The sequence below is a fragment of the Roseovarius sp. A-2 genome (genome assembly GCF_002072155.1).
GTDB lineage: Bacteria > Pseudomonadota > Alphaproteobacteria > Rhodobacterales > Rhodobacteraceae > Roseovarius.
The window spans coordinates 1-57,671 of the sequence record NZ_BDIY01000007.1; the positions used below are offsets into that span (position 1 = coordinate 1).

General features: G+C 60.1%; 47 protein-coding genes and 1 pseudogene (1 of these 48 running past the window's edge). 16 read left to right on the forward strand and 32 right to left on the reverse strand.

The window, feature by feature from the left end:
• Nucleotides 1-141: transposase domain-containing protein (locus tag BHD06_RS10130; RefSeq protein WP_139784691.1), on the forward strand; the 141-nt coding region annotated here is incomplete at its 5' end.
• 273 nt (nt 142-414) lie between these two features.
• Here the strand turns inward: BHD06_RS10130 and BHD06_RS10135 are convergent.
• The 9 genes from BHD06_RS10135 to BHD06_RS24265 all read right to left on the reverse strand — a co-directional run bounded on the left by BHD06_RS10135 (nt 415) and on the right by BHD06_RS24265 (nt 10,005).
• Nucleotides 415-1,140, reverse strand: a complete 726-nt coding sequence (locus BHD06_RS10135; RefSeq protein ID WP_080456887.1) for a hypothetical protein — start codon at nt 1,138-1,140, stop codon at nt 415-417.
• On the reverse strand, nt 1,125-1,850 hold the full coding sequence (locus BHD06_RS10140; RefSeq protein WP_080456888.1) for a hypothetical protein: 726 nt from the start codon (nt 1,848-1,850) through the stop codon (nt 1,125-1,127). Before BHD06_RS10140 ends, BHD06_RS10135 begins: the two co-directional genes overlap by 16 nt.
• On the reverse strand, nt 1,838-3,019 hold the full coding sequence (locus tag BHD06_RS10145; protein WP_080456889.1) for a GIY-YIG nuclease family protein: 1,182 nt from the start codon (nt 3,017-3,019) through the stop codon (nt 1,838-1,840). Before BHD06_RS10145 ends, BHD06_RS10140 begins: the two co-directional genes overlap by 13 nt.
• Nucleotides 3,012-5,069, reverse strand: coding sequence for a DEAD/DEAH box helicase (locus BHD06_RS10150; RefSeq protein WP_080456890.1), 2,058 nt, complete (start codon nt 5,067-5,069; stop codon nt 3,012-3,014). The genes BHD06_RS10145 and BHD06_RS10150 overlap by 8 nt, the downstream gene beginning before the upstream one ends.
• The gene (locus BHD06_RS10155) at nt 5,066-6,025 is read right to left on the reverse strand and encodes a hypothetical protein (RefSeq protein ID WP_080456891.1); all 960 of its coding nucleotides are present in this window, start codon (nt 6,023-6,025) and stop codon (nt 5,066-5,068) included. Before BHD06_RS10155 ends, BHD06_RS10150 begins: the two co-directional genes overlap by 4 nt.
• A gap of 70 nt (nt 6,026-6,095) precedes the next feature.
• Nucleotides 6,096-6,302 carry a hypothetical protein gene (locus tag BHD06_RS10160; protein WP_080456892.1) on the reverse strand — a complete coding sequence of 69 codons (207 nt, stop codon included), beginning with the start codon at nt 6,300-6,302 and terminating at the stop codon, nt 6,096-6,098.
• Entirely contained in the window at nt 6,299-7,066 is a 768-nt protein-coding gene (locus BHD06_RS10165; RefSeq protein ID WP_080456893.1) for a hypothetical protein, read from the reverse strand. The genes BHD06_RS10160 and BHD06_RS10165 overlap by 4 nt, the downstream gene beginning before the upstream one ends.
• A gap of 2 nt (nt 7,067-7,068) precedes the next feature.
• Nucleotides 7,069-9,789 (reverse strand): DNA methyltransferase, encoded by a 2,721-nt coding sequence (locus tag BHD06_RS10170; protein WP_080456894.1) that lies wholly within the window; start codon nt 9,787-9,789, stop codon nt 7,069-7,071.
• Between the two features lie 90 nt (nt 9,790-9,879).
• Entirely contained in the window at nt 9,880-10,005 is a 126-nt protein-coding gene (locus tag BHD06_RS24265) for a hypothetical protein (protein WP_254892377.1), read from the reverse strand.
• A 191-nt stretch (nt 10,006-10,196) separates the two neighbouring features.
• On the opposite strand from BHD06_RS24265, the gene BHD06_RS23710 reads away from it, so the two are divergent.
• On the forward strand, nt 10,197-10,523 hold the full coding sequence (locus tag BHD06_RS23710) for a helix-turn-helix domain-containing protein (protein ID WP_176214326.1): 327 nt from the start codon (nt 10,197-10,199) through the stop codon (nt 10,521-10,523).
• 355 nt (nt 10,524-10,878) lie between these two features.
• Here BHD06_RS23710 and BHD06_RS10180 read toward each other — a convergent pair whose 3' ends face one another.
• The 3 genes from BHD06_RS10180 to BHD06_RS10190 all read right to left on the reverse strand — a co-directional run bounded on the left by BHD06_RS10180 (nt 10,879) and on the right by BHD06_RS10190 (nt 16,276).
• Nucleotides 10,879-13,440, reverse strand: coding sequence for a S8 family peptidase (locus BHD06_RS10180; RefSeq protein WP_139784692.1), 2,562 nt, complete (start codon nt 13,438-13,440; stop codon nt 10,879-10,881).
• A 3-nt stretch (nt 13,441-13,443) separates the two neighbouring features.
• Complete coding sequence (locus tag BHD06_RS10185; RefSeq protein WP_254892378.1) at nt 13,444-14,424, reverse strand: AAA family ATPase; 981 nt, start codon at nt 14,422-14,424, stop codon at nt 13,444-13,446.
• Between the two features lie 388 nt (nt 14,425-14,812).
• Nucleotides 14,813-16,276 carry a DUF3987 domain-containing protein gene (locus tag BHD06_RS10190; protein WP_080456897.1) on the reverse strand — a complete coding sequence of 488 codons (1,464 nt, stop codon included), beginning with the start codon at nt 16,274-16,276 and terminating at the stop codon, nt 14,813-14,815.
• Nucleotides 16,277-16,561: 285 nt separating this feature from the next.
• Here BHD06_RS10190 and BHD06_RS10195 point away from each other — a divergent pair, with 285 nt between their 5' ends.
• The 5 genes from BHD06_RS10195 to BHD06_RS10215 all read left to right on the forward strand — a co-directional run bounded on the left by BHD06_RS10195 (nt 16,562) and on the right by BHD06_RS10215 (nt 21,858).
• Nucleotides 16,562-17,002, forward strand: coding sequence for an AlpA family transcriptional regulator (locus BHD06_RS10195; protein WP_080456898.1), 441 nt, complete (start codon nt 16,562-16,564; stop codon nt 17,000-17,002).
• Between the two features lie 187 nt (nt 17,003-17,189).
• Nucleotides 17,190-19,025, forward strand: a complete 1,836-nt coding sequence (locus BHD06_RS10200; protein WP_080456900.1) for a hypothetical protein — start codon at nt 17,190-17,192, stop codon at nt 19,023-19,025.
• Nucleotides 19,018-20,736, forward strand: a complete 1,719-nt coding sequence (locus tag BHD06_RS10205; protein WP_080456901.1) for a hypothetical protein — start codon at nt 19,018-19,020, stop codon at nt 20,734-20,736. The genes BHD06_RS10200 and BHD06_RS10205 overlap by 8 nt, the downstream gene beginning before the upstream one ends.
• Nucleotides 20,737-21,076: 340 nt before the next feature.
• Complete coding sequence (locus BHD06_RS10210; protein ID WP_080456903.1) at nt 21,077-21,484, forward strand: hypothetical protein; 408 nt, start codon at nt 21,077-21,079, stop codon at nt 21,482-21,484.
• On the forward strand, nt 21,484-21,858 hold the full coding sequence (locus BHD06_RS10215) for a hypothetical protein (protein WP_080456904.1): 375 nt from the start codon (nt 21,484-21,486) through the stop codon (nt 21,856-21,858). Before BHD06_RS10210 ends, BHD06_RS10215 begins: the two co-directional genes overlap by 1 nt.
• Nucleotides 21,859-21,911: 53 nt before the next feature.
• Here BHD06_RS10215 and BHD06_RS23715 read toward each other — a convergent pair whose 3' ends face one another.
• Together BHD06_RS23715 and BHD06_RS10220 are read right to left on the reverse strand one after the other, a co-directional pair.
• The gene (locus tag BHD06_RS23715; protein WP_176214327.1) at nt 21,912-22,061 is read right to left on the reverse strand and encodes a hypothetical protein; all 150 of its coding nucleotides are present in this window, start codon (nt 22,059-22,061) and stop codon (nt 21,912-21,914) included.
• 41 nt (nt 22,062-22,102) lie between these two features.
• Nucleotides 22,103-22,360: pseudogene (locus BHD06_RS10220) on the reverse strand (transposase); the annotation flags it as partial.
• Between the two features lie 258 nt (nt 22,361-22,618).
• Here BHD06_RS10220 and BHD06_RS10225 point away from each other — a divergent pair.
• Nucleotides 22,619-27,721 carry a glycosyltransferase gene (locus BHD06_RS10225; RefSeq protein ID WP_080456906.1) on the forward strand — a complete coding sequence of 1,701 codons (5,103 nt, stop codon included), beginning with the start codon at nt 22,619-22,621 and terminating at the stop codon, nt 27,719-27,721.
• Nucleotides 27,718-28,296: an LOG family protein gene (locus BHD06_RS10230; protein WP_080456907.1), complete on the forward strand. Its 579-nt coding sequence runs from the start codon at nt 27,718-27,720 to the stop codon at nt 28,294-28,296. Before BHD06_RS10225 ends, BHD06_RS10230 begins: the two co-directional genes overlap by 4 nt.
• A gap of 502 nt (nt 28,297-28,798) precedes the next feature.
• On the opposite strand, the gene BHD06_RS22980 is transcribed toward BHD06_RS10230, so the two are convergent.
• The 3 genes from BHD06_RS22980 to BHD06_RS10240 all read right to left on the reverse strand — a co-directional run bounded on the left by BHD06_RS22980 (nt 28,799) and on the right by BHD06_RS10240 (nt 32,898).
• Nucleotides 28,799-28,996 (reverse strand): hypothetical protein, encoded by a 198-nt coding sequence (locus BHD06_RS22980; RefSeq protein WP_139784693.1) that lies wholly within the window; start codon nt 28,994-28,996, stop codon nt 28,799-28,801.
• Between the two features lie 297 nt (nt 28,997-29,293).
• The gene (locus BHD06_RS10235; protein WP_254892379.1) at nt 29,294-31,699 is read right to left on the reverse strand and encodes a 1-deoxy-D-xylulose-5-phosphate synthase N-terminal domain-containing protein; all 2,406 of its coding nucleotides are present in this window, start codon (nt 31,697-31,699) and stop codon (nt 29,294-29,296) included.
• Nucleotides 31,696-32,898, reverse strand: coding sequence for a methionine gamma-lyase (locus BHD06_RS10240; protein ID WP_080456908.1), 1,203 nt, complete (start codon nt 32,896-32,898; stop codon nt 31,696-31,698). The genes BHD06_RS10235 and BHD06_RS10240 overlap by 4 nt, the downstream gene beginning before the upstream one ends.
• Before the next feature lie 109 nt (nt 32,899-33,007).
• Between BHD06_RS10240 and BHD06_RS10245 the strand changes: the two genes are divergently transcribed.
• Nucleotides 33,008-33,463, forward strand: a complete 456-nt coding sequence (locus tag BHD06_RS10245) for an Lrp/AsnC family transcriptional regulator (RefSeq protein WP_080456910.1) — start codon at nt 33,008-33,010, stop codon at nt 33,461-33,463.
• A gap of 228 nt (nt 33,464-33,691) precedes the next feature.
• On the opposite strand, the gene BHD06_RS10250 is transcribed toward BHD06_RS10245, so the two are convergent.
• From BHD06_RS10250 to BHD06_RS10280, 7 genes are read right to left on the reverse strand one after another with little or no spacing between them, the layout of a single operon-like run.
• The gene (locus tag BHD06_RS10250) at nt 33,692-34,201 is read right to left on the reverse strand and encodes a hypothetical protein (RefSeq protein WP_080456911.1); all 510 of its coding nucleotides are present in this window, start codon (nt 34,199-34,201) and stop codon (nt 33,692-33,694) included.
• Nucleotides 34,194-36,989 (reverse strand): 2Fe-2S iron-sulfur cluster-binding protein, encoded by a 2,796-nt coding sequence (locus BHD06_RS10255; protein ID WP_080456912.1) that lies wholly within the window; start codon nt 36,987-36,989, stop codon nt 34,194-34,196. The genes BHD06_RS10250 and BHD06_RS10255 overlap by 8 nt, the downstream gene beginning before the upstream one ends.
• Nucleotides 36,986-37,252 (reverse strand): sarcosine oxidase subunit delta, encoded by a 267-nt coding sequence (locus tag BHD06_RS10260; protein ID WP_080456914.1) that lies wholly within the window; start codon nt 37,250-37,252, stop codon nt 36,986-36,988. Before BHD06_RS10260 ends, BHD06_RS10255 begins: the two co-directional genes overlap by 4 nt.
• A gap of 9 nt (nt 37,253-37,261) precedes the next feature.
• Nucleotides 37,262-38,515: a sarcosine oxidase subunit beta family protein gene (locus BHD06_RS10265; RefSeq protein ID WP_080456916.1), complete on the reverse strand. Its 1,254-nt coding sequence runs from the start codon at nt 38,513-38,515 to the stop codon at nt 37,262-37,264.
• Complete coding sequence (locus BHD06_RS10270; protein WP_080456918.1) at nt 38,512-39,183, reverse strand: TetR/AcrR family transcriptional regulator; 672 nt, start codon at nt 39,181-39,183, stop codon at nt 38,512-38,514. The genes BHD06_RS10265 and BHD06_RS10270 overlap by 4 nt, the downstream gene beginning before the upstream one ends.
• 1 nt (nt 39,184) lies before the next feature.
• Nucleotides 39,185-40,741 carry a trimethylamine methyltransferase family protein gene (locus BHD06_RS10275; RefSeq protein ID WP_080456919.1) on the reverse strand — a complete coding sequence of 519 codons (1,557 nt, stop codon included), beginning with the start codon at nt 40,739-40,741 and terminating at the stop codon, nt 39,185-39,187.
• Entirely contained in the window at nt 40,738-43,152 is a 2,415-nt protein-coding gene (locus BHD06_RS10280; RefSeq protein WP_080456920.1) for an FAD-dependent oxidoreductase, read from the reverse strand. Before BHD06_RS10280 ends, BHD06_RS10275 begins: the two co-directional genes overlap by 4 nt.
• 335 nt (nt 43,153-43,487) lie before the next feature.
• Between BHD06_RS10280 and dctP the strand changes: the two genes are divergently transcribed.
• From dctP to BHD06_RS10310, 6 genes are all read left to right on the forward strand, one after another.
• Entirely contained in the window at nt 43,488-44,483 is a 996-nt protein-coding gene (gene dctP / locus BHD06_RS10285; RefSeq protein ID WP_080456921.1) for a TRAP transporter substrate-binding protein DctP, read from the forward strand.
• Nucleotides 44,473-44,982 carry a TRAP transporter small permease gene (locus BHD06_RS10290; RefSeq protein WP_254892380.1) on the forward strand — a complete coding sequence of 170 codons (510 nt, stop codon included), beginning with the start codon at nt 44,473-44,475 and terminating at the stop codon, nt 44,980-44,982. The genes dctP and BHD06_RS10290 overlap by 11 nt, the downstream gene beginning before the upstream one ends.
• Nucleotides 44,983-46,272, forward strand: a complete 1,290-nt coding sequence (locus BHD06_RS10295) for a TRAP transporter large permease (protein ID WP_080456923.1) — start codon at nt 44,983-44,985, stop codon at nt 46,270-46,272.
• A 180-nt stretch (nt 46,273-46,452) separates the two neighbouring features.
• Nucleotides 46,453-46,809, forward strand: coding sequence for a tautomerase family protein (locus BHD06_RS10300; protein WP_176214328.1), 357 nt, complete (start codon nt 46,453-46,455; stop codon nt 46,807-46,809).
• A gap of 41 nt (nt 46,810-46,850) precedes the next feature.
• The gene (locus tag BHD06_RS10305) at nt 46,851-47,537 is read left to right on the forward strand and encodes a haloacid dehalogenase type II (protein WP_080456925.1); all 687 of its coding nucleotides are present in this window, start codon (nt 46,851-46,853) and stop codon (nt 47,535-47,537) included.
• 1,077 nt (nt 47,538-48,614) lie between these two features.
• Nucleotides 48,615-52,199, forward strand: coding sequence for a Hint domain-containing protein (locus tag BHD06_RS10310; protein ID WP_139784694.1), 3,585 nt, complete (start codon nt 48,615-48,617; stop codon nt 52,197-52,199).
• Between the two features lie 129 nt (nt 52,200-52,328).
• Here the strand turns inward: BHD06_RS10310 and BHD06_RS10315 are convergent, their stop codons facing one another.
• The 8 genes from BHD06_RS10315 to BHD06_RS10350 all read right to left on the reverse strand — a co-directional run.
• Nucleotides 52,329-52,928, reverse strand: a complete 600-nt coding sequence (locus BHD06_RS10315) for an NTP transferase domain-containing protein (protein WP_080456926.1) — start codon at nt 52,926-52,928, stop codon at nt 52,329-52,331.
• A 4-nt stretch (nt 52,929-52,932) separates the two neighbouring features.
• The gene (locus BHD06_RS10320; RefSeq protein ID WP_080456928.1) at nt 52,933-53,739 is read right to left on the reverse strand and encodes an ABC transporter permease; all 807 of its coding nucleotides are present in this window, start codon (nt 53,737-53,739) and stop codon (nt 52,933-52,935) included.
• The gene (locus tag BHD06_RS10325; RefSeq protein ID WP_080456930.1) at nt 53,736-54,617 is read right to left on the reverse strand and encodes an ABC transporter permease; all 882 of its coding nucleotides are present in this window, start codon (nt 54,615-54,617) and stop codon (nt 53,736-53,738) included. The genes BHD06_RS10320 and BHD06_RS10325 overlap by 4 nt, the downstream gene beginning before the upstream one ends.
• A 57-nt stretch (nt 54,618-54,674) precedes the next feature.
• The gene (locus BHD06_RS10330) at nt 54,675-55,394 is read right to left on the reverse strand and encodes a transporter substrate-binding domain-containing protein (protein ID WP_080456931.1); all 720 of its coding nucleotides are present in this window, start codon (nt 55,392-55,394) and stop codon (nt 54,675-54,677) included.
• 29 nt (nt 55,395-55,423) lie between these two features.
• Nucleotides 55,424-56,197: an ABC transporter ATP-binding protein gene (locus BHD06_RS10335; protein ID WP_080457043.1), complete on the reverse strand. Its 774-nt coding sequence runs from the start codon at nt 56,195-56,197 to the stop codon at nt 55,424-55,426.
• Nucleotides 56,198-56,320: 123 nt separating this feature from the next.
• On the reverse strand, nt 56,321-57,064 hold the full coding sequence (locus BHD06_RS10340) for a phosphate/phosphite/phosphonate ABC transporter substrate-binding protein (protein WP_080456933.1): 744 nt from the start codon (nt 57,062-57,064) through the stop codon (nt 56,321-56,323).
• Entirely contained in the window at nt 57,061-57,501 is a 441-nt protein-coding gene (locus tag BHD06_RS10345) for a TerB family tellurite resistance protein (protein WP_080456934.1), read from the reverse strand. The genes BHD06_RS10340 and BHD06_RS10345 overlap by 4 nt, the downstream gene beginning before the upstream one ends.
• Nucleotides 57,502-57,551: 50 nt before the next feature.
• Nucleotides 57,552-57,671: the 3' portion of a TerB family tellurite resistance protein gene (locus BHD06_RS10350; RefSeq protein ID WP_080456936.1), read on the reverse strand. It continues 318 nt past the right edge of the window; 120 of the gene's 438 nt are visible here — the last part of the coding sequence; its start codon lies off the right edge, out of view — the gene reads right to left on this strand; its stop codon occupies nt 57,552-57,554.

Consider the following 57,671-nt stretch of genomic DNA (forward strand, 5'->3'; position numbering starts at 1 on the left):
AAGCTCAACGGCCTCGATCCGCTGGCCTATCTCGCCGACGTGCTCGACCGCATCCATGATCACAAGATCAACAAGCTAAATGAGTTGCTGCCGTGGAATTGGGTGCCACTGCCATCCGTGACGGACAGTCAAGCCGCGTAAGCTGCGGTATCATAGACGCGGTGACGGTGCCAATGGCGCGGTTACAAAAAAGTTAGTTCGGGGATCTTAACCATGGCTTTCGTCTCCTCAACCCGTGCGCGTCGGTGCCTTTGCAGCGAATGTTCACCGCGACTTAGAAGAGAAGATTGGCCGGGCCGGTTTGAGGCGAAGAAAAAAGCTGGAGATTTGGGCTTCAGTGACAAAGACCCGAGCGCGCACTCGATCCCGCGCCCGCCGAGCCGTTCGCTGTCACACAGCTCGGTGCCTGCTTTGCTATGCGCCACCGAGGAGCGCGTCGAGCGCGAGGGCTGTGGTCAACCCCACGCCCAGATCGCCCATGGCTGCCTTGAGCGCACGCGGCTCCACCCGGCCGGCCCGCAGCGCGGTTCCGGCTGCAAACGCGGCGCTCACCAAAACGGAGGCGCCTGCAGCTTCCAACAGTTCCTTGGAGATTGTGTCGCCGAGATCAAGATCCAGAGCGCCGCGGACTTCGGCTTCCAGCTCCGCATTGCTGAACCCGCTACTGGAGATGCCCGGGATCATGGCAGCAACTTCCTCGGTTGCGAGGATGTCGATGTCCGGATACCGCGACAGATGCTCGTAAATATAATCAGGGGACGCGACGGCCTTCAGTTGCACGGCCCCGATGATATTCCCATCGACCATGAATTCGACGTCCGATCCTGGGTGGTTCGTGGCCTCCGGAAGCTGTGCCAGCACAGTGTCGGCGTCCGCGTCCTCCGCGGCGGCGAAGACAAGTTCGTGGTAGATGCCCTTCACATTCGAGACGACGCCGCGCAGTTGATCGGGCTCAAGATCGGCGAGATAGTGCGCCAGATCAGCCTCGCTGGCCTCAGCCAGATCATTGTTGGACCGGCGGAGCGCATCCAGTACCAGGGCCTCCTCTGGGCGCCATGCATGATCGGGGTCGTCGATCAGGCGTTGGAATGTGACTGCGAGTACCACGGCGGCGCTGCGTCGGGTCACATCGTCGCCCATTTCCCCGCTATAGACTCGAGTTGTCGAACTGCGTGCAGGAGGCGTCGGCGTGGCCAGTACGCCAACCCTCCGGAAGGGGCTACGCATGTGTTATCTCCCGTTGTCTGAGCTTCCATGGTGAGCTCGGCGATTTTCGATGCAAGCGGCTGAAGCCCTTGCCGGGCGACGATCCTCATCTCGATTTCAGATGGCTGCAGCTCGCGGGCACGCAGCGCCCGCATCGGCGCGGCGAGGCGAAGGGCCGCGTAGAGCACCGCCTGCTCATGGGGGCTCAGATCTTGTTCGGCTCTGCGGCGTCCGAAGACGTGTCGTCGGACCAGGATTGCCACCGGGACACCAGCGGCGAGCGCGCCGCCCGCAACGATGAGGCTTCCGGCGGCAACACCAAGCCCGACAGTCGACCCGACCCAGTAGAGCGTCGCCGTCGTCGCGGCGGCCCCGGACAGGGTCGCGATCGCCGTGCCGGTGCCTGCAGCGCCAAAGGCGGCGATTCCACCGAAAGTCCCGGCCATCACGCCCGCGGCGACAAGTTTCGAGGTGGCGACGCCGATGATCGTTCCTGCAGTACGGTTCGATTCCTGGAGAATTGCGCCCACAACAGCCGTCAGAGTCTCGTCGAGTGCCCGAAGATCATCGACATCAACTCTTGCCCCGCCAAGGCGTGGACGAAGATGAGCCGCAAATCGTGCTCGATATCCTATTTCCTGCATAGCTTCGCCTGCTCCGGCCGATACTCGAACTTGTGCAAGCTACCATCCTGAATTCGCTCGATGGCTTCCAGGATCGCATGTAGCGGGACGAAGAACCACTCCCGCGGTTTCATCTCATTGCCGAGGCGATCTGGGATGCGGGTATCGAGGCGCGCGGGTGAAAAGAACCGATGCAGAAGATTTTCGAGCGCGACGCGGTTGATGTCGTAAAGCGCGAATGTTGCCACGATTTTCACGGGAGCCATGAGGAAAGTTGGTTCCTTCTCGGCATTGGCAATCCGGCGTTTCACATCGCCGCCGGTGACACCGATCTTGTGGATCAGATCGCGGTGCTCCGAAACTGCCGGATGATCGGAAAGGCTTTGCAGAACGTAAATCGTGCCGCTCTCGCTCCCTTCGACCGGTTCTGCGCGATCGAAAAGGGGGCCGGCCTCCGGGTCGGTGATCCGGCGCCCGGAAGGGTCTTGGGTCAGGGCTTTCTGCAGAGAGCGTGCCAGAAGGTTGTTCTCGGTCGCGTTGTCGTAGATGACGCGCAGTCGCCGGTCGATATTGCCCGAGTCGTTACGGAATTCCTCATTAGCTTCGGCAACATAGGCGATCAACCCATCGACCACGAAGAACCGGCCTTTTTCAATCTCTGATTTGCGCTCGAAGGGCCGGGTTTGTCTCCGGCCCGTCTCGATGTCGGATCGGACAGCGTCAAAAATCGCGGAGAATTCCGAGAAGTCGGTGCAGGGCGTCCGCGCGGCGATTTCTTCTGCCGCCTTGCGTTCGCTTGATGGGCGCACATGCCTCAACTCCGTGATATCCGAGCTGCTTCCCTGGTCAACGCCGAGCGCGGCAAGCAGGGCCGCATCGTCCAGATCCGGGTCGGTGCCGGTGGCATCCCCGGAGGCAGCCTCCAGCAGGCCCTGGTGGTCGAGTGGTTGGAGGAGCATGAGACAATTGGATTGCGCTCTGAGCCGCTCCAGGCGCACGGCATAGAGACGTTCGAAGATGTCGTGGTCTGCTCCATGCTCCGGCGCGCGACCATGTTCCTCGACAAACTTCTGGATGTCCTCGAAGCCCGCGATGATCCGTGCCTCCCGAGGAGACGCGGCGGTCGTCTTCTTTTTTTCCGGCTCGACGCCCAGCTCTGCGAGGATATCAAGGTCGCTACGTTCAGACATCGGCGGTCGCCTTTCTCTGAAGGAAGGCGATGCCCTCGGCCATCTGCCGTTCCCAGGCATCGCTCGATGTCAGGGATGGGAGGCGTCCGGTTTCCTTCTGGAAGCGGATGGCACGTGTCGCCAGCATGCGCGCTTCCTCATGCGTCAGGTTGATCTTCTTTTTCGCTATGACCTCGGCGACCTCTTTCAATGTCCGCTCGTCCATCGCCTTGCTCAGGATTGCTCGGGCGGTCTGGAACGGGTTGATCCGATCGATCAGGTCTATCTCGAGATCCTTGACGTCAGTCACGAATTTCCTGACCCCCTCGACGAAGGCAGTATTCGCTTTCGGCTCCTCATCCGCATCATGGGAAGGTGTTTTGTTCTTTGCCTGCTGCGTCAAGGCAAGCGTTGCGACCGCGTGCTGGCGCACGGCTTCGCGATCCTCCTCGGCCAGCTCCGGGTACCGGTCTGCAATGATCCGGCCCATCTTGACCTGGGTAAGCTCTTCGGCGGGTGTCTCCTCGTCGAAAACCCCGCGCTCCATGGTTTGACGATCCTGAACGAAGGAAGCGAGCACCTCGTTGATGTCCTGCTCGCAGATCCGCTTGGCTTCGTCTGATTTCGGGGTCACGAGCCCGCCGATCTCGAGATGCAGCTGGCCTTGGTCGTTGAAGCCCATGTTGGTCTGATCCGGCTGGTATCCACCTTCGCCATAGTCAAACCCTTCTTTGGGTCCGGAGGCCTTCGGGGTGAACGTGAATTTCGGGGCGAGAACCTGCTCCATCAGAAGAGACGCGGCGATCGCCTTCAGCGTGTCATTGACCGCCTCGTTCACCGTTTCCTCGGATGCATCCGGTTCCGCGATGAGATTGGTGAAGCGGGCGGAGGTCTTTCCCGGTGCGTCCCGGGTCGCCCTGCCGATGATCTGGACAATTTCGGTCAGCGAAGATCTGTATCCGACGGTCAGGGCGTGTTCGCACCAAATCCAGTCGAAGCCCTCCTTCGCCATGCCAAGCGCGATAATGATGTCGACATGATCTCGATTGTCGGCGTTCGCCGGATCTTTCAGCGAGCCGATCACACGATCACGGCGCGCTCCGTCATCGTCGACGAGGTCAGCGACCCTCAACGTCCGCCCGTCAGCAGTTTCAATCAGCTGGAAGCCCGTATCAGGGTCGGCGCCCTTCCAGGTGCCGAGGGATTGCATAACATCCTCTGCCTCCTTGATCTTGTCGCCAAGGCTTTCCCGGGCGTTGACGTTTGGAATGTGCACGATGGTCTTTTTGGCCGGATCGAGGATCTCGTGGATCGCTTCGATGTATCGGCCGGAATAGAAGTAATATCCGATATCAAGACTTTTGAGGTAGTCGTAGCCGTTTAGCTGTTCGTAGTAGGTGTAGGTGACCGTGGCGAAGCGGGCCTCGTCTTCAGGCATCAGCACGGCTTCGGCATCCCCTCGAAAGTAGGAACCTGTCATGGCCACGATGTGGATCTGGTCGCGCTCCATGAATGCGCGCAGGTGCGTGCCGAGCTTGTTATCGGGATTGGCGCTGACATGATGGAACTCGTCGACGGCGATCAGGCGATCGTCGAAGGCATCGACCCCCATCGCGTCGACGGCAAACCGGAATGTCGCATGCGTGCAGACCAGCACCTTTTCGTCCGAAGCAAGAAACGCGCGCACCGCGTCGACCTTGCCCTTCGCGATCTTGGGATCGTCCGCGCCAGGCGCGTTGCAGAGGTTCCATTGCGGGGAGACCGTCCAGTCCGCCCAGAAACCGAAATTCGACAGGGGCGTGTCCTTGAAAGACGACCCGATGGAGCGCTCGGGCACTACGATGATTGCCTGCTTCAGGCTCTGGTTCTCCAGCTTGTCGAGAGCGACGAACATCAGTGCTCGTGACTTGCCCGAAGCGGGTGGCGATTTGATAAGCAGGTATTGCTCGCCCCGATGCGCGTAGGCGCGCTCCTGCATGGCGCGCATGCCCAACTCGTTCGATTTCTTCGAGGTACCCGTTGCAGCATATTGGACAGAGACGGAGGGGGCGCTCTTCACTTGGTCGGTCATGCTTCGTCTCCTGCCTTTTTCGCGGCCGTCCATGCGTCCTCAATGACGCCATCTTCCGCGAGAAAAAACTCGCGTCCGAGAGACCGTCCATCGCGGTCGAGCACGGCGATCAGGGCCGCTTCGGCGGCCTTGCCCTGGATGGAGCCGGGAAACGCCGTTCGGCCCTCGGCCTCGGTGGATTTCAGGACATTCCATTGAAAGGGGCCGACCGGGATGTGCCGGTTGTGAGCTTCCCGCCTGTCCTCAGGAGCTTTGGAGAACCCGGCCTTGATGATCTTGCCGCGGGCACTCGGGTCATTGAGGAAGATGCCCGGCTTGCCGGACAGGGCCAGGACGTAAACATGGCATGGGCCCTCGGCCTCCCTGTGCTCTGTAGGGGACTGCGAAGTCGGACCTGGGCGACTTGGTCGGAGCACATCCACCGCAGGCGCAAAATTTGTCCCACTAATCGGAGGGCAGTTGAATACCTCGGTTTCACGAAGGTTCATTGTAAGGAGGCGTTTCGCCTCAGAAATGGACAGCGGCGAGCCTTGAGATCCGATATGCTGACCATTCTTCCCGGTATAGGTTTCAGATGCAAAATCTCTGATGTGCATCCTGCTATCCTCGGACACCTCCCAGGCTCGAACAACGCGAACAGCATTGGCCCAGCTCCCTCGTGATCTCGGATTGCTTTCCTTGTCCGCGAACGCGGCGCTCGGCATGTAATCCCGATCAACACCAATCTCGTGTGAACATTGGAGGACACCGATGATCTGATGCTTCTCCTCTGGCTTCGCCTGAGGAGACCCTGCGATCACGACCAGCACGCCAGCTTGGCTCCGACGGAGGAAGCTCTTGCGCTTCCCATCTGTGTCAAACCCTACAAAACCCCATGTGCTCGGGTCGAACCCGTCGAAATAGGTGATCCAGACGTTAGGGGGATTGGCATTTATTGCATCGAGAGGAGACATCATGACGACACAACCTTTGCAGTTGAAGCTACTACCTCGGTGACTGGTCGCCATCTGTTCATGAGCGTGATGGTCATTGATCGCTCCCGTTCTTCTCTTCGAAAGCGCGCACGCTCCCGTAGGTCTCCTTCACCCGGGTCTGCACCTTGCGCATCATGTCAGAGCCACGTTCGGGCCAGCCATGATGCTCGAACATCTGGAGGAATCCCCCGAACCGGCTTCGGGCGATCTCAGCGATCACTTTGGCGTCGCCGCCCGGTGTATAGGTCTTTCGCGTCATGGTGCCTCCTTGTCCCGCGCAACTGCCTTCTCAAGCCAATCCGGCCAGCTTCGAAAGTCATCCTCCGAGATCGTCTCCGGCATTGCTGCCCAGAAATCGACGATGGCATCCGAGAATTCGTCCAGATGGCCGTCGGTCACTTTCAAGTGACGATACCCGAGAAGGCGTTTCGCCAGTTCTCTGTTCGGCGTGGCATCCAGAAGACCACCAGCGAGTAGATCGGAGTGGTGATTTTTCAGGCTCTCCAGTGCCGGCCCTTCGCCATGCTTGTATGCATTTACCACAAGCCTGCACCTGTCGAGCCCCCGGTGACACGGGAGATCATCCACGGCCCAGCCAAAACAGGAAAGGAATTCCATCAAACCGGCAAAATTGACACTCCAAATTTCCGCCGGGACGTCCTTGCCGGAATGCCAATGCCGGATCTGCGTCACGATCCAGTCGCGGAGGTCCTTGTCCCAACCGTGATACATCCCGGCGATGATTGCGAGCCGAACGTCAGCATGAAGGTCATCCAGCATGCCGTAGAAGGTGATGCTCTCCTCCCAGGCGCGCTCGTCAAGATCGCTGGGATCGTCGCGCTCCGGATCGAAAAGATGCGAGCGTTCGCTGGCCCATTTTTCTGCGAAGGCGTCGGCCTCAGCAGAGACATCGTCGAACTGTGTCAAAAGACGCGAACGGCCCTCGTTGACATAGAAGCGATGTTTTTCGATCAGGTTTTGCCGGTAGCCCGGGTCCATGTGGAACAGAGTGTAGCCGACCATTCTCATCCGGCCTTCTTCGCGGTCATCTTCGTGTACATGTCGAAGAGCTTTTCGAGGCGTTCGGTGTCGTTGCGGAAGCGGCGGCCGATGTAGATGCGTTCGAGGGTTTCGTCGTTGCAGTCATGGGCGGCGCGGAGGTCGTCGGGCATCTTCTCGGGGTCGTAAAGCTCGGCGATGGTGGCGGGGAAATGCGCCTCGCGGGCGAGCAGTATGTCCTCGGCGCAACGGGTGAGGTTGGCCTTGTCGGTCTCGGTGAGCTTCGGGACGGGGAAGGTATTATAGGCAAGTCCAGAGGAATACCGAATATCAGTCTTGAGTCGCCCTGAAACAGCACGAACCCAGGTCATGTGGAGACGTGACAAAATCGTTGCAAGAACCCAGAGTTCTGGGTCGTATATAGCTTGAGCTGAATCCGACACGATCACACCGTCGGGCAGAAGACCAAAAGGAATATACTCTCTTCTTTCTGAACTCACGCGAGGGGCGATGATAGCCGATTTTTTCGATTGATGTGTGTATCTGAAGCTATGCGGGCGTTTCGCTAAGCCTTTGGCGACTTGTCCTCCCACTTGGCGCGAAGCCTTAACCTGTTCCACACGATCCAATATGAAGGAGTTTTCGAGAGCGTCCGCGACCTCATGATCCGGAATCCAAATGCAATATCTCCCGCTCCCGTTGAGGTAATCATATGAACCATACAAAGGCTTAATAAATCTTCTGACTTCGGGGTTCTTTTCGATAACTTTGTATACTTCATCTCGATCCAAGATGAGATTGCCGCCATCATAAGGGCTATTCCCTGTCAACATTGCGGGCATACCGAAAATAGACTTCAACTCCTGATTGACTACCATTCGCTTTCCAGCAGTCAAGTATGGGCTAATGCTGACTACTTTTTGCTCAACGCCGTTATCGAAGAGGCGCGCATCTGCGGCGGACCTTCGGGCAAGACCGATGATGATGCAAATTACCGCCGCATTGGCTTTCGCATTGTTGGCCCACTTGAAGCTCCTGTGTGCAAAGAAAATCTCTTGATCTCTATCAAATATCCGTGGCCACAACTGATGAACCTGCGCACCTTGGGACAGCGAGCTCGTCACCACGAATGCGGCCTTGGAATGCACCTTCTCGACGTAGCTTGACGCGACGATCACCCAACCCGAAACATAGTCGAGTTCTCCGATCTTCTTCGATGTATTGAATGCCGTTCTGAGATCTTCTTTCTGGATGTCGCTTTGTGACTTTCCGCCAAGATATGGCGGATTCCCACAAATATACGTTTCCCACTCCTCGCCACCGCCTTCCAGGTTCAACCGCCCCGTCGGACCACCCAAATCCTGCTCCTCGGGCGAGGTTGTTACCGGCGGGCAAACCTCCTCCCAATCGATCCGCAGCGCATTGCCCTGCCGAATGTTCCCGGTGGCATGGAGCGGTAGGACCAGCGCACGAGCCTCGGCCTGGCCGATGAAGCGCACGTCGCACTGGAATTCGGCGATCAGCAGCGACAGGCGGGCGATCTCGGCCGCGAAGCTCTTGATCTCGATCCCGTAGAACTGGGTGAGGGAGATGACCGAGCGGGTCAGCGCCTCGCCCCGGCGGCGCATGATCTCGTCCTCGATCTCGCGCATGCGGATGTAGGCGATGACGAGGAAGTTGCCCGATCCGCAGGCCGGGTCGAAAACCCGGACGCGCGACAGGCGTTGGCGCAGGTTGTAGAGCTTGCGCTTGTTGGTTCCCGCGGCCTCGAGCTGCTCGCGCAGGTCGTCGAGGAAGAGCGGGTCCAGCACCTTCTGGATGTTCGGCACCGAAGTGTAGTGCATCCCCAGCTCGCCGCGCTCGTCATCGTCGGCGACGGCCTGGATCATGGAGCCGAAGATGTCGGGGTTGATGGTTTTCCAGTCGAGCTCTCCCGCGCGCAGCAGGTAGGCGCGGGAGGTGCGCGAGAAAGTGGGACAGCCGATGTCGTCGGCGAAGAGGCCGCCGTTCACGTATGGGAACTTGTCGGCCCAGGCTGGGAGGCCAGGGCGGGCGGCCCCGTCGGGAGCCTTAGTGTTCATCGCCCCGAAGAGGCGCAAGAGGACGTCGCGCGTGTTCGAGCCGTCCGCCTCGGTCATGGTCTGGACCGTGGTGGTGAAGAGGTCGTCGCCTTGGAAGATGCCGGTATCCTCGGCGAAAAAGCAGAAGATCATGCGCGCCATGAAGCGGTTCAGGTCGCCGCGCTTGTCGGCACTGCCCCAGTCGGCGTTGTCCTTCAGGAGCTGGACGTAGAGGCGGTTCAGGCGCGAGGTCGCCTTGATGTCGATCGGGTTGTTCTTGACCTCGGCGACCGTGGAAATGCCGGCGAGGGGCAGGAAGAAGCCGAAGTTGTTTCCGAGTTCGTCGTAGCGGCAGGACAGCACCTCGCCAGAGCCAATCTCTTCGGCCTCGACCTGGGCGCCGTCTGTGGCGAGGATGAACTTGGCCTTCTGCCGTTCGGTCAGCGGGCTGGCCTTGAGGCGGGCAAGGGTCTCGACCGTCTCACCGGTATCGGCGACCGCGATGTGGATATTGTTGCGCTGGAGGACGCCACCGACGTCGGACTTGTTGGTATTGCCGGTCCGGAGGCGCTTGATGGTCGCCTCCTTGTTGCCGAAGGCGGCGAGGAAGGCAAACGGGAACTCGGCAGAGTCGAAGGGCTGCTGCGCGAGGTCAGAAACGGCTTCCTCGATCTCGACGGCGTTCATGATATTGATTCTCCCAGCCTTTTTGATGGGAGAATGGCACGTTCGGCCTGGTGCTTTCCAGTGCAGACCCATTGGCGGCGAATAGATGGCTCAAACCGCTTCAGAATCGTGCGGCCGATCGCGCCCGCTCGTGCGAACGGCGAAATTCATATCCCGGATGCAGATACCGATCGTAACGATAAAGCTTGCGGCCAAAACAATCTCAAAGATTGCCATGATCCACTCCTAAACCATGGCCGGACGTCTCATGCTATTTGCGCTATTGTCCCCTTAAAATCGCAGGATTAGCACGCTCTGTCGAGCCGCTCATCGCCACATTATCATTATGTATCCAAAAAAGTTTTCACGCGCTTTGGTTGCGGATGTGCTGGGGCGTAGCTCCGTCTCGTAGCAACGAGGAGGCCATGATGCCCAAAGATGAAGAGAGATACCTTACAATCGAAGAAATTGCGAAGCGGTTTCGCCGTCACCCGCGAACCATCCGAGACTGGATCACGAAAGGTGCCGTAACTCCGCGTGGCCGGGTCTTTCTGGACGCCACAAAGCCCGGTAAGAGCTGGCTTGTGCACCCAGACTGGCTGGCGCTCTTCGAGGATCAAATCCGTCCTCTGGGGATCGGGACGCATCTCGGTAATGTCAGTGAAGCCGCCGGCGCATCCTATCGTGCATCGGCGGACGATGATGCGGCCGCGAGATCCTGGGCTCGGATGCGCGCGTCGATCGGCGCGAATTAAAGATGCAGGCAGCCATCAAGCCACGCTGTCTGATCGTTACGGGGTCCTCTCGACGAGACCCCGCAACGATCTTGGGCCAGTGAAGGGCCCTGATCCCCGCGGCTTCCTCCTTCCGAGGTTTGTCAACGTGGGCCGCCACCTCATGGCCGCCAGCCTCGTGCCGCGGCCCACATCGAAATACCTTCAGGCTTCCGGACATTCGCTGCGCGTGCACGTCCCTGACCCGATGCCTCAAAAGCCGCCATTCCCAGCATAATGTGGCAGTAGGTGCACAACCCTAAACGGGAGGCCGGAATCCAGATTTACTTTGTAGCGCCAAATCACTTCTTGGAAAAAGGTGGCAGGAAGCACCGTACTACCCGTCACCCGATCCAGTTCCACCAATTTCGACCCCGACCGTCGACCGCGTGCTGATCATCGATCTGGCGGTCGCAGCGATTCTTGCTTGTAGGTCGATTTGCGTTTCGGGAGCCTCAAGCGTAACGACCAGAGCGTAGCGGGCCTTGTCGAGATAGCGGTTTTGGCTTGGGCGATCTCGCCACCACCCCATGACGGGATAAATGCAGAGTTGATCGCGAGACGCCAGTTCTACCGCCGGCCCCAACCAGACGTCAGCATGCAGCGAGCCTGCAGCGATTGCTTTCTCACCGAAGAACCATCCTTCATCGGCATCTCCGCTGACGACGCGATCACCTATGGCCGCGTTCCTGCGCCGCTGGAAGCTTACATCGGTCTCGCGTTTCCGCTTGAGATCGAACCGAAGGCCGAAAGAGCGATAACGGGCAGGGTCGAGCATTGAGCCCGCCAACGGGTTGGGCTCGACAAAATACGAGAGTGTTACCTTGAGCTTGACAGGCGTGTTTTCGAGTTCTTCAAGGGTCTCTGTGGGCCAAGGGAGATCATAGTAATGTGCCCGGCCATAACCGATGGGGCCTGTTGGCCGGTTTTCTCGCTGAGTGCGACCGGGTCGGTCATAAGGTTGGATGTAAGCTTGAGCAACGAGCGCCAGGTCGTTGGAAGCGGACGCGAGAGCTCGGGGAAGTTCGGGAACACCGTAACCAAAACGCCGCCTCAACGCTTTGCGACCCACCATGCCTGGTGCAGCATCAATCTCAGCAGACATCTTCGGTGTCCATCTGGCACTGTGTACCATCAGAGCGCGCACGGTTTCTGGCCAGTATGTCGGGTGTTCGGCCATGATTGTTGCAGCCATGCGGGAAGCCTGCGCGGTTGCCGCACTGGTTGCGTAGAAAGGCATGAGCCCATCTCCGGCACCGCCCTTCCCTGTGGAGATGATCGACAGTGACGGCATCCCGTCGGAAACCTGATCACCTGCGACGTTTTTCGCACGATTCCCAGCCTCGAACACGACCTCGGGTTTGATGGGCTGGGTGCCGTCCGGCCAAGCACAGGATGTCCTGCCAAAAGGGCTCAAATCTCCTACGTCGGCACAAGCCGACCACTCGGCTTGGTCTTTCGGCTCAATGGTACTCTTAAATGTGACGCCACCGACGGTCAGTGCGTTCCATGCTTGCGATGGATCTTCGCCTGGTTGAACCTCGGCATCTGAGATCGAACCCCAGTCGGGTGAGTGCGCGATGTTGCCAATGGCTTGAACAAAAAGCCGTTTTGGCGGTTCCTCGCCTTCAGCGGCATCCACACCAGAGGAAATGCGATCAAGCGCAGCACTCCAAAGGGTTGGACGATCACCAGGGCGATTTCTGTTTGTGACAGCCGAACAGATGGTGCGGCGCCTTGTGGGGTTCCGTAATTCCGCAAGGCTGACCGCCTGTTCGATGATCGCTCCGTAGTTCACCTCGTCATTTGGGCCTCGCACAGTCGAGTCCGGAGGAAGGACCTTCACGCTTTCCAGCCGGTGTCGCAATTCGTGCGTAGAACTATCCGCCAAGGGGGCTGTGAGGTCGCCGTGCAGAGCCGTTCCGGCCATAGCCGTCCCGTGCCCAGGGTGATGGTGATCGTCGACTCCCCAGTCATCGTCGACGGCTTGTGTCTCTGTTGGTGAAAGCGCGGGCTCAATGAGTGGATGTGCACGGTTCACGCCGGTGTCGAGGACGCAGACGGCAGGGACTTCGGCACCCGGCCAGACGATACGTTCTGCAAGGTCCTCGACCAATCTGTCTTGGTCGCGCCCTGGCAGGTCAACGAGGATTGTGGGGTCATCGGTCGCGCGACCAAGTTCGGCGAGACCCGGCGCGCCGATGTCAAGGATTAGTTGGACGTGTTCCCGGGTCGCGTGCACAGGCATGACGAGGGCTTCGGGAAAGATGCTCCATCGATCCTCCGGAGCAACTTGCATTCCAAGGGCGTGAGCAAGATCGCAAACGTCGTCCACGAAATCTTCCCAGCACCAAAGCGCCCACCAAGATGGCGGCATCCCGAAATCGGGTAGCGTCGCTGGGTCTTCACGCCACAAATCTTCCAGCTGTGTCGGCTGGAAGCCCTCGATGGGCTCCATGCGGGACGCGAGTTGCGGCTTTCCCGTCTTGGTGAGTTCCCCTGATCTATAGACTTCGATGGCTCGCACGAGTTTCGCTCGTGCCTCCGTGTCGGGAAGGTGTAGAACCAAGGTGTGGTGTCCGCCCTCATTTGATGCAGATTCAGCGCTCTGACGCGTTCCTTCGCTGGCTGGCTGAACGACAACACCCTTAGCATCTCGATGAAGTTCAACAGTAACGAACGTGCCCTGCGCTGGCTCGATGTTTTCCGGAAGACGTTCGCGCGGGGGACGGCGATTTTCTGCAGCCTGTAAGGAAGCAGCCAGACCTTCGCTCAGGCGTGTCCCGTGTTGAGCGCGGTTCCGATCATATACACGCCCCATGTTCGGCTTATGGGCGGTGAAAGGCCGATCGGTTAGGAGCGGTGTAACGTCAATATGAGAACGGTCGTAGTCAGGCAATTGTCAGTACTCATTATCGCGATCGCCGGTGAAGACGTGGCGCATTTCTTGTCGTGCCGTAAGCTGCTCAAGGAGATCGTCAGTGCGCACGGTGTCACGTTCAGATAGTAGCGCAATCTTAGCGGCTTCGTCGGCGGCTCGGGCGAGTTCTGCTTGGCTGAGACCCTCAGCGGCGTCGACCACGCGCTCCCATGCGATACGGGGATACTTCATCGGCCTGAGGTGATCGCGTATTACCTTTCGGATCTCGTCCTTAGACGGCATCTCGAACCGCAAAACTTCGTCGAAACGTCTTTGAAGCGCTGGGTCGAGAAGATCGGGATGGTTCGTCGCTGCAAGGATCAGGCTGTCCGTGGACGCAGGCTCCTCCATGAACTGAAGGAAGCTATTAAGAACACGCCGCATTTCACCAACGTCGTTCATTGCCGTCCGTCGGCCACCGACCGCGTCGAACTCGTCGAAAAGATACACACCGCGCCGACGGATCGTCTCGTCAAAAACGAGGCGCAGCTTAGCCGAGGTCTCGCCCATATATCTCGTGATCAGAGTCTCCAGACGAACAACGAGGAATGGTAGGCGCAATTGACCTGCCAATGCCTCTGCCGTCATCGTCTTGCCTGAGCCAGGAGGGCCCGCGAAAAGAAGTCTGCGCGAAGGCACGCGATTTCCTTCGCGAAGCCAAGTTCGTCGCTCTTGCTGGAGAACCACTCGATCCAAGCGGTCCCTTAGCCTTTCGGAGAGCACGACGTCCGAGAGACGACACATCGGCTCTCGAAGATCAAGCAGACCTTCAAGCTCGCCACGTGGGCGAGCCAGTTCAACATGAACGGACGCTCGATCACCTTTGGATTTCCGCAAAGCCTCCACGGCGGAGCGGATTTGCTCAGCGCTCGTTCTTCGACCCTGTCGAGCCTCGCCCGCCGCAACCTGCAAGGCAATGGCGAGAAACTGATCCTCGTCGCCCTCTGCACGGCTACGCAGCATCGATAGTATTTGCTTAGCGTTCGACATTCGGCCCTGCACGTCCTTTCAAACAGACGGTAGAGGAAGCGCGGTACATTGCCAATTCACTATTTACCATCGCCGCAAACGCAGCCTCTAAGGTGACGCAAAAGTCCGTTTCTGCGACTCTGCGCTGCAGCATCAGGGGAGCTGCGGGCGTCCGTTCAGGGCCGGTTGCGCCTTCAGCTTCGTCACGCCACCTGCTTTTTTTGCTTTCGCAAAGGGGCTGAGACCCAACCACTTTTGCATCATGGCGGCGATCACCCGGTCCCCGGTAAGCACCAGATCGCCCCGCGTGAGTGCCGAGGCGAGCCATGGGGTGGCGAATAGTCCCGGTGGCCGGCAGGAATGCCGGCCACCGCCGCAGGTGTCACGCTTTCGGACTGAGCCTGTGGGCCTTGTAACGCTTCTTCCCATCGATGTTCGTCCCGGCGGGAAGCTCTTGGATCCATCCGTATTGCTTCAGGATCCCGAGCAGGCGATCGAGAGCCTTCGATCGCCGCGCTGCAACCGGCCCGTATTGCAGGATCCGGTCGGTCGCGAAACCATCGCCGGGCTGCAAGTTCTTCCGAAGCCAATCCAGAAGGGTCTGGGCTTGGGCGATCTCGGTCTCGTTGGTGGCCGCGATGCAGAGGAACTTGTATTGACTGAGGTAGTATTTTACCAGCTCGCAGGCGGCTTGCATGACTTCGGCGGAGATTTTCCTTGTGTCCCAGTCCTCGAAGAGCGCCAGGATCGCCGCGAGGCGGCATGCGTGTTCCGCGGCTTTCGACGCGAACCCGGAGATGTCGGCGGCCCAGCCACCCGGACCGATTTCGGCTTCGACCTTGTCGTGAAACTCGACGCAGATTGCGAAGGCTTCGTCCGACAGGGCGATGGAACGCTCGGTCGGGTCCTCGAGCGTGCGGGTCAGGGCGGCCTCGACTTCATCGCGGAAGCTAAGGGCAGCTGCTTCGTCCTCGTCGGTCGGCCGCCGGTATTTTCGCTTGCCCATGTTGCTTTGCGGCCAGCAGGGAAGCATCCTGGCCAGAATTCCTTGACTGGTCAGGAACTCGTCGCCGTAGGTGTCACGGATCAGGATCGGTTGAAACATCAGGTTGAGAGTCGTCGCCGTGGGCGGCACGTAACCGTCACCCTCCTGGGTCGCGCGTGGCCGAAAGAAGTAGTCCCCATCCCACAGCTTCGAGACGATGCCGCTCGTCTTTGCCCGCTGGTCCTTCGACATCGAATGACCACCCCAGAAGCTCGATGCCTCGTCGGTGAACCAGCCGAGAAACCCGCATCCGGAAGCGATTGCCTTGAATGCGCCCTCGACTGTCGGTTCGGTCACCAGAAAGCTCGGACAGACGGGCGCGGCAGGCTTATCTTCTCCGCGTCCGGTGCCTGCGAGATCCGTCTTGTGGCGTGCCATGGCAACTTCATGCTCGTTCCGGAGGCGCATCACCACCCGGTCGATTCCGGCCCTCGCGATCCTGTCGGCGGCGCTCTTGCGCTCGCCTGAAAGAGCGATCGTGACAAAGGCGGCAGTCGCGTTCGCCTCCGATACGAGGGTCTGGACCTTTGCCCGGCTGCCGACGACAAGGGATGCCACCGACAGTACGGATTGGGCTGCGATCGCGGCCGGCCCCTGGGTTTTCCGCATGATCGCTTCCGCGGCGCTGCGCAGTTTCGGCGTCAAGCACTCCAGCGGGAAGCCGGCGGTTGACGGTTCCGCATGGGGCAGCGGCGTGGGCTCCCGGGGCGGAGGGGCCGTCTCCCCGGACGGGACTGAAAAGTTCGGCTTCGACGCGTTGGCGTCACCTATGCCGACGAGGGATTTGATGCGGGCAAGCATTCCTGTTCTCCGTTGCTGCTCGGGTTGTGACCAGGAAATCGTGCGATCGGTTTTCCGGCGGAAACGGCAGGGAGCGGAATCTTGCGGCGGAGGAGTTTTTTTGCCCGTGGTCTGGCGCAGTCGCTCTGCAATCCTCTCGTGGACAGGGATCTGCGCTGGGCGTCGCGTTCTAATGCATTTCGGATCTTCTGCTCAGTGGCTGGGGTTTTGTTATGAGCGTGCCCCTCGGCAAAATCTTCGATGCTGTTTGGGACCGATCGAGCCGGGGCCTAATTGCATGCAACCATGCAAGACAAGCCACTCCACCGATGCGATCTGATCCGCTTCTTCAACACGACCGAAAGGGGGCTTCCCCGGATTCTGCGGGAGCTTGACCTGAGACTCGTCGGAGGAACGACACGCTGGTCGGTCGTCTGGCGAACGCTTGGCCTCAAGGAAGACCAGGACCCAGTCGAGATTGACGACCTCAGGGAACCGCTTCTGCGGGCCGCAGACGTGGCAAGTCTTCTCGGTGTCTCCACTTCCATCATCTACCGGTGGGAGAAGGGAAAACTACCCAAGGGGCAGAAACCGTTTCCCAACTCCATCGATCTGTCGAACGGGCGAAGAAATTCCCGTGCGAAACGTTGGCGCAAGGCCGAGCTGCTGGCGTGGCATACCGGAAAACCGATCCCGCGATACGCCAAAGCCGCTCCGGCCTTCGGCGCACTCATTCCCAACAAATAAAGCCATCAATCCAATGCAGACGCCACTTCCGATACGCCAATTTCGCCCAAGCGACCCGGATCATCGGCAAGCGACCGAGATACAGACACCCGGAGGATTTCACCGGCGGCAACCTTCCAGGCGTGTGTATCCAGATCGCGTTTTAGCGACTGAAACCGCGTTCTGGCGACACACGAAAGGAAAACAAATGGTTCAGTTCACGATCAAGACCGACACCCCGGCCACAGCCATCACGACGGGTCGAGGGTCGGCTTCTGCCGACAAGACAATGTTTGATCTCCATACGCATGTCCAGGCGCGGAAAGATATCGCAAGCTCCACGAAGAACTCGTACCTCGGCGCGATCAGCTACCTCGCAGAGCTCAAGAACAAACCCCTGTCAGGTATTCCGGCATCTCTCGAAGAATTTGATGATTGGTTTCCTGTAGACGCATTCAATATAGACAATTGGCCGACCAACACAGCCTTCGAACTCTGGCGTCGCCGGGTTCGCTCATCGCTCAGAAAGTTCCTGGGTGTGACGAAAGCTTTGGCGGACTTGCGTGCGCAGCAGGACGAATGGAACGATCTCTTCGACGCGATCGAGCCTCTTGTGTCCGGCAAGGTCGGACAGTCCGCCAGGTGGCATCCCATGAAGCTTTCCGCACTCAAGACTTTCGCGATCGTCGCACGGGCCTATGGATATATGCCTCGCGATATCGATTTGTCCGTTGCGCTTCGGCTCGACAGCGATTTCACGGGCAACAAGAAGGAGGCGAACCGTCGCTCTATTGACAGGCTTGATGAGCTGCGCCAGTTCCCGGAAGTTCTGCCGCTGCTTCCTCCGAAACCAGTCAATTTCAAGCCCGAACTCCGACGCAAGGCCAACGTGCCGCTCGTTGGCAGGTGGGAAGAGCAATTCTGCAGCTGGATCGAAAAGGTGACCAAGACGGGCTGGGATCCCGTATCCCGGCAATTCGCGGATGACCATCAAAGCCACGCCGATGTCATGCGCTCAGCGATGCGGACGTTCCTGCGCATCGCGGTGGATACCGGGCGGGCGTGCGACGCCGATGCCGATCTCGAGGTCGTGCTCGGAGACGATGATCTGGTCACCGAAATCGCCGGCGAGTTGTTCGAGCGGACGAACCGGCGCAAAGGCGAAGGACGTCTCGCTCCGCGGACCTGCCGGAAATACCTCAAGGCGATCGGACAGATCAGGCGGCATCTCGAGATCGACAACTCCGAACTCGAGTTGATCGTTGCGAACAACGCCACCTCCCGAGAGGGCGCCAGCGCCGAAAAACGCATGACGAAGAAAAACCGACAGTTCTGCGAGTCACTGATCGACAAGCCCCATGTCCGACGCCGATTCTTCTTTTCGTTCGCGACCCTCAAACAGGAGGCGTGTTCCATTTTCGAGAAGGCTTCTCTCGAGGAGCGAGCGCTGACCAGTAGGGAAATCGGCACCGCGCGCCTCCTCGGCTCAGCTGCGTGTTTCGTCGCAATCGAAATCGGTGGAGCTCCGATCAGGATCGAGAACGCGATGGGCCTCACATGTTTTGGTGATGATGCACAACTGCGAGTCCCGAAGGGCAAAGGCAAACCGATGCAGGTATGGATCCCCCCGGAATTGACCAAGAACAGGCAGGAGGTCGAGTTTCCCATCCAGTACGACAAGTTCGGTTACTACGAGACCATCCGCTGGTATCTGAAAGAGATCCGCCCGCTGTTCCCCCATGCAGACAGCAGTCCGTATCTCTTTCCAGCGGTGAAGACTCCCGGCGCTTCGATGAATCCATCCTGGTTCGGATCGGAGTTCTCGAACGTGATGCGCACATATGTCGATCTGCCCATGACGCCGCATCAGATGCGACACGGTCAGGTGTCACTGCTCCTGAATGCGCATCCTGAAGAAATCGAAGTGATCGCGAAGCGCATCGACGACAAGGCGGCGACCATGCGCACGTTCTACAGCTTCATCAAGGCACTCGCGATGGTCGAACGTGGCCAGGATCTCCTGAAAGGATTGATCAATGTCTGAACGTACATACGACACGCGAGGCCGAGAGCAGCTGCTTGCCGGTTCGCAGTTGGCACGCTACCGCGGAATCGCTTCGATCAAGACCATCGGTCTGCGCGAGTTGCGTACGCTCGACCAGTTTCTCGCCTGGTCGAATGAAGCCGATCTGGAGTTGGCCAGAAGCGATGTCTTCCTGGCTTTTGCGGGTCAGGACAAGTCCACCCGGCGGCTCGAGAACCTGCGAACGGCGCTCGATCGATTGTTGCCTCGGGAGGCGAGTGCGCTCGTCGCTATACGCGATGCGATCCGGAGCAAGCGCCCTCGCAGCAGATCCTGTGACCGGCGTGACCGGGCAACGCTTCTCGAGAGTCCTCACATCGCGCCATATCGCGGGTTGGATGGGCTTGAGGAGGTGGATCTGGAGGACCTGCGTGTTCTGGAGCGTTTCATGGCGTTCGCGTCCGAGCGGGGGATCGAAGTGCCGGACGTCAAGGATTTCCTTTCCTTTTGTTCCGACGTCACGACCTCGCGACGGCTGCGCAGCCTGAAGACCGCGCTCGATATCCTGTTGCCAGGAAATCCGGGCGTGCTCATCACCTTGAACGCAGCCATTGCTGAGAAAGGCACACCCCGGTCGCGAGCCAAGTCGCGCAAGGCGCGATCGCCGGGCAAGCGTTGGGTCCCGTTGACGGGGTTGCCCGATCAGTGGCGGCGACTTCTTTCCGCGCTGCGTGCGGGGCGGATAATCGACGGTCGGCGTCCACCGGCCCGGAGTGTCGTCGACAATATGGAGGAGGTGCTGCGCGAATACGCGAAAGTTCAGCAGGACGCCGACGCGGGCATCGATCTGACGGTCGAGGGGCTTCGACGTTTCGAAGACAGCAAGGCCGGACACGCACAAACGATCTCCGACCCGAAATACATCGGGCAGGGCAATCGTCCGGCGACCCGCCATACAGCGATGATGCGGATTCGTCGTTTTGCGGAGTACCTGGGCTGCGATGACATGACAGTTGCCGCATTCAGGGCGCATGAGAATGCTCTTCGACGTGAATGCGATACGGTCGTGCCCTTGAAATTCGGAAAATACGAAGGCCTGCGGGCGTTGGCCGAAACATGGGAGCTGGCTCACGATCTGCTTGAAAGTAGCTTCGGAATGAGGCGCAGGCAGACGAGGCTGCGGCTCGTCAACGAAGCCGCCGTGCTTGCCCTTTGGACATTCATCCCGTTGCGCCTGCAGGACGGGCAGCTCTTGTGGGGGCGCGATATCTATCATGACGGAGATCGATACCGGATCGACATCGAGACGCAGAAGGAGGGCGAAGAGCTTAGAGGCCGTCTCCACGATGCATTGACGCCCTTCCTCGACGCGCTCGTGCTTACGGGCATCGATCCCGCATATCTCGATGCAATGCGTTCACGCGCTGATGCAGAGGAATTGCCGGTTTTCGTGGGAACAAATGGCCGGATTCTATCCTCAGGCTATCCATCCGCTGTCTGGCGAAAGCATCTGGGAACTGGCGCACACATCGCGCGGACGCGGATCCACACCGAGCTCGGGAAGCTCGGACGCGAAGGTGTTGATGCTGCCCTCGCTCTGTGCGCGCAACGGGACGAACGGAGCAGGACGTTCTATCAAGCCAAGGCCGTGGCTGCCGCGCAGCGCACCAAGGGCCAGGAAATGATCGACGCGATGCTGCAGGAATGTCTGGCTGAAGATCAGAGCGCCTGATCGGCGCCGACGTCGCGACAGGACATTCCGGGAAGCGGTGGGTGCCGGAGAATGCCTTTCCGGTCGGTCGTCAAGCAATCTTGCACGTAAAGGTGGGCGAGACACTGAAGCGTAACCCAACCGCCGCCCGGCGCGCGCCCTTGAATGAGGGCGCGCCGACCGGCGGTCGGGGTATCTGAAAAACTGGGCGGGGACGCCTTGCGCGACGCCAATCGCCAAGCGTGGCGGATCTGCACGATCGGACAGATCAGGCCACACGACAAGAAACGCACCCTTTCGCAGCGGGGATATCTGACGCGGCCCATTCTGGGTTCGCGCATCACAGAGAGTGAGTATCCCGATGAAACACGAAACCAAGATCAATTCCTTGCTGCGAATCATGAAGATTGCGGATGCGTTCCGTCACTGGCTCTGCCAAGACGGCGATACCCTCGTCGCCTCGGCCGACCTCCTCGGCGGGTCTACATGGGCCCTGCGAGCGAGCGCCGTCGTCGACTGCGCCGGGGAAGGGGGCGATCTGCATACGCATCGGCGGACCTTGGCACGACTGGCACAGCTTCTGCGTCTGGAGTTCGTTGATGACCTTTCACGACCAGAAGCGGCCCGTTTCGCCGCTCTTCATCCCGACGACCCTCGGGCCACCGAGGCCATGCTCTGTGCGGACGCGATCTCACGGGGAAAGCGGGCGCTGGAAGCGCTCTGGCTTGCCGGACTTCCGAGCCACGGTCATGGTGAGGAGGTGCGGTGATGGAGATTGCGAAGACTCCCGGTCTCACCACTGCGCGCTTGCAGGCAGAGTTGGCAGCTCAATGGCTGCACCTGATCCGCTTTGCGGCTCACCCCGGCGCGCCCACCTTCTCACCCAGCGTGTGTCACTACCACGCAATGCTCGATCCGGAGGCCGACGACTCTGTCCGGCTGGAGGCGTGCCGCGCCATGCTGCTCTGCGTCCGGCGGCGCCTCCCGGTCGAGGACTTCAAGGGCCTTGCGAAATTCAGGGAAGAGCGGCGTGAGGATCCCTATGGCAAGGCGTGGCGCACCACGCGAAGCGGCGCCGAGCTCTGGATGATTGCGCATCTTCTCGAGTTCGCGATCAAAGGGCTCGAGGAGGGCTGCCAATAAATCGTAGGCACCGGGGCCGCCGTCGGGCGGCCCCTCTTACAGGATGATCGGCTTCAGCCGCGCAGAGCGACAACATTTTCCGGAAGTGTCTCTGGATTACGCCATGGTGAAACGATCTGCGAGATATCAATCTCGATCGATTGCACCCAGTCGTTGATTTCCTCGATCGGGGATCCTTCGGGATCGTAATGCTCCTCGGTCACGTCTCGGAGCTCATGGCCGATCATCCGATCAGGCTTCAGAGCTTTTGCCGGATGACATCCTGCAACATCTCGCGATCCAGCGTCAGATCAGCCACGATCTTCTTCAACCGGCCATTCTCATCCTCGAGCTGCTTCAGCCGCTTCATCTCGCTTAGCAGCAATCCCGCATACCTCTTCTTCCAGTTGAAGTAGTTCGCCTCGCTGATGCCTGCCTTGCGGCAGATCTCAAACGCCGGCGTGCCTTCTTCGTCCTGCTTGATGACGAACGCTTTCTGCGCGTCCGAAAACTCCAGCTTCAAACGGTCCAGTTTGCTGGGGGCAGATCAGTTGATGAATGGCGCCCGGAATTAGTCCACATTTTGGGGGAAGCCTGTTTTAAGCATTCCGTTGACCCGACCGACCATAAAGTTTATCGAAAATAGCTACCTTTCCTCCTGACCGGACGTGTCGGCTTGGACGTGTCGGATTCGCGATGAAGAATCCCTCCCGGGCCTTACGCCCTCATGATCCTGCCAAGTGGATGCTGCCTTCAGCCGACCCTTTCATCGGGGAGAGACATGACCAGCCCGAAGTTCGTGGCCATGATAGCGACACGGGGGCGCGCGGAGCTTCTGCTGCAGCGCGCCCTGCCATCGATCGTCGGCCAGATTCGGGCCTGCAATCGGGTCCTCGTGATCGAGGATGGCGACCCCGGTGACTTGGCCACTCGGCTGCAAGGCGCGGCGATCAACGTAGAACTGCTGCGCAACCATCGCACACCGGGCCTTTCCGGCGCGCTCAACACGGGTCTCGACCGGTTGGCACGCAGGACCAAACGGCCCGATCAGGTATTTTTAGCCTTTCTCGATGACGACGATGCTTGGGCGCCAGAGCACCTTGCCCGCATCGATGCGTGTGTCCGCAAAGGCGCCCACCTTGTAGCGACGCCGTTTCTCCGTCTGGTTCCAGGTCACCCAGCACACAGAGTCGACCCGCCACGCACGCTCCACGCCGAAGATTTTATCGAGCGCAACCCGGGAATACAGGGCTCAAACTTTGCTGTCCGGCTGGATGTATTGTTGGAAGCGGGCGGGTTCAACGAGGCGCTACCGAGCTGCACTGATCGCGACCTGTGCGTCAGGCTTTCGCGCCGCCCCGATCTGACCTACACGACCACGCAGACGCCCAGCATGTATCACCACGCCTGTTCCGATCGAACGCGCCTGTCTTCCCGCGGGTCCGAAGCAAAGCTCGCGGGTCTGGACATGTTTGAGCGCATCCACAGCCCGCTCCTGCCCCCCGGGCGGCGAGAGCCCTATCTGGCACGCGCGAAGGAACTCTTCGGTTGGAGTCCCGAAGGCAGCACCGGCGAACATCCGGATGTCACTCGCCCTCGCGCGGCAGAATTTGCGGAGGACACATATGAGGTGGAAACGCCTCATCTTCTCGTAGGAATTATCGCGGACGACCGGCGTATCGAGAGCCTCGACCGCCTGCTCGGTGATCTTGCGGCGCAATCCACCTCCGGCAGGCTGGCTCCGCCCGATGTGCTGCTCCTCGAAAACCGGGCCACGAGCGCTTCCAGTAATGCCTTCGCCGCGATGGTGAGACGCAGGCGAGCCGATCTGCGGATACGAGTCCTTGAGCGTACAAGCATCGACCGTCTCCTCGCCTCAGGTGGCTGGCGGCACGAGGGGACAAATTGCGAGGGACGGTTGGCCATCGCCGATGCGCGCACGCTCTTGCAGGCAAGCCTCTATCACATGGCGCGGGAGCGCCCGGGATGTGCGGTGTGGATAGTGGATGACGACATGCGGCTCGACCCTCTCGTTGCGAACGGAAACGCCTCGGGTCGCGCCTCGCTGGACTTGGGTCTTGCACTCCGAAGAATGAAGTCCACGGGCGCAGACATCTGCATCGGCAGTTATACCGGCGCCCCGCCCCTGCCGCCTGCCTCCAGTATCCGCGGGCAATTGGCAGACGTGGTCTGGAACCTGCGTCGGCTCGCGGCCTGCGACCCCGATGCCCCTGTGCCGTCGGGCGCCGACCGGAACAGGTTCTGGCGCGCCGGGCGACGGGATTATTATCACGACCTCACCATGGCCGAGACGGACCGGCTGGAAACCCCCTTCGCCCTGGAACCTGCGACGCGCGACGAAAGGTGCAGCGAGGCGCTGGTGCGGTTGGCCGGTATGATTCCGAGGATCCTCGCCGGAGAGGCCCCGATGCGACCGCTGGTCATGGATGCCGAGGCTTTCGACGAGTTCCGTGTGACCACGGCAGTAACACGTGGCGGGAATACCTTCATCTTCGATCCAGAGGCCTTGGCCGACACTCCGAACCCCGCACCGGTGATCGCTGGGCGACCGGTTCGCCGTTCGGACATGATCTGGGCGCTGCTCCAGAGCCGCCGTTTCGGTCGCAAGGTAGCCTCGGTGCCCGTGGCGGTCCGCCACGACCGCGGCGCGCAGCCGGTACCCGACAGGTTGAACCCGGTAGCTATCGCCGAAGACCTATGCGGTCACGCGACTTTCCACGCCTTGGTGGAGGGCGAAAAGGACCTGATCCTCATCGAAAACTCTTATGAAAGGTACAGGGAAGACCGCCTTGCCGCGCTACGTCTGTCGTTTCATCGCATCCGGGGGCTGGCAATGGAAATCCATACCTGGATTGCCGGCGATGCACCGCCAGCGGTGCGGGGACTGGGGCTCGAGACTGAGGCAATTCGCCTTCTGCAGATGTTCTCGCCAGAAGTTTTCGACAGGATTGAGACCTTCGCACGTTCCCTCGGGCGTGCCGATATTCGCCGGTTCATAGCCTCTCTGGAGAGACGCTGCGAAGACTATTCAAGGCGGGTTCGCGAAAGCCGAGACCTGCCCGCGCTGATGGAGACGCAGCGCGCCGAAGCGGTGCGCGCCTGGGCCTCGGCGGATGGCCCGCTCGAGTTTCTTGGGCAAGGGGGTGAAGGGGTCGTGGTGACAGACCGCAAGACAGTCTGGAAGTGTTTTGATCGATGGATGCCGTATCAGGCGGACCACGCCGTTCCGATCTTGCAGGATCTGATCGCAGAAGACCGCGACGACAATTCCCTGCTGCGTCCGACTTCCATGGTTCGGAGCCCGCTGGGGTGGGTGCTTGGTCTGCCCTATGAGCCGTCCGAACCATGGCACGGCGGGAATGGTCCCGGTTTGGTAGACTTGCTCGCAGACCTACATCGTGCCGGCCTAAGCTGCCGAAATCTTCATCCGAAGAACCTGCGCGTAGTCGATGGCACAGTCCGGCTGGTGGATTATGGCGCCGACCTGCACCGGCTCTCCGATCCGACTGGCGAGAGCCTCGAATTCGCCCGCATGTGCCGCCGCGCCTGGCTTTGCTGGCGCTGGTGGTGGCGAGACGACCTGGACTTGCTGATGCGCCGCTCCTTGCACGAGGCCGGCTTGCCGGAACTCGACGGCCACGAGGCCATGATCCGCGCTGTGCGTGAATGTATCGGCCTCTGCCGGGCAGAGGATCCGACGCTTACGCGGGCATTGGAACTGCAGCCTGCCCGTGCTCTCGACTACGGGGCAGGTAAGGGCAAGCAGGCGGCGGCGCTGGCGCGTGCGGGATGCAAGGTTACGGTCTGGGACCCCGATCCGGATGTCGCCGGACGGCTGGATGCGCTCGCTTCCGACGGTGTCCGACGTGCCGAAACCGTCGCCGATGCGGTTGCGGCCGGGCCGTTCGAGCTGGTGATCTGTCGCCGGGTCGCGTGTGTTATCGAGGATGACGCGCTGGACGCCATGCTAAGGGATATCCGCGCCGCAATCGGCCCCGACGGACGTGCCCTCGTAAGCCTCTGCCACCCGGCCTATGCGCACCGCGCGTTCACGGCAGAGGCCTATCCCTGCACCGCCCCCGAAGCTCGTCCCGCCGCACCCTGGACAAAGGAAATTCGTGCCACCGGACGCCGCCGTGAAGAGCGGCATCGCTCGCAACAGCAATTGCGCCGCCTTATCACGCGGGCGGGTTTGCGTATTGTCGCCAAGTATGAACGAGACTGCATCGAGTTCGAACGCTTCGAAACCGTCTCCGATCTGCTCGTTTTCGAGCTTGAGGCCGCCGAGCGACCGCAGGTCTCGCTGCTGGTCAAGGCCTGCGCGATGGATGCGGAGGCGCTCGAGATTCAATTGCGTGATCTCCTGGTCGCCACTGAGGAGCCGGGCGGCTTCCGGGAGGTCGTCCTGACCCTCGATTGCCGCGAATCCAAATTTCTTCGACCCCATGCGACAGGCGATCTCGCGGCGCTTCGACGGACAGCCGAGCGCATGCGTCGCGAAGGTCTGATCGACCATATCGTGGAGCCCCCGACGACCGAGAGTGCGCTACGTGCCCTCAATCGCCGATGGTTTGGTCTCGACTTGGCCGTAACACATAGCGCGGGTGGGGCGGCGACTGCCGCACTTCTTGCCGGTTTCGAGGCATGTGCGACGCCTTGGGTGCTTCACGCCGACATCGATATGATGATCGCACGCCGCGATAACCTCGCCGACCCGGTCGCAGAAATGCGCGCCGCGATGAATGGGGATCCGAGCGCTCTCACCGCCAGCTTCCCGATAGCCCGGCGCGAGGCTCTTGATTGGTCGCCGCAAAGCCCGGCCGATCCCTGGCGCGTGGAGAGCCGCATCGGCCTTGTTAATATCGACCGAATTCGCGCGATCCTGCCGCTTCCAAACCGCGATCGCAACGGCGCACCGGAACTTTCTTGGCACCGCGCCATGGACGAGGCGGTCCGGCTCGGTCACGGCACGTCGCTGCGTGGCGGAACCGACGCGGCAGCCTGCATCCATCCGCCCAATTCTCGCAAGATGGAGCTCGATGCATGGGAAGAAGTGCGCGGATGCATCGCGCGCAACAGGATCCCTTCTGTGCAGTTCGGCCAGATCGAGTGGATGGGTGAGATTGCGGATTGGCGGTGGGCGGAACGACATGAGCGCTTCGTGTTCATCATCTGCGGCCGCAACGTGATGCCAGAGCGCTTTCGCCGGTGCTGGGAGTCCGTCACGAGACAGAGTATCAACGATTGGGGAGCCGTTGTCATTGACGATGCGTCGTCTCCATGGATCGCGGAAGAAACCGGCCGGATCGTCAAAGACGATCTTCACCGTGTTACTCTTCTCCGGCGAAAGCGGCGCGCAGGGTTGCTTGCCAATACCGTGCACGCTATCCGCCATCTCTGCGCGGACCCTGACCAGGTCGTCGTTACACTGGACGCTGATGACTGTCTGATCGGGCATGACGTGCTCTCCCGACTTGCGGATGCCTATGACGAAGGCGCCGACCTGACCGTGGGCTCGATGCTGCGCACCGACAAGAGTGCTGACTACCCGGTCCGGTTCGCCGATCCGTGCAGCGCGCGCGGCGGCAATGTATGGCAACACCTTCGCAGTTTCCGCAAGCGACTGTTCGACGCCGTGCCCGATGCCGAACTGCGCCTCGACGGGCTCTATTTCGAGCTTGCCTCCGATTGGGCCTTCATGATCCCCATGATCGAGCGCGCCTCGTCACCGGTCTGGATCCGCGAACCGCTTTACCTCCATGAACCCGGAGAGAGACGCGACCCCGTGCGCGCGGCCCGCCGGGAAGAGGTGATTGCGCGCCTGATGACCCGGGATCGCAGCGACAGAGGAGGCTCCCGATGACGCAGGATACCCGCCGGATGATCGTCTCTGTCATCGGAGACACCCGATTGCGGGAGGGGGACGCCCGACGGCAACTCGCCTTCGAGACTGGCAAATGTCTGGTCGATGCCGGATTCGCAGTGATGACGGGGGGCATGGGCGGGGTCATGGATGCGGCCCTTCAAGGCGCACGCAGCTCGTCGCATTGGGCAAACGGGCGGTGCATCGCGATCCTGCCCGGCAGCAACCCCGAGGCGGCCCAAGTCTCCCGGCATGCTGATCTCGTGATCCCGACCGGGCTCGATCACGGTCGGAACCTCATCGTGGCTCAGTCGGATGCCGTGATCGCAATCGGCGGCGGGGCTGGCACGCTCTCGGAGATGGCCTTGGCCTGGTGCCATCGGCGTTTGGTGGTCGCTCTGCGCTGCGACGGATGGAGCGGACGGCTCGCCGACACCCGAATAGATGAAAGGGAGCGCTACCCGAACATTCCGAACGATCGAGTCTTCGGCGCAGACACGGGCGCAGAGGTTGCGCACCTGGTGACAAACCAAATAACGCGCTACACACGCCGCCACTCAGGCATACCCAGTTGAGGCGATGCCAAAGAGCCGTGTTGCGGGTTGGAAGACCATATGTGAGGCAAAGAAGGCTGACCTGGTACGAGACTGCATATCCCATTCCGGTGGTCGCATCTGTGCTATGATCTGTATAGCTTCGTGACTCCCACTTTAGGCTACACAGGCTCGATTTGTGTGGGTGTTGAAAGTTATAAGTATATGTTTGCAAATGATTTCGCGAGAATTCAAAATCCCCCGCCGCAAGGCGTGTGGGTTCGAATCCCACCTTGGGCACCACGCTGATAATAAACGATAATTTCTGATATCACATGAGTGAGATAGAGCGCTAAAACCGGGCGTTTAATAAATTTGTAAGCGGACTTGGCGAGAGAAACCCCGGAATCAGCCGGTTCCAATGTCCAGCCCTGCGCGGACGGTGATACCGATAGACGGAGTTCGGAATTTCTTGCGTAGCGCGAAGCCGAAAGTTCACCCTCCGGTATCGTGGCGCGGTCGGATCGGTGGCGTTGGCCCCAGATTACGCGGCCAGGATCAGCGCCCGGTATCGCTCGGGGTCGAAGCGCGCGGTCACCGCCTCGGCGTCGAGACCGGCAAGCGCGCGCACCGCCTCGACGTCAGGTGAGGCGAGCCATTCAACGTCTTTGCCCTTCGCCGCACCGTGCAGCGCCGCCCCCAGCACCGCGCACCACAGGCGAGGATCCGGGCAGGCGCTCATTGCGTCCGTGCCCACTCAGATTCAAGCTGGGCGCGCTCGCGCTGCATCTCGACCAGCAACCGATTAACGTGATCCTACGCGGCCTGTGCGGCTTCGTGAGGCGTCTTACCCTCGGCCCGGGCGTTGGCTCCCATCGCCGGGCCTTCGCGCCTCGGAATCCCTCGTGTGAATGCGTCCCATGCGTCAAGCCCCGCATCATAAGCGGCGCGGGCGTCGGTTTACCCCTACCGATTTCTGACGAAAATGGTCTGTCCGGTTGAGAGCGCTCTTGCACCTGGATGCGGTTACGCCAGCAGGTCAATGGGGGGGCTGTACGAAACGTGCAGATGGCCCGTTCGTCAATTGGTTTATCGACTGTACCAACGCTGATTTATCAATTCGGAAATACCGATAAAGGTCTTGGATAGAGCCGGTCTGGCCGAAATGCTCAACCCCGTGAGGGATCGTCTTGTGACCAGCCACAGACCCCAGCCAAGAGAGCGTGGCGGGATGGCCGTCAACGACGGTGATCAGGCTGCACGTCGATGGAAGCCTCTCCAGCAGGCGTTCAACATGGCTTTGGGCTGCTGCGTTTCCACGGGCGCGCTCACGCTGCGCGGCGGTCCAACCTGCGTTCAACCGATCTGCGGAGGTCACGGCAAGCACGCCGATATCTCGGCGATACTCGCCGATCATGCCGGCCGCGGCGATCGCCTCATCCGCCACTGCGCCCTGATAGGCGATGACGACGTCGCAATTTGGTCCGGGCTTGCGCAGCCAGTAGCCTCCGTCAATCGTGCCCTCCCGGAATGCCTCGTCCGCACGCTTGCCGGGTTGCTCTAGGGGTTTGGTGGTCAGGCGCAGGTAGACCGAACCACCTGTTTCATCGCGCAGCCAGGTTCTTTCGTCCGGATCGCTGCCACCATTGCGCTGCATGTAATCAAAGGCCCATTTCATGATCACCGCAAGTTCATCCGCAAAGGCGGGCTCAAACGCTGCCAGCCCATCCTGTGCCATGCCTGTCAGCGGCGTGCCGATGGATTGATGCGCTCCGCCTTCGGGTGCCAATGTTACGCCAGAAGGCGTACCAACGATCATGAAACGCGCGTCCTGATAACAAGCGTAGTTGAGCGCATCGAGGCCGCGATGCACGAAAGGATCGTAGACTGTACCAATCGGGATGAGGCGCTTGCCGAACAAGCTGTGTGATAAGCCCGCTGCCCCGAGCAACAGAAACAAGTTCATTTCAGCGATGCCGAGTTCGATATGCTGCCCCTCCGGCGCGAAATTCCACTTTGCGGTCGAAGGAATGCGGTGTTCGATAAACGCATCGCGCTGCGCGTTCCGGGAAAAGAGCTTTCGCCTGTTAACAAACCCGCCAAGGCCGGTGGTGCCAGTCACATCCGGAGAGGTCGTCATGATGCGCGAGGCCAAGGCGCTGTCATCCTTGGCAAGTTGGTCGAGCATCTTGCCGAACGCGGCTTGGGTAGATATCTCGCGATCGGTTGCAAAGTTGATGTTCGGCACCTCAAGCGGCGTATCTGAGTAGCGCCTCGGCCCCTGTGCAAAGTGCGGAACATTCGCCAGGAAAGCCTTGAGGCTTTCCGTGTCCGCGACAGCGGCAAATGGCTCCCATTCCTGGCCTTCAGGTACGCCCATATGGATTTGCCATTCCGCCATTTGCGACTTGGTCATCAACCCACCGTGGTTGTCCTTGTGTCCTGCGATCGGTGTGCCCCAACCCTTGATCGTGTAGGCCAGAAAACAAATGGGGCGATCATGGTCGATAGAGGCAAAGGTTTTCGCCATGGTGCTGACGCAGTTGCCGCCGAGGTTTTCCATCAACGCGGCCAATTCCGCATCTGAGCGGCTGTCGATGAGCCGCGTCACATCACCCTGATCGCCAAGGTCGTCCATCAGGCGTTTGCGCCAGACTGCGCCGCCCATATAGGTCAGCGCGGAATATTCCACGTTTGGGCAAGCGTCGATCCAGTCGCGCAGAGCATCACCTCCCGGCTCCTCAAATGCTGCGCGCTGTAGCGCACCGTATTTCACCCGGATCACGTCCCAGCCAAACACGTCGAAGATCTTTTCGATACGTTCGAAGAGGCCTTCGCGAACAATGCCGTCCAGCGACTGGCGGTTATAGTCGATAATCCACCAACAGTTGCGCAGGTTGTTTTTCCAACCCTCTTGAAGCACTTCGTAGATGTTGCCTTCGTCCATCTCTGCATCGCCGACCAGAGCGATCATTCGTCCAAGCTCTTTTTCGCGCCCCCAATCCTTGGCGGTGATGAAATCCTGTACAAGCGAGGCCAGCGCAGTGATGCCCACGCCAAGGCCAACAGAGCCGGTGGAAAAATCAACGTCACCTGCATCCTTGGTACGACTCGGATAGCTCTGAACACCGCCAAACCCGCGAAAGTTTTTCATCCTTTCGAGTGTTTGATTTCCCATCATGTACTGGATCGCGTGAAAGACCGGTGCGGCGTGGGGTTTGACCGCGACCCGATCCTGGGGCCGAAGCGCTGAAAAATAAAGCGCAGTCATGATCGAGACCATCGACGCCGAGGAGGCTTGATGCCCACCCACCTTGATTCCATCCACCTTGGGGCGGATGTGGTTCGCATTATGGATCATCCAGTGAGACAGCCACAAAAGCCGCTGCTCAATGGTCTTGAGGTGGCTGGTTTCAGCCGTCGTCGCATTCATATCGAAATTCATGCTGAGCGGGCCAAGTTTTGGCGCTCAAGCGCGTGATAGAGGTCGTCAAGGATATCGTCGACATCTTCGAGCCCAACCGACAGCCGGATCAGCCCGTCACTGATACCGTGCTCGGCGCGTTCTTCGGGTGAGTAGGTCGAATGCGTCATCGAGGCGGGATGCTGGATCAGAGTTTCGGCATCGCCAAGCGAGACCGCGCGCCCGATCATCCTGAGTCGGTTCATCAATTCGCGCCCGGCCTCCTGTCCGCCCTCCAATTCAAAGGCGATCATGGCACCGGGTTTGGACATTTGCCGACAGGCGAGGTCGTGCTGCGCAAAGCTTTGCAGACCTGGATAATGTACCTTAGAGACCGCGGATTGGCATTCGAGCCAATCGGCCACAACCTGTGCTGAGGTGCAGTGTCGATCCATACGCAGGCCAAGAGTTTTCAGCCCGCGCATCACCAGCATTGCATTGAAAGGCGCCATGACAGCGCCGGTCATGTCTTTCATGCCCACCAAACGGATTTCGGAAATTTGCTCTGCCCGCCCCACGACAATTCCTGCGACCAAATCGCCGTGGCCGCCAAGATATTTCGTGGCTGAGTGTAGGACCAGATCTGCACCAAGCGCGATTGGGCGCGTGAGATACGGTGTGGCATAGGTGTTGTCCACGACGACCAGCGCCCCCGCATCATGAGCAATCTTCGACACGGCGGCTATGTCCACAAGGCGCATGTTCGGGTTAGCGGGTGTTTCGAAATAAACGACGCGCGTACGGTCATTAAGCACCGGGATCAGGTTTTCTGGGTCGGTCATGTCGACATGACTGACCTTCACGCCAAACTTGGCTAACCCATGGCGCAGGAACGAGAACGTGCAACCGTAAAGCGTCTTGTCGACGATCACTTCATCGCCTTGCGCAAGAAGCGTCCAGAGGGTCGATGTGATTGCGCCCATGCCTGAAGCCAACGCCAACCCCGCCTCGGCACCTTCCAGTGAGGCCATACGCTTTTCCAGAAGGTCGAGCGTAGGGTTGGAAATGCGCGAATAAACGTGGCCGGCGCGCTCTCCGGCAAAGGTCTCGCCGCCGGCTTCGGCGGTTTCGAAGGCAAATGTAGACGTCAGATGCAGTGGTGGGGTCAACGCACCTTCGTGGGACATCGGATCATATCCGAGGTGAATGGCGCGGGTGGCGAAGCCTTGATCGTTTTTCATGTCCAAACTCCTATTTGCGGCATGATATAGTTATTATGGGGTGAAAAAAGTCCCAAATTTCCTGGCTGGATGATATTACTTGGCAGAATCTGCCAAGAAGGGGCCGGAAATGGATGAAAAAGACCGCCAGATCATTCGTGCCCTGCAGCGCGATGGCCGCCTGTCGAACCAGCGGCTCGCGGAGGAGGTCAACCTGTCTCCATCGCCCTGTCTGCGCCGATTGCGCAATCTTGAAAAAGCGGGTGTCATTCAAGGCTACGCCGTCAAGATCGATGCGCGCGCTTACGGGTTGCCGATTACGGCCTTTGTCCGAATACGGCTCGAACGTCACGATGAAACGACCGTGAAAAACTTTGAACATCAGGTCGGGCAAATGGACCAGGTGCTGGAATGTCACGTCATGACCGGTCAAACCGACTATCAGTTGCGTGTCATCGTCGCTTCGCTCGAAGATTACGAGAGGTTCATCCGCGCGCGCCTGCAACGTGTGGGTGGGATTGGCTCTATCGATACGAGCTTTGCCTATGGCACTGTCAAGAACAGCAGTGTTTTTCCGGCGGGATAACGGGCAGGGGTACCTGTCAGCAGTCGCTCCGGGGTTCGGTCGAAAAATCTGACAATGCATCTCTGCTTGTCAGGCTGTGATAGTCGCCGCCATTGAGTTGGTGAGTGGGGTATTTGTTAGTCTTTTCGTTGTGCGCAACATCGGGCCGCAGTGGCGTAGAAAATCCAGCCATCCGGTCTGTTCCGATTCGCCGAACCGCCTCTTGGTCTGGACGTCTCAGACTAAGCTTCAAGATGCGGCGATCGCGACCTTCAAACTCCTGACCAATGCTTCGGCATGGCCGCTCGCAACGTGAATGCGAAATTTGGTTTCCGCTTCATATCTGTAGAGAAAAACACCAAGATTAAAGAGAATCCGAGCCACGGATTTGGAGGGTACGTCCAAACTCAACTCGGCGCCGCGTTTCAGGACCTCCAGTGATCTCTCCCCGCTGATATCGAACACGGCATAGGCATCGCTGGCGTCCGTTACAGCCTGACAGGTGTCGCCATGCCAGCCTTCCGACGCGGCGGGGCCGTTGACCTGCAACACGCGGTCCCTGCGGATGGACAGTGCATAGCTGTGCGCCGCTACTATGTCTGGCCAGCTTGCGATTGGTTGCTCTGTCTGCGCCAGAACACTCGGGCCAGAGAACAGCACCTGCCGCGACAAGGTGGCCGGGGCAAGTGTTATGCCGTTAGCCTTGTGGACGCAGTCGATTGGCTGGGGGACGTCCCATTTTTCACTGTCGTCACGCATTAAGTCGCTCTCCTTCAGGATCGAAAGCGCAAGGGGCGCATATTGTGGCCTTTCGAATGTCGCCCAAATGCCAGACCGAGACGGTTTCCCCGATCCGCGCCGCCCCGTTTTCGACTAACCCGAGGGCAATAGGATGGCCCAGTGTAGGGCTGTCGTAGCTGGAGGTGACATAGCCGAGCGAACGGGGTGGAGTGTCTTCGACCAGATGGGCGCCAGTGGGTAAAAGGGTGTCGCCCGTAGGGACCGCGAGCCCGACGAGAGCCTTGCGGTTCGACGCATTGGCCTTGTCGCTGTGCAGGCTGCGGTCGCCGATGAAGGCCACCGGCTTTTTCAGGCGCGGGATGCCAAAGCCCAGATCATGGGGCATGGTTTCGCCATCGGTGTCCTTGCCAACCATGATATAGCCCTTTTCGGCGCGCAGGATTGAAAGCGCCTCAATCCCAATCGGTGCGGCCTCCAGCGCCACTCCCGCCTTGACCACGGCGTCCCAGAGCGCAGGTGCCTTGGTGCGGCGAATAGAGAGTTCGTAGCTGAGATCACCGGTAAAACTGACCCGCGCGATCCGCAGCGGGGTATCGTCAAACCGCGTCTCCCGCAGGGTCATATGGGGGAACTCCTGGGCAGGCAGGTCAACATCAAGCGCCAGTGCGGCCAGGATATCGCGCGCTTTCGGGCCTGCGACAGTGATCGTCGCCCAATGCTGTGTCAGATCATGGATGAAAATCCGGTCGGGATCGTTGCCGTCCTGACGCCATGCCTCAAGATGGGTGCGGACGCTGTCGACGTGGCTTGACGAGCAGGAGATCACGAAGCGGTTTTGATCCAGCCGGGCAATCACCCCGTCATCCATGACGCTTCCACCTTCTGTTAGCATGAAACCATAGCGGATGTGGCCCGGTTTCAGAGTGCTGATCGTGTTGTAGTAGATGAAGTTGACAAAAGCCTCGGCGTCTGGCCCCAACACTTCGATCTTGCCAAGAGGTGAGGCGTCAAAGATCCCCGCTGAGGTGCGCGCGGTCAGAACCTCTTGATGAATCAGGTTCTTGGCCTTGCCTCTGCCATACCATCCGGGCCGCAGCCAGCCGCCATATTCGCCCAGGGCAGCCTCGGCTGCGCGGTGCTGAGGTTCCAACGCCAGTCGTTTGAGCGGATGCCAGAGCTGTTTTCCGTGGTGGCCGTGATACATCTCAAGCGGTACTGGTACAAATGGCGGACGGAAGGTTGTCGTGCCGACCTCGGGCAGGGGGCGTCCTTGCACCGCGGCCATCGCAGCCAGCCCCGCCATGTTCGACGTCTTGCCCTGATCGGAGGCCATGCCAAGGGTGGTGTAGCGTTTGAGGTGCTCCACTGAGACATAGTTTTCGCGCGCCGCCAGTTCGACATCCTTTAGCGTCACGTCATGTTGAAAGTCGATCCATTGGCGCCCCTTGCTGCCCGGATCGGGCCAGAGCGCGGCAAGCCCATAGCTGGTCGGTGACACTCCCGGAGTTTTGCCAGCCCCGGCGGTGCGTGCCTCGGACAGGGATACGTCAAGATCAAACGCCCCGTTTACGGCACCGACGGCAACCATTCCATCCGGTGCGGTGCCCGGTAAGAGGGCTTGCCGGATCTCACACCAATCCAATTTGCCGCCGGCATGTCGCCACAGGTGCACCAGCGGTGTCATGCCGCCCGAAGCAAGGATGGTATCGACGGCATGGTGTTGCGATCCCTGCGAAATTCCTTTTGTCTGTTTGCCACCCAATGCCTGCAAGGGACCATCATGAGGGTTCAGGCGTATAAGCTGCGCCCCGGCTTCTTTCAGCATCACTTCAGCCGCATCGGCCAGGCTATTGTTGGACACCAGCGCAATCCTGCGCCCCACAAGCACGCCGTAACGCGCCAGATACTCGCATGCCCCATCCACAGACATTACGCCGGGACGGTCATTTCCCGTGAAGGTGATGGGCCGGTCGAGCGCTCCGGTGGCGAGCACGATTCGCTCCGCGCGCATCCGGTGCAGGCGCGGCGCGGTCCCAAAGGGGCCGTTTTCGGCAAGCCCAACCAGCCCGTGATCATACACACCGAAAGCCGTGGTCGCGGTCAGGATGCGCCCGCCTGCGGATGTGATCGCACTGGCTTGTTCTGCGATCCAATCGGCGGGTGCGATCCCTTCGATCTCTGGCATCTGATGCAGGCCACCGCCGAGAACGGGGTGATCATCGACCAGTACGACACCTTTGCCCGCCTCGGCCGCTGCGCGGGCCGCTGCAAGACCCGCAGCACCGCCGCCAATCACCAACACTTGGCAATGGTCAAAGACCTGATCCGCGCTGTAGCCCTTCAGGACATCGCGACTGATATCGCCCAGACCGGCCATCTTGCGGATCATCGGCTCGAACAGATGCCAATTGGGCCACATGAAGGTCTTGTAGTAAAATCCCGCACTCAGCCAGCGGTGGAACACATCCAGCCCGCTTTTGATATCAAACGCGGCCGACGGCCACGCATTGACCGCGCGGGCCTGCATACCCTCGACCAGCGGTGTGGTGGTTGCAGGACAATTGGGAAATGTGCGCCCGTTCAGCGTTACGGTCATGATCGCATTGGGGTCATCGACCCACGCCCCCCACGGCCCGCGGGGGCGGTGGTATTTGAAACTGCGCCCCATAACGCGCACGCCATTGGCCAGCAGGGCAGAGGCCAAAGTATCGCCTTTGTAGCCCTGATACTCTTTGCCATCGAAGGAGAAGCGGAGCGGTTGCAAGCGGTCGATCAAGGCGACCCGAGATGTACGATGCGAGGTCATTGAGCATCCTCTCTCAAGGATCGGGTGTCCAGCACTTGCATGGTCACGCTGTCGCGCTCCATCACGAATAGTTCGGAACAGGTCAGATGCATCCAGACCTCGTGCACGAGGCCCTTTTCGTTGCGCTGCGCATAGAGATAGGTGGCCCAGTCCGGCGCCGCGATCTTTTCGGCGGTGGCCGGCCGGACCTTGCCAAGTTCGCCTGCAAAGTGGAACTCGGTCTCGTTGCGGGGGCCGCAAAATGGGCACGGAAAAATCTGCATGTACCTGTCCTAATGCGCGATGCCAGAGGCCGCGCCTTCGTCGATCAAGTGACCCGTCACGAACCGGTTGCGGTCGAAGGGGCGGCTGATCTCGTGGTGGGTGCCGGTCGCGAGGATATGGGCAAAAAGATATCCACCCGCCGGGATTGCCTTGAACCCACCCGTGCCCCAGCCGCAGTTGAGATAAAGCCCTTCGACGCCCGAAGGCCCGATGATGGGCGAGCTGTCGGGTGTCACATCCACTATGCCTGCCCAATGGCGGAGCAGTTTGACCGATGCGAGCGCGGGCATCATTTCGACCAACCCGGCCAGAACGGTTTCCTGTACCGGCAGATTGCCACGCTGACCATAAGAGGGGATGCGGTCCAGCCCGCCCCCGATCACCAGCCCGCCCTTGTCGGACTGACTGACGTAGGTGCCAAAAGGCGGGCAGAGAACGACCGTATCCAGAACCGGCTTTAACGGTTCCGACACAAAGGCCTGCAAGGCGTAAGAGGTGATCGGCAGGTCACCACATCCTGCCATTTTGGCGATGACAGAGGAATGACCGGCCACAGTCGCGCCCACAACAGCGGCGCGAATGTCGCCTTTCGATGTGTGAACGCCGACGCAACGCCCGGCCTCAAAGATGAAGTCCTGAACCTCGCAATTCTGGATGATGTCGACGCCCAAGGCATCCGCCGCCCGCGCATAGCCCCATGCGACGGCATCATGCCGCCCGGTGCCCGCGCGGGGTTGAAGCACGCCGCCGTGGATCGGAAAGCGCATGTCGGCGCGGTAGTTGAGCAAGGGCGCCAGTTTGCGGACCTGATCCCGGTCGAGGAATTCTGCATCGACCCCGTTGAGCCTCATGGCGTTGACCTGGCGTGCCGCCATTTCCATGTCGGGTTCGGAATGGGCGGTCACCACCATGCCCCGCTGCGAGAACATGACGTTGTAGTTCAACTCGCGCGACAGGTTCTCATAGAGCCTGACCGAGAGGTCATAGAGCGCGGCACTTTCCGGATAGAAATAATTCGAGCGGATCACGGTCGTGTTGCGCCCGGTATTGCCGCCGCCAAGCCAACCTTTTTCAAGCACGGCGACATTGGTCAGGCCATGGTTCTTGGCGAGGTAATATGCGGTGGCCAACCCGTGGCCCCCTGCACCGACAATCACGGCATCATAAGAGGATTTGGGGGCAGGGGAGCGCCATGCCTTGCCCCATCCGGTGTGACCGCGCAGACCTTCGCGCAGCAGGTTGAAAGCGGAATAACGTGTCATTGGGTTCTCAGGTCCATTACGAAGTCACGTTGGGCGTCGATCACCTTTGGATCAGGGTCAACTCCTGTAAAGCCGCGCAGATAGCCTTCAAGCCGACTGATCCGTTCCGACATCGGTTCGCGCAGTTCCAGCGCATGATAGCCAAGCTGCATGAAGTAGAGGATACGCGCGCGGGTATCGGCATCGTATTCTGTGTACCCAAAACGCTCAAACATGTCGCTGAGGGCCTTCAGGCGTGTCGCATCGGCGGCGTCGATGCGCTGGCGTACCGCACCATCCCGGCGCGACCATTCCCGGACTGCGAAATCCAGCCCGTGATCAAACAATTCGGGATCGAGAAAGCAGCGAAAGAAGTTGCAAACGGCTTCGCAAATGGAGTCGGCAGGCGCTCCGACGTTTTCAACAATCGTTCGGGTGTTGCGGTTTTCCCAATCGTCCAGCAATGCTTCGAGCAGGTGTTTACGGCTTTTGAAGTAGCCGTAGAAGCTGGAGCGGGACACCTCAAGGCGGGTGCCAAGCGCCAGAACCTTGACCTCGGCGACACCTTCGCTGACGAGAACGTCGCGCGCCACGTTCAGCCAATCCTCGCGCGTGACTTTCACGTGGCCGACAAGCGGGTCTTTGTCCGGGTCGTCCCGATGCAACAGCGGTGTGGCGCGTGTAGGCATATCAGCTCTCCGGCGGGGCGCCGCCCTCGGCGGTGCGTTTTTCGATGAAGGCGTGCAGGGCTTCAACCTTGGCATCGTCGACATCCGGGCGTTTGTCGGCGGCAAGGATGTCCTTCCACACGGCCGTGGCGCGCGTGTTGGCATCGGGCGCGCCGTTTTCCGTCCATGTCCCGAAATTGGCATAGTTATGCACGACGGGTTCGTAGAAGGCCGTGTCATATCGCGCCATCGTCTGGCTGGTGGCAAAGAAATGCCCGCTCGGGTCCACCTCGCTGATCGCCGCCTCGAAACCGATCTCGTCAGCTCCGGCGGAGTTACCCGCGCAAAGCTCTGCGATCATGTTCAACACTTCGACGTCGGTGATCAGCTTTTCGTATGACACGGTCAGCCCGCTTTCAAGCCAGCCAGCGGAATGGATGATAACCGAGGCCCCGGCCATCAGACAGCCCCAAAGCCCCATCTGGTTTTCGTTCGCCGCCTGCACATCATTGATGTTGGAGGCTGATCCCGCAGCCGACCGCCATGGCAGACCGAGGAAGCGCGCGAGCTGCCCTGCGGCAAGGCTCGCCTGAAAATGGGTGGGGGTGCCAAGCGCGGGCGAACCGGATTTCATGTCTACGTTAGAGGTGAAAGTGCCATAACAGATCGGCGTTCCGGGGCGGACAAGCTGGTTCAGGGTGATCGCGGCCAAGACCTCTGCATGGCTGAGCGTGATTGCCCCTGCAACCGTAATGGGGGCCATCGCGCCCATCAGCGTAAAGGGCGTCACAATCGGCATCTGTCCATAGCGCGCAAAGTCGATCAACCCCTGCGCCATGGGAGTATCCAGCGTGCGCGGGCTATTGGTGTTGATGATGGTGTAACAATGCGGATTCGCCAGAAATTCATCATCTGACAGGCCCCTGAAATCCTTGAGGATTTCAAAACTGTCCATGGCTTGCGGCGTCCCGCGCGAAAAGAAGAACGGGAATTTGTCTGTCAGCGTCAGTTGCGCATCAAGTGTGCTGTAGTGGCGCAGATTGGTAGGTACGTCCTGCGGCTCGACCAATGGAGAGACCATTTGGAATACATCGAAATGATGTGTCAGCTGGACCAGCTCGCGAAAATCCTGTTCGCGGCCGGGCCTGCGTCCGCGCTCCAGGTCCGTTGTATTGGGGCAGCCCGCGCCGGGCTGAAAGGTCAGGCAACCCAGCTCCATTGTGATGTCGCGGTGCCGCGCGCCCGCCATGCAATTAATGGACTTAGGGGCCGAAGCAATTGCCGCCTCAACTATATCGCGCCCGATATAAACCATCTGACTGTCTTCATCGACCCGCGCACCACCCTGCGCGTAGAACTTGCGTGCCTCCGGCAGCAACACCTTGATCCCAAGCTCTTCAATGATGCGCAGGGCGGTTTGATGCATGTTCTCGATTTCGTCATCCGAAAATACGTTCATTGTGGGGAACGGATTGCGCAATTGGTTGTAATTCACCTTGCGCTTGGACGCAGGCGGCGTGCCATCGCCACGCCCGCGTCGGCGCTTGCTTCGTGGCTCGGTACGGGCGTCTCGGGTCATGCTTTGCCCCGCATCGCATTGCCTTGCGCATCATAAGGGGATGCAGCGATCACCTGTGCCTTGCGTTCCGCACCGACGACATGCACCGTCAGTTCTGTGCCTTCATCGCTGACTGTGCGGTCCACCATCCCCATGGCAAGCGATTTGCCTACCGTGTGGCCATAGCCACCCGAGGTGATAAAGCCCACAAGCGTACCGTCTTTCCAGATCGGCTCGTATCCGCTTGCGTCGGCATCTGCCGCACCTATTTCGAGGGTGACGACGATCTGATCCGGTCCAGTGCCATCGCGTTCTTTCAAAGCCGCGTCGCGCCCGATGAATTCGGGCTTAGTCCAGTCGATCCAGCGATCCATGCCGGTCTGCGCCGCCGTATAGCCCTGGGTAAACTCTGCGCCCCAGATGCCATAGCTCTTTTCCAGCCGCAGGCTGAGCAGTGCGTTGAAGCCGACCTCGCGCATGCCAAGATCCGCGCCTGCTGCAATCAGGGTTTCACGCAATGTGATGTGTTCCACCGCCGAGCAATGGATTTCATATCCCAATTCGCCCGACACCGAGAGCCTTCCGACTTTCGCGCGGATCAAGCCGATGTCAAACGTGCCACAGCCCATGAAAGGTAGATCGGTAATTGGCCCGTCCGTCAGTTTTTCCAACACCTGTAGGCTGTTTGGCCCCGACAGGCTAAAGCCAACTGTCGCGTCCGCAATATCGCGCAGGGTGACATCCTCGCCCATATGATCGTGGAACCAGCGCATATGCCATTCGCGCAGATAATAGCTGCCCATGATCCACCATGTGCCGTCGCCCCAGTTGAAGACAGTCAGATCACCCTTCATCCGCCCGTCTTCGCCCAGCATCGGGGCCAGCCGTGCACGACCGGGGGCAGGCAGTCTGGAAGCCATGATCTTGTCCAGCCAGGCCTCGGCCCCAGCTCCCGACACTTCAAAGCGCGAGAATCCTGAAATATCAAGCAACCCGACAGCCTCGCGCACTGCCCTACACTCGCCTGCAACGATCTCATGTGCGTTCGAGCGTTTGAGAGACGGCGTTTCAGTGAAGTCCTCAGAGGGCGCAAAGTAAAGCGGCACCTCCAACCCCCAGCTTGCTCCCCAACGGCAGCCTGCCGCCGTCATGTCGGAATAGGCCGGGGATTTCTTAAGCGGCCGACCAGCAGGCAATTGTTCGTTCGGGTAGGTCATCACGAACCGGCGGGTGTAGAACTGGCCGGTGGTCTGCTTGATGTATTCCTTGTTCGCGGCATAGGGACCGAACCGGGCCACATCCATGCCAAAGACATCGGCCTCAGGTTCGCCGTGGATCATCCATTCGGCCAGCGATTTGCCGACACCGCCGCCCTGAAGGAACCCTGCCATCACACCACAGGCGCACCAATAGCCGGGCTTGCCGCGCACCGGCCCCACCAAGGGGTTGCCGTCGGGGGCAAAGGTAAAGGCTCCATTGACCCAGGTTTTTACGCCTACATTCTGCAACGCCGGATAGCGTTCAAAGCCGAGGGTGAGCTCTCTTTCAATCCGATCGGTGTCTTCTTGTTGCAGCTCGAACCCATATTCCCACGGTGCGCCATCCATCATCCAGTGCTCGTGGTTGATTTCGTAGATGCCCAGCAACATGCCCTGCTGGTCCTGCCGCATGTAGGTAAAACCTTCGAGGTCCACCGTCAGCGGCATTTCCTTCTCGAGCGATGCAACCTCGGGGATCGTGTCGGAGATGAGATAGTGGTGATTGAGCGGCGAGACGGGCAGTTCGATTCCCGCCATGCGGCCGACCTGTTTGGCCCAGAGACCCCCGGCATTGACCACGTGTTCGGCATGTATAGTGCCTTTTTCAGTCACGACATCCCAACCATCACTGGTCTGGATCAGCTCCAGCACCCGATTATGTTCGACCACCTCGGCGCCATACTTCTTGGCGGCCCCGGCATAGGCATGCACGGTGCCTGTAGTGTCAACATACCCCTCACGGTCGGCATACATGCCGCCCAGAATGCCATGGGTGGACACCAGCGGGTTCAATTCTCCGGCTTCTTTCGGAGTGATCAGTCGCACGTCGTCGATGCCGATGGACTGAAAGGTGCGGTAAGCCGATTGCAGCCATTCCCACCGATCCGGCGTGCCGGCCAGCGTCATGCCGCCAGTCATATGCATGCCGACTGATTGCCCTGATTCCTTTTCGATCTCGGACAGAAGGTCGATGGTGTAGGCCTGAAGCGATGCGATGTTGGGGTCCGCGTTCAGGGCGTGAAACCCGCCCGCGGCATGCCAGCTTGAGCCTGCGGTCAGAACGTTGCGCTCAATCAGGCAGACGTCTTTCCAGCCAAACTTTGCTAAATGATACAATACCGAAGCGCCGACAACGCCCCCTCCGATCACCACGGCGCGGTAATGTGACTGCATTGGATTTCCCCCTGATTTACGCTGTGTCTTGAAATCTGGCGTTTCACAGTGTCCGTATTGGACAGTTATGTCTTTTACACTGTGTTCTATATTGGACACTCTTGTCCATACAAAAACGTGCGACGCAACGATCCTCTTGGATCTGCAAATAAGGTTTTCACTCAAACCTATGCCAAGGGGCAGGACCTAGGTACGAAAAAAGTTGGAATGGGAGGGGCGGCAAGGTTCAAGACAAAACTGAAATCGATATTGACAGTATTGGACAGTTATGCCCAGTTTGATCTCGCAATAAGATACGGCGCGCTGTCGCGCCAATTTGACAGGGGGATTCGCAGATGTTCTTCAAGACGATTCTGGGTCTTGGTACCGCCATGGCCTTGGCATTGGCCGCACCCGCGATGGCCGAAACGACACTGAAACTGGCCACGGATTCGGGGGCCAAAGGTTCGCCATCGGGCGATGCGCTTGATCGCTGGGCCGCGCTGATTGAGGAAAGCACGAACGGCGAAGTGCAGGTCGACGTGTTCTATCAGAATGAATTGGGCAGTCAGGCCGAGGTCTTGGACCTGCTGGTTGCCGGCGATCTGGACATGATGATCAACTGGCCGATCACCGCATATGACGAACGTCTTGGCGTTCTTTTCACCCCATACATGGTCACCAGTTGGGAAGAGGCGCTGGAGGCCTACCAGCCTGGTGGTTGGGTAAATGAGGTACTGGTCGATATCTGGGCCGATCTCGGCGTCAAGTTCTTTGGCCCTTGGCCCGAGGGTTTCAATGGTGTCGCCTCGAGAGACAAATACGCGATGACCCCGGAGGACGCGAAGACCCTCAAGATTCGCGTTCCAGCAATGTTTCCGATGGCCGAGTCGCTGCAGGCTCTGGGCTACCAAACCGCGACCATCGATTGGTCAGAGGTATTTACCGCCATCCAAACCGGGGTCGTCGACGGTGACGGCGCGAACATCATCTATTGGGACTACGAGTATTTCCGCGACGTGCTGGATTACTATAACCAGATCAAGATGCAGTTCATTACCGGCGTCATGACGATGAATGAAGAATCCTGGGCCGCTCTGAGCGAGAGTGAGCAAAAGGCGGTTGCCGACGCGGCAAACACGGTCATGACCGAAGCCTTCGAACAGGCCCGGGAACGCGACCAGTATTACATCGAGCAGGCCAAGGAAGCTGGAATGACCTATATTGAGCCGTCGGACGAAGAGCTGAGGGCTATGGCCAAGGTCGTGCGTGAAAAAGTATGGCCCCAGATGGAAGACCGTGTCGGGAAAGACATCATGGACAAAATCCGAGCCAATGCCGGTGAACTCTGACATCCAGAATGGCCTCGTCGCCCGTATTGGCGGGGTCATCGCGCGTCTTCTCGATCTCGTGGCAGTCATTTCCTCCCTGGTTGTGGCGGGTTTGATGGCCTTTCTGGTTATTGCCCGCTATGTGCTCGGCCTGTCCATTGTCGGCTTGCATGAATTGATCATGCTTGCAGCTGTCGCGCTTTACATGACCGGGGCTGTTATCGCCTCGCGAAAACGCGATCACCTGACCGTCGACTGGATCGCGGGTAACATAACTGAACCACGACGCAAGGCGATGCATGATCTGCTGATTGCCACGCTGACGATCATCATCACGATCTTCTTTATCGTCTGGGCCTATTGGATGTTCTCCTGGGGGCTCAAGCGCCCGCAGACGACACCGGCCTACCAGATCCCGCTATGGGTGCCGCAAATGGCCATCGGCCTCGCAGCCATCGGGTGCTTCTGTTACGCAGTGCGCGATTTCATCGGCGCGCTCCTAAAGTTGAGGCGCTTCTGAATGTTCGCACTCGTCGCACTCCCACTTCTCATCCTGCTCATGGGCATTGGTTTGCCCGTCGCCTGGTCCTTTGCCGGGGTTCTGGCGTATCTGACCTTTGTCTATGACGTGAACCTGAATACGCTGATGCTGCAAGGGTTCCGCTCGCTTAACTCGCTGGTGCTGGTGGCCTTGCCGCTGTTTATCCTGACAGGATACTTGATGCAGTCTGGCGGCATCGCGCAGCGCATCATTTCCTTTATCGAGCGCCTGGCGACGGGCAGGGGAGGCATGGGCACCGCTATGGTGCTGTCGTCCAGCGTCTTCGGAGCCATCGCAGGCACCGCGACCGCCGCCATCGCGTCCATCGGTTCCATCATGACCGAACCACTGGTCGCGCGTGGCTATCCACGGGGGCGGATCGCGGCACTGTTGGGGATATCATCGCTACTGGGTATCCTGATCCCGCCGTCCATCACCATGATCCTCTTTGCGGTGGTGACGCGCCAGTCGGTCGCTGCCTGTTTTGCAGCCACCATCGGCCCCGCGATTTTGCTGATCATCGGTCTCATCTTCTACAACCGCTTCCTTGTCGGGCGGGCCTTTGAGGAAAATCCTGCGAATGAGAGTGCGGGGCCGCGCGAAAGCTTCGGCAAGGTGACGATCAAAGCGCTACCGGCACTGTCGCTGCCGATCATCATCCTTGGTGGCATCTATGGTGGCGTCTTCACACCGACCGAAGCGGCCGCTGTCGCAGCGGTTGCGGCTTTGATTGTTGGCGGTCTGATCTATCGCGAATTCACGTGGCGCAGTCTGACACGCAGCGTGGTACAGGCGACCGAGACCACCGGCACGATCATTCTGATTTTGCTGTTTTCCTTCATGATCTCGCGCATCATGGCATTCGAACGCGTGCCGCAGGACCTGACCGAGGCGATCCAATCTGTCATAACCAGCCCGATCGGCGCGCTGTTGGTCGTCAATCTGGTTCTGATTGTGGCGGGCGCGCTGATGGACGACATTTCCGTCACCGTCGTCATTGCCCCCTTGTTCCTGCCGCTGATGGTGGCCAATGGTGTTGATCCAGTGCATTTCGCCGCTATTGTCGGGTGCTCGGTCGTCATTGGCGCGAATAGCCCTCCGGTGGCGCCGACGCTGTTTCTGTCCTGCAAGATCACGCGGGCACCGATCATGCAGGCCGTCATGCCCGCACTGGGCCTGATGACGTTTGTCGCATTCCCCGTCATGCTGATCACGACCTTTTGGCCAGCTTTGTCGCTGGCGATTCCTCGTGCGCTGGATCTGATGTAAGGGCATTGCCAACTTGAGGGGGCTAGGGGGTAAACGTAGTATTTCCACTATCGCACCAGGCGCAATCCATCTGAGCGTATGCGCTTTGTGGGAAGCTTGCCATCTTTGCCATTCTGCTCATAATCTCACGGCGTTCTCCAAGCACCCCTGCGTGACAACAGTGAAGGAGCTCTTATGCCCGTGATCCGTATCGAAGTGCCAGAAGGAACCGCTACTGACGTCAAAGGCCGCATCCGAGACGGGGTGAAGCAGGCCGTTATCGACACGCTCGCCCCCAAGGAAATCAAATACGACTACGTGGCGGTCCGCGAAGCCTTTGGTATCATCGGCGACGGTCTGCCGCTGGTTACGGTTGACCTTCGTCCCGGGCGCGAACCGGAGCGAAAGAAGGCGCTGGTTGATGCCATCGCGGCCATTCTGAACAGCGAACTTGCGGTGGACCCTGCCGACCTCTACGTTCTCTTTCGCGAGACGCCCGCCGAGAACCACTACACCGGTGGCACGCCGCTTCCTGATTGGGTTCCTGCGGATCAATAGTGCGAATAGCGACGCCCAAAACCTCACTCAAGGATCGGGTCATGCCAGATCAACGGACCATCTCGACAATCGTCTTTGACGTCAACGAAACGCTTCTGGATATCACGACCCTGGAACCGCTTTTTGAGCGGCTCTTTGGCGATCGGCAGATACTCAGAGAGTGGTTTCCCGAGCTTATCCTCTATTCGCAGACGATGACATTGTCCGGGCTCTACACCTCCTTTGGCGAATTGGCGAGCGGCGTCCTGCGGATGGTTGGCGTGAACAGGGGCATAACTGTCGAGGAGCACGATATTGCAGAGCTGAAGACACTGATCGGATCAATGCCCGCATACCCCGATGTCATCCCGGCGCTTACCGCGCTGCGCGCCGCGGGGTTTACGCTCGTCACCTTGACCAATTCGGCACGATCACCGTCGCCGACGCCGCTTGAAAAGGCTGGCATCGATACATTCTTTGACCATCACTTCAGCATCGACGATGTTGGCAAATTCAAACCCGATCCAGCACCCTACAAAATGGTTGCGGAACATCTGAAGGTCAACACAACCGAGATGTGCATGGTTGCCTGCCATCTGTGGGATACGATCGGGGCGCAATCTGTTGGATGTCAGGGTGCGTTCATATCCCGCCCGCACAACAACGTCCTGAACGTGCCAGGCGTGCCTGAACCTGATTTCGTATCTGACGAGCTTTCTCAACTCGCAAACCAAATAATCACAGCCTGAATTCGTCGCTGTCTGCGCGCAGAATAACCTTCATTTCTGTTTCCGGTCTTGCACGTTTTGGGCCAGTGGATCCGAACATCAAACTATCAGTCCGGTCAATTCACCTATAACTGCTGCGCTTAATTAACCTGCTATGATGCCGGTTGGCCAAGTGATGGCCGTGTCACCTGTGCCGTTCTGCCATAACTTCGAAAGCTTCAGCACAACCTCCAGGGCTGGCTCCCACAGCGTAGCTGTTTACGTTGGATTTCTGCGGGAATGGATCAGGCTAAGTAACCGAAGAACAATTTCGTGAGAATTCAAAATCCCCCAGTCGCGATACCGTGCGAGTTCGAGTCGCGCCTTGGGCACCACGCTCTCGTTTTTATGAAGGTTAGTGAACGAGCGGACTTTCTTTTGGACCCACGGGGTGTGCGAATCACTTGCGTCGCCGGTTTTGTTGCCCGAGGCGAACCAATCGCATTCAAAATGTCATATTGATCACGGGCAACACATTATCCCATTGCCGCAATTCTGCCAAAATTGGGCTGCCGCGTCCGGTCCGTGATCCATGTCGTTTGGGAAACAATCGCGCGGCGTGCCGTAGAGCGATCCCCCTATAACAAGGCGATTTCAGTTGATTTACGGCTTTGCCTGGGGGTGTTTCGGAAACAATCCGCAGCCGGAATTGTGTTCTACTTGTGATTGTATGGGTGATTCCGAGGCCGGCTCGACATGATTTCGGCACGTTTTGGCCCAATTTCCCCTTGGGTGAGATGTCCGTCTGGCGTAGAAAAGAGAGGCCCAACTGGGGGGTGAAGTTACTAGGTCTGGGGGCGACCGCACGTATCGGGCGCGTGATCCATCACGCGTGACAGAGTGTGATCGTCTAGTGTGTTGCCATTCTGTTGATTGCGAAATCGACATACGGCTTCGAATCGGGATCATGGTTTGATCCCGCCTGTCCGCAGGCCATGAGATCACTCTTCTTGAAAACCGGTTGTGACGGTCGCCCCGCTCGATGGCAGCTTCCGCATGGGGACGATGATTTCAGCAGGTCGCGGCAATGCCCGTCCTAGAGTGTAGTGGGAGAAGAACATGGCGACGAACAGAGTTGAAGGTGCAAACGGCGACGACCGGATCGATGCGACATTTGCCGCCGACCCCGAGGGCGAGCGCATCGACGCGGGCAACGGACCGGGTGGCACCAATAACGACGTCGTGGACGGGTTCGGCGGCGATGACACGATCCAGTCGGGCGAGGGCGATGATACGGTCTTTGCCGGATCGGGCAGCGACTCGGTCGAGGGCGGCGCGGGCGACGACCTGCTTGTAGGTGACAGCGACGGCTCCGGCGGCGGTGGCGGGCGCTCGGTCTTTCAATGGGATCTCGCCCCTGACCTGAACGGCCCCAACCCGATCGAGCCGGGCGATCCGATCACCTTCTTCACGCAAGATACCGGCACCGTGGACGTGACCTTCTCGATTTTTTCCTCCACCGGGGAGGTCGAGACGGAATTCGCCGACAACACACAGGACGTCTCCGGCGTGGTGACCGGCGGCGCGCCTGCCGATGCCAACAGTTCGCTCTCGACGGCGTTCGCGAATGCCAACACTACTGATCTCAAACTGCAATTCTCCGGAGATGTGACGGACGTCTCTTTCCAGATCAACGATCTCGACGGCACCGAGGGTGTGCAGGTCTTTGCGTTCGATGCCGATGACAACCTGCTTCCGATGACGCTGAGCGGCGGTACAGGTGTAACGGTTCTTAGTGGTGAAGAAGCCGAAGGCGGCGGGGCTTCGGGCAGCGATGACAGCCCCGACAACGCGTTGCAGGTCGGCATCGAAGGCCCGGTGTCGCAGCTTGTGATCCGCTACACCGATCCGGTCGGCGACTCCGATGGCATCAACGTCACGGATGTGTATTTCAACACCGAGGGCGGCGGCATCATCGATACCGGCGTGCCCGGCGACGACACACTGATCGGCGGCGACGGCGATGACACGCTGCTTGGCGAGGATGGCAATGACGTGCTGATCGGCGGGGCCGGGGCCGATTCCATGGTCGGTGGTGCGGATGAGGATATGTTCATCGGCGGCACCCCTGGCGACGTGGTCGATGGCGGCAGTACCGGCGTGGACAATGACACGCTCGACCTGAGCGGATCGGGCCCGCTGCGCGTGGCCGAGGAAACTGACGATCCCGATGGAAACTCCACCTCGGGGCGGATTGAATTTATCGGCGCGGATGGGGCGGTCTCGGGCGAGATGACCTTTGCCGAGATCGAGAACCTGATCCTGCCCGAGAACGGCGCGCCGGTAACGCAGCCCGACACCGCTGTGACCGACGAGGATACCTCGGTCGACATTCCGGTTCTGGCCAATGACAGCGACCCCGAGGGCGACCCGCTGACAATCGGCAGCGCCACCGCGACCAACGGCACGGTGACGGTCAATGCCGATAACACGCTGTCGTATACACCGAACCAGGATTTCAACGGCACAGACACGATCACCTACACCGCCGATGACGGCAACGGGAACACAACCCCCGGTACGGTGACGGTCACGGTGAACCCGGTGAACGACGATCCGGTTGCCGGACCTGACAGCGGCAGCACCGACTTTGAGACGCCGGTGACGATTGACGTGCTCGCCAATGACAGCGACGTGGATGGCGATCCGCTCAGCGTCGCAAGCGCCACGGACGGGGCCAACGGCACAACGACGGTCAATGGTGACGGCACCGTGACCTATACGCCCGACGCCGGATTCAGCGGCACCGACACGTTCGACTATACTGTCGAGGACGGCAATGGCGGCAGCGCCACGTCCACCGTCACTGTCACGGTTGACGACGCGCCGACGCCGACCCGCGACGGTATCATCGAAGGCACCGCCGGGGCCGATCTGATCGACACGGCCTATGATGGCGATCCGGATGGCGATTTCGTCGATAACGAGGACGCGCTCCTGCCCGGGGCCGCACCCAATGACGACAGCATCCGTGCGGGTGACGGCGACGATACCGTCCTGGCCGGGCTGGGCGATGATGAGGTTGACGGCGGCGACGGCAATGACAGCATCATTGGCGGTGTTGGCAGCGACACGATCTTTGGCGGGGCTGGCAATGACACGATCGACTCCGGTTTGCCCCTGTCGGCTACGCCGTTGCCGGATCTGGGCTTTCCGCCCGACGTGCCCGCCGATCCGTTTCCGAATGACGACCGTGATTTTGTGGATGGCGGAGACGGCGACGATGTGATCTCGACCGGTGACGATGCCGACACAATTTTCGGCGGCGCGGGCAATGACCTGATCGACGCTGGGATCGACGCTGACAGCGTCGAGGGCGGCGACGGGGACGATACGATCATTGGCGGCGAGGGATCCGATACGATCAATGCAGGCGATGGTGATGATATCGTCTATGGCGGTCTCGATCCGAGGTTCCCTGACGAGCTCAACATCCCCGATGCTACGGATCCAGTCACTGATAACGGTCGGGATCTGATCAACGGCGGTACAGGAAACGATACGCTCTTCGGACAGGATGACGACGACACGATCATCGGCGGGGCCGGGGACGACTTCATCGACGGCGGCATCGACAACGACTCGCTCGAAGGAAATTTCGGCAATGACACCATCCTCGGCGGTGACGGTGACGACACGATCCGTGGCCTGTTCGACAATGACAGCCTCGAAGGGGGCGCTGGCGATGACGTGATCAACGGCGGCGACGGCGACGATTTCGTGTCGGGCGGCGACGGTGATGACGAACTGCGCGGCAATAACGGAAATGACACGATTTCCGGTGGGCCCGGGGCCGATTTCATGGCCGGTGGCAATGACCGCGACGTGTTCCTCGATGTTGGCGCCGGTGACACGATCGACGGCGGAGACGGTGACAGCACCGATGACGGCGTGGACGACGACTTCGACACGCTCGACCTGCGCGGTCTTGGCCGGTTCGATATCGTCGATGAAACGGTTGACCCTGACGGCAACTCGACCAGCGGAACCGTTAACTTTCTTGCTGCCGATGACAGTGTCACCGGCACGCTGGAATTCCGTGAAATCGAAAACCTGATCCCCTGCTTTACGCCCGGCACGCTGATCGCGACGCCCCGCGGGGAACGTCTGGTCGAGGAGTTGCAGCCGGGCGACCGGGTGATCACCCGCGACAACGGGCTGCAGGAAATCCGCTGGGTCGGGCATCGTGCGCTTGGTGCGCAGGACCTGCACAACGCGCCGCATCTCAAGCCGGTCCTGATCCGCGCCGGGGCGCTTGGTCATGGCCTGCCCGAGCGCGACATGCTGGTCAGCCCGCAACACCGTCTGCTGCTGAATTCCGAGCGCGCCGCGCTCTATTTCGAGGAGCGCGAGGTTCTGGCGGCGGCCAAGCATCTGACCGGCATGGAAGGTATCGATCAGGTCGAGGCGAGCGGCACGACCTATATCCACTTCATGTTCGACCAGCACGAGGTGGTCCTGTCGAACGGTGCCTGGACCGAAAGCTTCCAACCCGGCGAGCAGGTGCTTGATGGCATGGGTATCGAGCAGCGGGACGAGATCTTCGAGCTTTTCCCGGAACTGCGCGAGGCTCAGGGCCTCAAGGCCTATCAGGCCGCGCGCCGGTCGCTCAAGAAGCACGAAGCGCGTTTGTTGGTAGAGTAATCCTTTGCAGCCGGTCGGCCTTCGGTGAGGGCCGACCAAAGAAATCGGTTGCGGGGGCTATCCCGGTTTCGAGTGGGAACAATCCCGGCCATGTGCCGGGATTGTTTCTGTTTGGGAAACAACGTTGTCTCAACCTGTCTGGCGCGCGCGCCATGCGGCCCAGGCCTCGGGTGTGTCGAGATCGGTTGTGGCATGTGCGCCGGGCAGGGCAATCACTGTCACCGGATGACGACGCAGAAGGTCCTGCGCGCCCCGGTCACCGGTCAGATGGCGCATCTCGATCAGAAGATTCGACGGAAAAATCACCGGGTGCCCGGCGATTCCATCCTCAGATGTAGCGCGTATAATTCTTTTTTTATCATATGCTTGCAGGACAACTCTCATGTCATTCATGGTAAGATCCGGCAGATCCGGCAGGAGCACCATCAGAGCTGTGCGACCGTCGCGGAGCGCCCGGTCTGCCCCCGCCCGCAGCGACGCCGAAAGGCCGGTGGCTGCGTCCTCTATGACGATCTTTGAAAGACTTGGATCATTGAGACCGCGCAGCGCCTCGGCGCGCCAGGGTCGGTCGGGCGGCAGGGTGACGAGGACAGGATGCCCGAGGCCAAGCGTCATCTTGACCCGGTCGCGCAGCAGGGGCACGCCGCGCACCTCCTCCAGCAGCTTGTCGCGCCCACGCATGCGCGACGAGGCACCGGCGGCGGGAATGAGGATGAGCATATCGGCCATGCCGTCAGCGGATCACGTTCATCCGCAGTTTCAGCCCGCGCCGTGCCTCTTGCGGCAGGTGGCGGTTGAGGTGGCGGTTGATCAGCCCGAAAATCCCGATGATCACTAGCGTGAGCAGGATGAAATAGCCCGCAAGGATCGGGTAGGGCACGAAGGGGTTGAAGGTCTTGTCAGCGAAGTAATTGGCGTAATAGAGCGCGTCGCCGCGTTGTTGCCAGGCCGGAAACCCGGAGAAGAATACCAGCGTGGTGGCGTGAAAGAGAAAGATCGCCTCGTTCGTGTAGGCAGGCCAGGCAAGCCGCAGCATGGTGGGCCAGATGATCCGGCGAAACCGTGCCATGCCGGTGAAGCCATAGGCATCGGCGGCCTCGACATCGCCCTTGGGGATGGAGCGCAGCGCGCCGTAGAAAATCTCACCGGAATAGGCGGCGGTGTTGAGAAAAAGCACGATCAGCGCGCCGAGCCATGCGGAGGTGAAGGCGTCGAATACGGGCGAGACCGATTTCAGCGACAGGAACAGGAAATAGGCGAAAAAGAACTGGATGAAGAGCGGCGAGCCGCGAAAGACGAAGATGAACCATTCCGAGGGTTTGCGCAGGAGCGGGTTGTGCGCGCCCTTGCCCAAGGCGACCAGCGTGGCGAGAAAGAACCCGGCCAGCAGAGCGAGCGTGCCGAAATAGACGTTCCATATCAGGCCGGAGCCGATCAGCGTGAAATGCTCGCACAGCGTATAGCCCTCGCGCGGGAGCAGGCGCTCCCCATAGCCCAGGGAACGGAAGGCATAGTCCTGAACGGTCTGCCAGCAACTCATGCCGCTTTCCTCTGCGCTTCGCCGCCGGTGGTGGCCTGACCGTGGGTGAGGCGCCGCATCAGACGTTCGAGGTAGATCTCTGAGATTCGGGTGAGGCCGAGGTAGAAGACCATGAGGCCGAGGAAATACCACATCCGCCAGTCGCCATGCGGATAATCGGTAAAGCGGGGGTTGGCGGTGCCGCCCAACTCGCGCGCCCAATAGACGATGTCCTCTACCCCCAAGAGGAACAGCAGCGGCGTCGCTTTGGTCAACACCATCCAGAGGTTGCTGAGACCGGGCAGCGCATAGACCCACATCTGCGGCACGAGAATGCGCCAGAAGGTCTGACGCCTTGAAAAGCCATAGGCGGCGGCGGTTTCGAGCTGAGCGTGCGGCACAGCGCGCATGGCACCAAATAGGACGTTGGCGGCGAAGGCCCCGAAGACGATGGCAAAGGTGAGGACTGCGAGGAAAAAGCCGTAGGTTTCATGCATCCATTGCGGATCGTTGCCGAGCGGCAGCTTGGCCGCCTGACAGACGACGAAATCATTGCCCTGCCAGATCGCCTGATCCCAGTCGGGGCATTTGATCTTGTGGCGGATCGCCTCGAACAGCTGATCTAGGGCGATGACGAAGAACAGGAAAAACGCGATATCGGGCACGCCGCGCACGATGGCGATATAGCCCTTGCCGAACCAGCTGAGCGGTGCAAAGCGCGAGCGCGCGGCCATCGCCCCGCCAAAGCCGAAGGCGAGTGCCGTGGGTGCGGTAATCGCCAACAGCAGCAGCACGGTGCCGGTGGCGACGTAGAGATTGGCGTGCTTGCCTGTGGTGAGGTAGCACGACAGCCATTTCAGGCCCTCAAGGCTGGCAGGATCGGCGCAGAAGGAAAAAATGGCGGCCTCCCTCGGGCAGAGATGCCCCCGCGCAGGCGCGCGCGGGGGCGGTTGAGGTCACTCGAAGGTCGAGGAGACTTCCCATTTCTCGATCATTTCGTTGAGCGAGCCGTCATCCTTCATCGACTGAATTGCCGCATCAAAAGTCGAGCGCAATTCGCCATCGGATTCGCGCACGCCCATGCCGACGCCACCGCCAAGCGGCACGTCTTCGCCCACGAACATCAGGTCGGCATCCTCGGCCGCGACAGGCGCGAGGTAGGACTTGTCGGCCAGCACCGCATCCGCCTCGCCGTTGCGCACGGCGGCGATGGTTTCCTCGGGCGTGGCGAATTCAATCAGGGTCGCGCCGGACTCGGCGACATAGCCCGCTTGAATGGTGCCGGTCTGCGCCGCGATCACGCCGCCCGAGAGATCTACGCCCTCGGACATGCCGAGATAGGCCGAGGGATCGGGCGGCGTGTAGTTCTGGGTAAAGTCGATGACCTGATCGCGCTCGTCGGTGATCGACATGCCGGCGATGATGGCGTCATAGTTGCCCGAAACGAGGTTGGGAATGATGCTGTCCCAGTCGTTCGTGACCCATTCGCAGTTGAGCTCGGCGCGCTTGCACAGTTCGTCGCCCAACTCGCGCTCGAAGCCGTCAACCTCGCCCGCGTCATTGATGAAGTTCCACGGGGGGTAGGCGCCTTCTGTGCCGAGGCGGACAACGTCCTGCGCCATGGCCATTCCCGCCATCATGGCGAAGGCGGCGGTGGAAAGCATGAGGTGTTTCATGAGTGGTTTCTCCCTTTGGTTGGTTGCTCTCAGGCGGCCATGGTGGAGCTGAGAAAGCCCCGCAGCCGCTCGGATTTCGGTGCGCCGAAGAGCGCGTCGGGCGTGCCCTCTTCCTCGATCAGGCCCTGATGCAGGAACACGACGTGATCGCTTACATCGCGGGCCATGCTCATGTCATGGGTGACGATCATCATGGTGCGCCCCTCATTGGCCAGATCCTTGATGACGCGAATCACCTCTTGTTCAAGCTCGGGATCGAGGGCCGAGGTGGGCTCGTCAAAGAGAAGCGCCTCGGGTTCCATGCACAGGGCACGGGCGATGGCGGCGCGCTGTTGCTGGCCGCCCGAAAGCTGCGCCGGGTAGACGTCGCATTTGTCGCCGATGCCAACCTTGTCGAGATAGCCGCGCGCGGCGTGCTCGGCCTCTGCGCGGTCGCGGCCCTGGACGGTGACGGGGGCCTCCATCACGTTTTGCAGGATGGTCATATGCGCCCATAGATTGAACTGCTGAAACACCATGCTGAGGTTGGTGCGGATGCGCAGCACCTGGCCCGCGTCGGCCGGGTGGCGGTTCAGCCCCTCGCCGCGCCATTTGACTGGCTCTCCCTTGAACAGGATATCGCCCTGCTGACTGTCCTCGAGCAGGTTGGCGCAGCGCAGGATGGTGGATTTGCCCGACCCCGAAGAACCGATGAGCGCGATGACATGGCCGCGCGGCGCGGTGATATCGACGCCCTTGATCACCTCGAGCGCGCCATAGGCTTTGTGCAGATTACGGATTTCGAGCACCGGAGTCGTGGTCAAGCGCGTCACCCTGTTGGCTGGTCGTTTATCATTTTCATGACAATAGGGCTGAAAAAATGCTGCAATGCAACTTGCAATGCGGTCGAATGGCCGGGCTGACGTCCGAAATGACGTATCGTCAACTCAATTCGGACGCGGTGGCGGGGGACTAGGCACGGCGAGATAATCCGACGCGGGCAGACGGATCAGGCCGGTGATGCCGAGGGTTGTGCGGTCGTCCGGCGAGAGCCCGGAGATGGCTGCGCGCAGTGCATCGAAGAGCGGGGCCGGGTCATTGGCCTGCGCGGTGATATAGGGCAGGGCAGGGGTTGGCTCGGTGCGCGCGAGAACGCGCAAACCGTCGGTAAATCGGTCATGGGCGCGCAGGATGTCCCAAGTCAGCGCGTCGACGGCGGCGATGTCGGCACGGCCCTCAGTGACGGCCATGGCCGAGGCGCGGTGCGCGCCGGTCTGCACCGGATTGGTGAAACTGAAGCCACGTGCGGCGGCCCATGTCTGCGGTGCGGCCCAGCCGGATTGCGAGAGCGCCTCGTTATAGGCGAAGCGGGCCGTGGCGAATGCCTCGGGTGAGTCGCGCGAATCGTCGGCGCGGACGACAATCACGCTGCAATAGTGCCCCGGCGGGCAGTCGGGCAGGGCGAGGATTGGCGTACCGACAAGCTGCACGTGAGGGTGAAGTCGGGCGCGGAAGGGGTAGCCGCAGGTTTGTGCGATGAGCAGATCAGGGCTTTGCCAGATGTTCCAAAGATCGCCGTCGCGGGTGAGTGTCTCGGGGCCGTATCCCAAACCGGAGCGCACCCCCTGCCAGAGCCGGTCATTGGCCGCTGCGGTCTCGGGCCGGTCATACATCGGCAGGGCGGCGATCATCCGGTTGGCGTGACCCGCTGCCGGGCGAGCGCGCTGTCGCGGTCGGAAATGCCCAGAAAGTTTGAGACGAGCCGCAGGAGCGAATCCTCGTGGCTTTCTCGTTCTCCATCGGCGAGCGCCACCTGCCAAAGCGCCTCGATCACCGCGACGCGGTCCTCGTATGGCACCGCGTCCTTGATCGCACGGGTGAAGCGGACGGTATCGGGGGCCTCGGATTCGAGGGTTTCGGCGTCCACACGCAGCGTCTCGGCCTCAGCGTGAGACAGTGCATAGCGCGCCTCGATGATCCGGGTAATGCGAATGATTTCCGAGGCCGCGTAGTCACCGTCGCTGCGGGCCACACGGACGAGTAGGGCGGTCAGCGCCAGACGGGCATCGCCATCGTCGAGCGGATCGGGTTCGGGCTGAAACAGCCGATTGAGAAGACCTGCGAACATGGCGACAGGTATAGGGCGATGCGGCGCGCGCGCCAATGGAGAATCGCCGATTACTGCGCCTCGGCCTGCGCGCGGGCGGTGTCGCTGTCGGAATGGCTGAGGCCCATGGCCTCGCGCGCGGCGTCGAGCACCTTAAGTTCGCGCGGCTCGCTCTCGCCATCCGCCAGCAC

What these genes read in the sequence shown, in the direction of transcription:
- BHD06_RS10135 (WP_080456887.1), bottom strand. Translation starts at nt 1,140, where the DNA reads ATGGGCGACGATGTGACCCGACGCAGCGCCGCCGTGGTACTCGCAGTC.
- BHD06_RS10140 (WP_080456888.1), bottom strand. Translation starts at nt 1,850, where the DNA reads ATGCAGGAAATAGGATATCGAGCACGATTTGCGGCTCATCTTCGTCCA.
- BHD06_RS10145 (WP_080456889.1), bottom strand. Translation starts at nt 3,019, where the DNA reads ATGTCTGAACGTAGCGACCTTGATATCCTCGCAGAGCTGGGCGTCGAG.
- BHD06_RS10150 (WP_080456890.1), bottom strand. Translation starts at nt 5,069, where the DNA reads ATGACCGACCAAGTGAAGAGCGCCCCCTCCGTCTCTGTCCAATATGCT.
- BHD06_RS10155 (WP_080456891.1), bottom strand. Translation starts at nt 6,025, where the DNA reads ATGATGTCTCCTCTCGATGCAATAAATGCCAATCCCCCTAACGTCTGG.
- BHD06_RS10160 (WP_080456892.1), bottom strand. Translation starts at nt 6,302, where the DNA reads ATGACGCGAAAGACCTATACACCGGGCGGCGACGCCAAAGTGATCGCT.
- BHD06_RS10165 (WP_080456893.1), bottom strand. Translation starts at nt 7,066, where the DNA reads ATGGTCGGCTACACTCTGTTCCACATGGACCCGGGCTACCGGCAAAAC.
- BHD06_RS10170 (WP_080456894.1), bottom strand. Translation starts at nt 9,789, where the DNA reads ATGAACGCCGTCGAGATCGAGGAAGCCGTTTCTGACCTCGCGCAGCAG.
- BHD06_RS24265 (WP_254892377.1), bottom strand. Translation starts at nt 10,005, where the DNA reads ATGGCAATCTTTGAGATTGTTTTGGCCGCAAGCTTTATCGTTACGATC.
- BHD06_RS23710 (WP_176214326.1), top strand. Translation starts at nt 10,197, where the DNA reads ATGCCCAAAGATGAAGAGAGATACCTTACAATCGAAGAAATTGCGAAG.
- BHD06_RS10185 (WP_254892378.1), bottom strand. Translation starts at nt 14,424, where the DNA reads ATGCTGCGTAGCCGTGCAGAGGGCGACGAGGATCAGTTTCTCGCCATT.
- BHD06_RS10190 (WP_080456897.1), bottom strand. Translation starts at nt 16,276, where the DNA reads ATGCTTGCCCGCATCAAATCCCTCGTCGGCATAGGTGACGCCAACGCG.
- BHD06_RS10195 (WP_080456898.1), top strand. Translation starts at nt 16,562, where the DNA reads ATGCAAGACAAGCCACTCCACCGATGCGATCTGATCCGCTTCTTCAAC.
- BHD06_RS10200 (WP_080456900.1), top strand. Translation starts at nt 17,190, where the DNA reads ATGGTTCAGTTCACGATCAAGACCGACACCCCGGCCACAGCCATCACG.
- BHD06_RS10205 (WP_080456901.1), top strand. Translation starts at nt 19,018, where the DNA reads ATGTCTGAACGTACATACGACACGCGAGGCCGAGAGCAGCTGCTTGCC.
- BHD06_RS10210 (WP_080456903.1), top strand. Translation starts at nt 21,077, where the DNA reads ATGAAACACGAAACCAAGATCAATTCCTTGCTGCGAATCATGAAGATT.
- BHD06_RS10215 (WP_080456904.1), top strand. Translation starts at nt 21,484, where the DNA reads ATGGAGATTGCGAAGACTCCCGGTCTCACCACTGCGCGCTTGCAGGCA.
- BHD06_RS10225 (WP_080456906.1), top strand. Translation starts at nt 22,619, where the DNA reads ATGACCAGCCCGAAGTTCGTGGCCATGATAGCGACACGGGGGCGCGCG.
- BHD06_RS10230 (WP_080456907.1), top strand. Translation starts at nt 27,718, where the DNA reads ATGACGCAGGATACCCGCCGGATGATCGTCTCTGTCATCGGAGACACC.
- BHD06_RS22980 (WP_139784693.1), bottom strand. Translation starts at nt 28,996, where the DNA reads ATGAGCGCCTGCCCGGATCCTCGCCTGTGGTGCGCGGTGCTGGGGGCG.
- BHD06_RS10235 (WP_254892379.1), bottom strand. Translation starts at nt 31,699, where the DNA reads ATGAATTTCGATATGAATGCGACGACGGCTGAAACCAGCCACCTCAAG.
- BHD06_RS10240 (WP_080456908.1), bottom strand. Translation starts at nt 32,898, where the DNA reads ATGAAAAACGATCAAGGCTTCGCCACCCGCGCCATTCACCTCGGATAT.
- BHD06_RS10245 (WP_080456910.1), top strand. Translation starts at nt 33,008, where the DNA reads ATGGATGAAAAAGACCGCCAGATCATTCGTGCCCTGCAGCGCGATGGC.
- BHD06_RS10250 (WP_080456911.1), bottom strand. Translation starts at nt 34,201, where the DNA reads ATGCGTGACGACAGTGAAAAATGGGACGTCCCCCAGCCAATCGACTGC.
- BHD06_RS10255 (WP_080456912.1), bottom strand. Translation starts at nt 36,989, where the DNA reads ATGACCTCGCATCGTACATCTCGGGTCGCCTTGATCGACCGCTTGCAA.
- BHD06_RS10260 (WP_080456914.1), bottom strand. Translation starts at nt 37,252, where the DNA reads ATGCAGATTTTTCCGTGCCCATTTTGCGGCCCCCGCAACGAGACCGAG.
- BHD06_RS10265 (WP_080456916.1), bottom strand. Translation starts at nt 38,515, where the DNA reads ATGACACGTTATTCCGCTTTCAACCTGCTGCGCGAAGGTCTGCGCGGT.
- BHD06_RS10270 (WP_080456918.1), bottom strand. Translation starts at nt 39,183, where the DNA reads ATGCCTACACGCGCCACACCGCTGTTGCATCGGGACGACCCGGACAAA.
- BHD06_RS10275 (WP_080456919.1), bottom strand. Translation starts at nt 40,741, where the DNA reads ATGACCCGAGACGCCCGTACCGAGCCACGAAGCAAGCGCCGACGCGGG.
- BHD06_RS10280 (WP_080456920.1), bottom strand. Translation starts at nt 43,152, where the DNA reads ATGCAGTCACATTACCGCGCCGTGGTGATCGGAGGGGGCGTTGTCGGC.
- dctP (WP_080456921.1), top strand. Translation starts at nt 43,488, where the DNA reads ATGTTCTTCAAGACGATTCTGGGTCTTGGTACCGCCATGGCCTTGGCA.
- BHD06_RS10295 (WP_080456923.1), top strand. Translation starts at nt 44,983, where the DNA reads ATGTTCGCACTCGTCGCACTCCCACTTCTCATCCTGCTCATGGGCATT.
- BHD06_RS10305 (WP_080456925.1), top strand. Translation starts at nt 46,851, where the DNA reads ATGCCAGATCAACGGACCATCTCGACAATCGTCTTTGACGTCAACGAA.
- BHD06_RS10310 (WP_139784694.1), top strand. Translation starts at nt 48,615, where the DNA reads ATGGCGACGAACAGAGTTGAAGGTGCAAACGGCGACGACCGGATCGAT.
- BHD06_RS10315 (WP_080456926.1), bottom strand. Translation starts at nt 52,928, where the DNA reads ATGGCCGATATGCTCATCCTCATTCCCGCCGCCGGTGCCTCGTCGCGC.
- BHD06_RS10320 (WP_080456928.1), bottom strand. Translation starts at nt 53,739, where the DNA reads ATGAGTTGCTGGCAGACCGTTCAGGACTATGCCTTCCGTTCCCTGGGC.
- BHD06_RS10330 (WP_080456931.1), bottom strand. Translation starts at nt 55,394, where the DNA reads ATGAAACACCTCATGCTTTCCACCGCCGCCTTCGCCATGATGGCGGGA.
- BHD06_RS10340 (WP_080456933.1), bottom strand. Translation starts at nt 57,064, where the DNA reads ATGATCGCCGCCCTGCCGATGTATGACCGGCCCGAGACCGCAGCGGCC.
- BHD06_RS10345 (WP_080456934.1), bottom strand. Translation starts at nt 57,501, where the DNA reads ATGTTCGCAGGTCTTCTCAATCGGCTGTTTCAGCCCGAACCCGATCCG.